The organism is Oxalicibacterium sp. (assembly GCF_035565035.1).
Lineage (GTDB): Bacteria > Pseudomonadota > Gammaproteobacteria > Burkholderiales > Burkholderiaceae_D > Oxalicibacterium.
In genome coordinates this window covers 1-57671 of the sequence record NZ_DATMTD010000065.1, presented here as the reverse complement: position 1 = coordinate 57671, position 57671 = coordinate 1, and the positions used below count along the sequence as shown (strand labels likewise).

Below are 57671 nucleotides of genomic sequence, written 5' to 3'. Positions count from 1 at the left end.
CTGGCTGAAGAGATGCTCGATTCGATGGGCCAGTTGTTCGGCCCGATCCGCGGCGGTCTCGGCTATTCGGTGATCATCGTCGGCTTCGTGCTGGGTGCGATTACCGGAACCGTGGCGGCGCAGGTCATCACGATGGCGATGATTTCGCTGCCGGTGATGATGCGTTATCGCTACAACGTTCGCTATACGACCGGTGTGCTGGCTGCGTCCGGCACGATCACGCAACTGGTGCCGCCGTCGCTGGTGCTGGTCGTGCTGTCGGATCAGTTGCGCACGCAGACCGCCAGCGCCGACGTCGGCAGCATGTACCTCGGTGCATGGGGGCCGTCGCTGATGCAGATCGCGTTGTTCGTGGCGTATACCTTCCTGCTGTCGCGCATCAAGCCTGACTGGCTGCCGGCGATTCCGAAGGAAGACATCACGCTGCGTGGCTGGGCGCTGTGGCGCAAATGCCTGCGCGGCATCATCCCTTCCGCCGTGCTGATCTTCATGGTGCTGGGCACGATGATGCTGGGTATTGCAACGCCGACCGAAAGCGGCGCGATGGGCGCGCTCGGTGCCGTCGTGCTGGCCGTGATCCGCGACAAGGAATTCACGCAGCGCGATCGCTGGTTCCTGCGCATCAGCATGGTCGGGCTGGCCATCGCTGCGCTGGTCAGCGTGATCTTCTATACGGAAAACATCGGCGTATCCAGCAATGCCAAGCCGTTCCTGCAGGCTGCGCTGGCTGCGACCTACGTCGGTATCGCATGGCTGGTATATCGCGCCACGCGTATCCGCGATCTGCGCAACCTGATTGTCCAGGGCTATCAATCGACGATGCGCCTGACCTGCATGGTCGTGTTCATCCTGATCGGCTCGACCTGCTTCTCGGTCGTGTTCCTCGGCGTCGATGGCGGCACGTGGGTCGAACATCTGTTCACCGATCTGCCGGGCGGCTGGATCGGCTTTGTCGTGGTGGTCAACCTGTTCATCTTCTTCCTCGCGTTCTTCCTCGACTTCTTCGAAATCGCGTTCATCGTGGTGCCGATGCTGGCACCGGTGGCGGAGAAGATCCTGGCGCCAGTCCTGCTGGCCAGCATGGGCAGCCCGGAAGCGGCATCGCAGGCAGCACTTGTCTGGTTCGGCGTGATGCTGTGTGTGAACATGCAGACCTCGTTCATGCATCCGCCGTTCGGCTTTGCGCTGTTTTACCTGCGCGGCGTGGCACCGAAAGAAGTGAAGAGCTCGGACATTTACTGGGGCGCATTGCCGTGGGTCGGCCTGCAGATCCTGATGGTGATTCTGGTGGCATCGTTCCCGCAACTGGCGACCGGCCTGCTCGACAAGGGCACGGTGACCGATACATCCGGCGGTCTGGTGATCGAGCAGCAGATCAATCAGGGCACTTCCGACTGGGCATTGCCGACGTACGATTCGGGAAGCAGTCCGGATAGCAACAGCCCGGCAACGACGCCAGCGCCGTCACCGTAACTTTCGCTGCAATCAAAAAGAGGACATGCCGCTGAGCGCCATGTCCTCTTTTTTTATTTGTTGATACCGCTGCTCTGCGTGCTTCTAGCTTTCCCGTTTTTCGGCGACGACGTGAAAGCGCATGTCCAGCCTGTCGGCGACGCGAATCGCGCCGTTCAGGATCGAATACGGCGTCATGCCGAAATCGGTCTGGTTGAAATGCATGCTGCCGCTGACGATCATGCCGGCCGCCGTTGTCTCCACTGTCGCGGGAACGTCGAAGTGTTTGGTCGTGCCGTGCAATGTGATCGCAACATCCAGTATGGCTTTGCCACTTTGCTTCGCTGCTTTGCTATTTGCATCCTTGCGTTCGATGTGAATCGCGGCATATGGATAGCGTTCCGCCTCCAGCACATGAAGCAGCATGTTGCGTCGTGTCCCCGCAATATCGTCCGCTGTCGGCTGCGTATCGAATCCGGCCTCCGCGCGCAACGGCGCTTCGTCGACCACCAGTTGATCCATGCGCACCTGCAGATCCGCCGTGTTCTCGTCCGGTGCGACAAACCCTTTCACGTCGTGACTGGCGACAACATGATCGTGTCCCAGTTTGGCGAACGGCCCATCGCGACGCACTTCGAACGCCACCAGCGATTTGGCCGAATCGACGCGCAGGATATTTTTGCCTTGCGCCTCCGCCTGCAGGTAACGCGATTCCGGCAGCGTGTGCTGTTTCTGCCCGGATTCCTGCATCGATTGTTGCGATTGCAACGGAACATTCGGTGCGCAGCCCGCAACCAATGCACTCACTGTCAGCAACAACAGGAAGTGTCGTGTCAACTGATGCATGGTCGGTTTCATTAATACTCCTGTCGAACTGATGAATCGATCGTCGTGTTGCCGTGCGAGTCTTGCCGGCTTCTTGGTGGTGTCTCGCGGCTGTCACGGCGTCGTCACAAAATACCGCTGATGCCGGCCGAAGGTGAAAGGTAATATAACCGAATGCGTCTGCCGCCGTTTTTCTCCTTTGCCGTTGCTGTACGTGCGGGACGCAACGTCCTCTTTTCAGGTATCGCATTGCTTGCGATGGGCGGTATCGCGCATGCAGCGGAATCCTTTTCCGTCAGCGCGGAACGCAATGGCGATGCGGTACAGGTCGATGCCCGCGCCACGATCAAGGCGCCATTTGCGCTGATCCATGACACGCTGACCGATTACGATCATCTGGCCGATTTCATTCCCGGCATGAGCAGGAGCCGTTTGCTGGAACGGCGCGACAAGACTGCCATCGTCGAACAATCCGGCGTAGCACGGCTGTGGTTCCTGCGCTTTCCGATCGACGTCACGGTGGAAACAGGCGAACCGTCGCCTTCCGTCATCAGCGTGCGACTTCTCAAGGGAAATCTGAAGCAGTTGAACGGCCGCTACGATATCGAGAAGCGCGACGGCGACGACAACTATGCCTTGCACTGGAGCGGCATCATCCAGCCCGGCATCAGCGTGCCGTCGGCCATTGCGGTGCCGCTGCTGCGCAGAAACATTTCCGAGCAATTCCGCGGCATGGTGGACGAAATCGAACGCCGCGCCACCCTGCGCGCACCCAATTTGCCGGACTGATTGGAGCCAATCGACGGCCGATCGATGGCTGCGCGGTACAATACGGCCCGCGGTAAAACAAGCCGCTCCCGTACCTTTCAAGACTCGACAGCATGACCGATCACAACGCCGAAGACGGCAACCGCAAACCGCTTTTCTACGACCCGACCGAACACCGCATTCGCAGCTTCGTCACACGCGCAGGCCGCGTATCGACCGGACAGGAACGCGCGCTGGAGGAACTCGGACCGAAGTTCATGCTCCCGTACGAGAAAGCCCCGCTGGATGTGGCGCAGGCCTTTGGCCGCAGCGCGCCGACGATTTTCGAAATCGGCTTCGGCATGGGCGAGACCACGGCAAAAATCGCGGGCGGTATGCCGGAAAAGAATTTCATCGGTGTGGAAGTCCATACGCCGGGCGTCGGCAGCCTGCTGAAACTCATCGGCGAGCAGAACCTGACCAATCTGCGCCTGATCCAGCACGACGCATTCGAAGTATTGACGCACATGATTGCGCCGCAATCGCTGGCCGGTGTGCACGTGTTCTTCCCCGATCCTTGGCACAAGGCGCGCCACAACAAGCGGCGCCTGATCCAGGGACCGATGGTGGAATTGCTGTCGTCACGCCTGATGCCTGGCGGTTATCTGCATTGCGCGACCGACTGGCAGGAATATGCGGAACAGATGCTGGAAGTGCTGAGCGCGGAACCGACACTGCAAAACACGGCGGACGGTTATGCACCGCGCCCCGATTACCGCCCTGTCACCAAGTTTGAAAACCGTGGCCTGAAACTCGGGCACGGTGTGTGGGATGTGGTCTTCACAAAGAAATAAACAAGAAAATAAACAAGGAAATGGAAACTGGCGCTATCGAGCCAGAAATTACTGCTCGACGATCAGCGCCACGATTTCCTCGCCGTAGGTTTCCAGCTTCTTTTCGCCAACACCGCTGACGCCGCGCAGGTCGTCCAGCGAATGCGGTTGCACTTTCGCGATCTCGCGCATCGTCGCATCGTGGAAGATCACATAGGCCGGCACGTTGTGCTTGCGTGCCGTTTCCATGCGCCACCAGCGCAGCTTCTCGAACACGACCTGTTCTTCTGCGGACAGATCGGTTTCGACAAACCCTTTCGGCTTGCCTGATGTGCGTCGCGCCTTGACCGGCTTTTGATAGACGCGCAACTGCACGCGTTCGCCGCCCTTCAATACCGGGCGTGCTGCGTCGGTCAGCTTGAGCACACCGAACGATTCGTGATCGACGCTGACCAGTCCGAGCGCAATGACCTGTCGCAGAATCGCACGCCATTCCGCTTCGCTGCGGTCAGAGCCGATGCCGAACGTCGACAGCTGTTCGTGACTGCGCTGCCGGACTTTTTCAGAATCGATGCCACGCAATACGTCCAGCACATGCATCGCGCCGAAGCGCTGATCGACACGATAAATGGTGGACAGCAATTTCTGCACATCGACCGTCGCGTCATAGGCGCCGGGCGGACTGATGCAGGTGTCGCAATTACCGCATGGCGATGACGGCTGGCCGAAATAATCGAGCAGTCGCGTGCGACGGCAATGCAAGGTTTCGCACAAGCCCAGCATTGCATCAAGCTTGACGCTCTGCACGCGCTTGAAGGTTTCATCGGCTTCCGATTCGTCGATCATGCGGCGCTGTTGCACCACATCCTGCAAACCGTAAGCCATCCATGCGTTGGCCGGCAAGCCGTCGCGACCGGCGCGACCGGTTTCCTGGTAATAGCCTTCGATGCTTTTCGGCAGATCCAGATGCGCGACAAAGCGCACGTCCGGCTTGTCGATGCCCATGCCGAACGCGATCGTCGCCACCATCACGATGCCTTCTTCCCGCAGGAAGCGCGCCTGATTGCGGCTGCGCACCGAGGTTTCCATGCCGGCGTGATAGGCCAGCGCGTTGATGCCGTTTTCCTTCAGGAATTCCGCCGTCTCCTCGACCTTCTTGCGCGACAGGCAGTAGACGACGCCGGCGTCGCCCGCATGTTCGGCCTCGATGAAGTCCAGCAATTGCTTGCGGCCGTTGGCCTTCTCGACGATCTGGTAACGGATGTTCGGGCGATCGAACGACGAGACAAACATGCGCGCGTCGTCGAGTTGCAGGCGATGGATGATCTCTTCGCGCGTCTGCTGATCGGCCGTCGCCGTCAGTGCAATACGCGGCACATGCGGAAAACGTTCGTGCAGGATGGAGAGCTTGATGTACTCCGGACGGAAATCGTGTCCCCATTGCGCCACGCAATGCGCTTCGTCGATGGCAAACAGCGCGACCTTTGCCGCTTCCAGCATGTCGAGACAGCGCTGCGTCATCAACCTTTCCGGCGCGACGTACAACAGGTCGAGATCGCCGCTGCGCAAACGGCGTTCGATCTGCATCGATTCGTCGAAGGTTTGCGAGGAATTGAGAAACGCGGCGCGCACACCGACTTCCGCCAGTGCATCGACCTGATCCTGCATCAATGCGATCAACGGCGAGACAACAACGCCGACGCCGTCGCGCAGCAAGGAGGGAATCTGATAGCACAGCGACTTGCCGCCGCCGGTCGGCATCAGCACCAGCGCATCGCCGCCACGGGCGACGATATCGACGATCTCTGCCTGTTCGCCACGGAAGGACGAATAGCCGAACACGGATTCGAGCACATGCAGCGCCTGCGCGCCAAGATCGTCCCGCATCGCGGGATTGACTGCTGCGTTCACCTTATTCTGCCCAGACAACCCAGCCGTAGTGCGCGCTCAACAGGACAAACAGTCCGAACACGATGCGGTAATACGCGAAGAAGGTGAAGTCATGCGTGCTGATGTAACGCAGCAGCCAGCGCACGCACAGGAAAGCGGAAACGAACGCCGAAAAACCGCCGAGCGCAAACAGCGGGACATCGGACATCGACAGCAGATCGCGCGCCTTGTAGACCGAATAGGCGGTCGCGCCGAACAACGTCGGAATCGCGAGGAAGAACGAGAATTCGGTTGCCGCCTTGCGCGACAGGCCGAAGAACATGCCGCCGATGATGCTGGCGCCGGAGCGGCTGGTGCCGGGAATCAGCGCAAACGCCTGCGCGCAACCGACCTTCAACGCATCAAGTGCGGTCATGTCATCGACCGTTTCCACACGTGCGGCATCCTGACGATTGCGATTGCGACGTTCCACCCACAGGATCAGGAAGCCGCCGACGATGAAGGCGCAGGCAACGGGAATCGGCGCAAACAGTTTTTCATTGATGCTGGCGGCAAAAATCAGGCCGAGAATGGCTGCCGGCAAAAAGGCGATGAGAATATTGAGGACAAACTTCTGCGAACGCCGCTCGGTGAACAGGCCGTTGCAGACTGCGGAAATACGGGCGCGGTATTCCCACAGGATGGCAAACATCGCACCGGTCTGGATCGCGATCTCGAACACCTTGGCTTTCGGACCGACGAAGTTCAGCAGGCTGCCGGCGAGAATCAGATGGCCGGTCGATGAGATCGGCAGAAACTCGGTCAGGCCTTCGACGATACCGATGATGATGGCCTTGAGCGCGAGAATTGGATCCATGTAGAAACAGTAATTATCTGGTCATAAAAAAACCCGCCGGTGGTGACGCCGTACGGGTTACAACGTGCGTGCATCCTTGCCGGAAAATCGTCGCGCATCTTTATACGCTGCCGGATCGACGCGGCCCAAAGATTACCATGAGCGCACATGTTGCCGGACGAATTTCCGCAGCCGGATCGCTGTACCGGCGATTCGACTCAGGTTGTTGTCATTCGTTCCAGAGTCGTCAGATAAAACATTGCATCGTCACGCGTGACGCCGCACATTTCCGGCTCCGGCTGCAGGCTCGCACACACCAAAGGCCGTTCCGGACTGCCGAAGATCCGGCAGCGATTGACTTCATCCAGTTGCACACAACGCACACCGGCCGGCTTGCCGTTCGGCATGCCGGGGATCGCCGATGAAATCGACGGTGCGGTGCAACATGCGCCGCAATCGGGGCGACATATCAAGCTAGTCATGCGCGTTGGTCATTCGACATCGTTCCGGGTTCCAATGTGGCAAATTGCAGCCAGCCGCGCATTTTACAGCGGTGTCGACGCCTTCACCCTTGACGCTGTTGCGACCGGCGCTTACAGTACGCATGCCCGGATGCAGTCCCGGCAAGCCAGACGTCCCCGCGCACCGCCGCCGGTGCAATCGCAGCAATCCCGACCGGAACGCTCCTCTACCGCCAGCCCTGTGCGGTGCGTCTGTTGCGGCAAGGCATGCATCCTTTGATAAAATGCCGGTTTTCCCATTCAGCTACCCGAGTCCCAACATGAACATCGAACAAGCCCGTTTCAACATGATCGAACAGCAGATTCGTCCCTGGGACGTACTCGATCTGGACGTTCTCGAACTGCTGGTCGTGGTCAAGCGCGAAGCGTTCGTACCGCTCGCCTACCGCGCACTGGCCTTTGCCGACAGCGAAATTCCATTGCCGAATGGTGAAAACATGCTGGCACCGCGCGTGGAAGCGCGCATCCTGCAGGAGCTGGCCGTCAAGAAACACGAGAACGTACTGGAAATCGGTGCCGGTTCGGGCTACATGGCTGCATTGCTCGCACATCAGGCGCGCCACGTCACGACGGTCGAAATCGATCCGGAACTGAAGGCGATGGCTCAGAAGAACCTGGCCGACTACGGCGTCACCAACGTTGAAGTTGTCGAGGGTGACGGCTCCAAGGGCTGGAACGGCGCCAATCAACCGAACGCACCATACGATGTGATCGTCGTGTCGGGTTCGTTGCCGGTTGTGCCGGAAAGTCTGCTGTCGCAGATCAAGGTCGGCGGCCGCATGTTCGTCGTCGTCGGCAACGCGCCGGCAATGACAGCGCAGGTCATCACACGCGTTTCCGACGTCAGCTACAACACGGTCGGCGTGTTCGAAACACTGATCAAGCCATTGCGCAACGCGGTCACGCCGTCGCACTTCAAGTTCTGAGGACGTATCCATGCAACACATGACCGCGCCGGAAGTCGCTGCGTTGATTGCAGATTCGGCCGGGTCTTCCGGCAGCGCGCCTGTGCTGCTGGATGTACGGGAACCGTGGGAATACCAGACCTGCCATATCGAGGGCTCTGTTTCCATCCCGATGAATACCATTCCCGGCCAGCTCGAGCAGCTGGACCGTGATGCCTTCATCGTCTGCATCTGCCATCACGGCGCACGCAGCATGCGGGTTGCGCACTTCCTCGAAGCCAACGGTTTCACACAGGTGACCAATCTGACCGGCGGGATACACGCATGGGCGCTGCAGGTCGATACGACCATGCCGACCTATTGAGCGACGTCGCCCGATACCGACGATTCATGCGTACAGTCAAATTTGTCACGCTGGTTACCGTCATTCTTCTCTCGCTGCATGTTCCCTCGTACGCTTCGGCAGCCGATCTGCTGCAGGTCTACCACGATGCGTTAAGCAATGATTCTGTCTACGCAAGCGCGCGGGCGGGATTGACCGCCGATCGCGAAGTCTCGGTACAGGGCCTTGCCAACCTGCTGCCGGCGGTTGGCATTACCGGATCAAACGAGCGTCTGCGGCGCAACGACAGGCCAAGCAGCACCGCGAACAGTTATGCGCTGTCGCTGACACAACCGTTGTTCGACCCTGCCGCCTGGCAAAATTACGAACAAAGCAAACTGTCCGTCACCGCGAGCGAAGCGGTTTTTTCCGTCGTCCGCCAGGACCTGATCCTGCGCACCGCACAGGCTTATTTCGATGTACTGACTGCACAGGATGCGCTGGCTTCGCTGCGCGCGGAAAAAATCGCGATCAGCGAACAACTCGAGTCGGCAAAAAAACATTTCGAAGTAGGCTCCGCCACGATTACCGATACACACGAAGCGCAGGCCCGGTACGATCTGGCGACCGCACAGGAATTCGCTGCGCAGAACGATCTCGACGTCAAACGCGCCGCGCTGCAGCAGATCATCGGCAAACCGCCAACCGAACTGGCGACGTTGCGCCCCGGCGTCACGCTGCAACGACCACAGCCGGCGCAAATGGAACGCTGGGTCGACAGTGCAGAACAACGGAATTTCGATGTCGTCAGCAAGCAGTTGTCACTGGAAATCGCGATGCGCGACATCACGCGCAATCGTGCAGGTCACTACCCCACCGTCGATCTCGTCGCCAGCCGCAGCAATACCAAACGGCGGGACGATGTCGTTGACCGTGACGACGATGGACCCGAGACCTCGGTTGGCGTGCAATGGTCGATTCCGCTGTTCAGCGGCTTTGCCGTGACCAGCCGCGTACGACAGGCGATAGCGCTGGAGGACAAGGCGCGCGCAGATCTGGAAACGGCACGCCGCACCGCAGCGCAAAATGCGCGACAGGCGTTTTTCGGCGTGACGAATGGGCTGGCGCAGGTGAAAGCGCTGGAAGCGGCGGAGACATCCAGCAAGTCGGCACTGGAATCGAACCGTCTCGGTTATCAGGTTGGTGTGCGCATCAATATCGATGTGTTGAATGCACAGCAGCAGTTATATGCCACACAGCGCGATCTAGCCCGGGCACGTTACGACACCCTGATGAAAAGCCTGCAGTTGAAATCTGCCGCCGGCACGTTGCAGGAACAGGATCTTGTGCAAATCAATACGCTGCTGACACAACGCTGATCTCTTCCAGCCCCGGTATTGAGTATTGCACCGGTAGATCCTTCCTATTTATTTCTTCAGACGCAGCGACGGCGCATAGCGCAGGCTGTCCAGGCAGGCATCGATCATCGGCTCGGCAACCTTTTCGAGATCGAAAGTCGTCGGCGAAAACAGCCAGTTTTCCAGCATGCCGCTGATGTGGCTGTGCAGAATCAATACCGCCAGCTTCAAGTCAAGATCGGTCGGCAATTGATCGAGTGAAATCGCCTGTTGCAGAATGCCCTCGGTCGTTTTGAGCCAGTTCTGATAACACTCGTTCTGACGTATCCAGATCGTGTCGTTCGGATCGACCAGTTCACATTTCAGAAACAGGATGTCCAGCACGCGCCGGGTACGCGGAATATGAACGACGTCCAGCAACAGACGCACCCATGTGGTGCGCAGATGTCCCAGCGGATCGTTCTTGTATTGTGGTTCCGGCGTCTGCATCAGTGCTTCCAGCGGCAGACGTATGCGTTCGACCATTGCCTCGAAAAGATCGGCCTTGTTCTTGAAGTGCCAGTAGATCGCGCCGCGCGTCACGCCGGCGGCGTCTGCCACGTCAGCCAGCGACGTCTGTGCCACGCCACGCGCGAACATGACCTCTTCCGCTGCATCGATGATGCGGCTGCGCGTTTCAAGCGCTTCTTCCTTGGTTGAACGGGCCATATTGAACTGAATCTCCTGTCACAAATTTCGGCTATTTTTAGTTATGCTTAGTGCATGAGTTGCCGTTTATACATACATCCGCGAATGTATGTATAATACCCTGATTTTGCAGCACCCGTCTTCAGGAAAAGAAATCGGCGGTCTTTCAACCCGCGCTTTCCCTTCCTTCCAGCCTCATCGTAATTTTTCTTCACCGGACTGTCGTGCCATGCGGCAGAACGATTCACTTACTGTGCGAGATTGTCTATGCGTTCACTTCCCCGTTTGACCCAACTTAGCGCGACCCTCCTTTTAGCGTATGCAATCACCGGTTGCGGCGCAAAATCGGAAGCACCGGCGGCTCCGCCGCCAACCGAAGTGGCCGTCGTCACAATCAAGCCTGCCCCATTGGGCGTGACCACCGAAATGCCAGGTCGCCTGGAAGCCAGCCGCGTTGCCGAAGTGCGTGCCCGCGTTCCCGGCATCGTGCTGAAGCGGACGTTCCGCGAAGGTAGCGACGTGAAGGCAGGTGCCACACTGTTCCTGATCGATCCGGCGCAGTTCCAGGCCAACTACAACAGCGCAGAAGCTGCCGTTCAGCGCGCAGAGGCGACGCTGTTGCAGGCGCAATTGAAAGCGCAGCGCTACAAGCCGCTGGTTGCCACCAACGCCGTCAGCAAGCAGGAATACGATGACGTGGTCGCGATCGAGAAACAGGCGACGGCCGATCTCGCCTCCGCCAAGGCTGCGCGTGAAACCGCCAAGCTGTCGCTCGGTTACGCCACCGTGACATCGCCGATCGCCGGACGCGTCGGTCGTGAACTGGTAACGGAAGGCGCCCTGGTGGGTCAAGGCGATGCAACGCCGCTGACAGTCGTTCAGCAGATCGATCCCGTTTACGTGAACATGACGCAATCCAGTACCGAGGTCCTGCAACTGCGTCGCGCCATGGCAAGCGGCCAGCTGAAAAGCGCCGGCAAGGATCAGTTGAAAGTCACCCTGATCACGGAAGACGGTCAGGAATATCAACACGCCGGCAAATTGCTGTTCTCCGATCTGACTGTCGACGCAAGTTCGGGCGCCGTCACATTGCGCGCAGAATTCCCTAATCCGGAACGTCTGCTGCTGCCGGGCATGTACGTTCGCGCACGCGTCGAACAGGCTGTCGATGAAAAAGCGATCACGGTTCCGCAACAGGCCGTCAGCCAGACGCCTGGCGGTTCTGCCGTCATGGTGGTCGGTGCAGATGGCAAGGTAGCGGCACGTCCGGTCAAGACCGGCAGCGCCAACAACGATTCATGGGTGATTACCGACGGCTTGAAAGAAGGCGATCAGGTCATTGTCGAAGGTCTGCAGAAAGTCCAGCCGGGAGCAACGGTCAAGCCTGTGCCTTGGCAGAAAGCGGCACCTGCGGGAGCGCCAGCCGGTGCTGCACCGGCCGCGAAAGATGCTGCCGGTACAACCGCATCGCCCGCACCTGCCGCCAAGACCGCAGACCAACCCAAGTCGAAGTAAGGGAGCACCGTAATGGGTAAATTTTTCATCGACCGCCCGGTTTTTGCCTGGGTGCTGGCCATCTTCATCATGCTGGCCGGCGCTCTCGCAATCACCAGTCTGCCGGTCGCGCAGTATCCGAACATTGCGCCGACAACGATCGTCATTACCGCCAACTATCCCGGCGCTACTGCACAAACGCTGGATGACAGCGTCACCAGTATCATCGAACAGGAAATGAACGGTGCCGACGGTCTGCAGTATGTCGAATCTCAGAGTCAGGCAAACGGTCAGGTACAGATCACCGTTACCTTTTCCGCAGACACCAATGAGGATCTGGCGTCGGTCGACGTTCAGAACCGCCTGAAACGCGTCGAAGCCCGCCTGCCGTCCGTTGTGACGCAACAGGGTCTGATCGTCACCAAGTCGCGTAGTAACTTCCTGATGTTCATCGGTCTGTCATCGACGGACGGATCGCTCGATCCGGTCGCGCTGGGCGATTACCTGTCGCGTAACGTGCTCAATGAAATTCGTCGTCTTCCCGGTGTCGGTCAGGCTCAGTTGTTCGGCACCGAACGTGCGATGCGCGTCTGGATCGATCCGAACAAGCTGGTGGGCCTGAACCTGACGCCGAGCGATGTCAGCACGGCGATCCGCAATCAAAATGCACTGGTGGCAGGCGGCACGCTCGGCGATCTGCCAAGCCCGCAAACGCAGCAGATCACGGCAACGGTGGTCGTTGCAGGCCAGCTGACCTCGCCGGAGCAGTTCGGCAACATCATCCTGCGCGCCAACAAGGACGGTTCGACGGTGCGTCTGCGCGACGTGGCGCGCATCGAAGTCGGCGGTCAAACCTACCAAACCTCGGGTCGTCTCGATGGTGCGCCGACCTCCTTTATCGGTGTGCAGCCTTCGCCAACAGCCAACGCATTGGGCACGGCAACGGCGGTCCACAAGAAGATGGATGAGCTGGCCAAGTATTTCCCGGCCGGTGTGAAATACACGATCCCTTACGACACGTCGAAATTCATCAAGATCTCCATCGAGGAAGTCGTCAAGACGTTGCTGGAAGCCATCCTGCTGGTGTTTCTCGTGATGTATCTGTTCCTGCAAAACCTGCGTTACACGATCATTCCAACGATCGTGGTGCCGGTTGCGCTGATGGGAACATTTGCGACGTTGCTGCTGTTCGGCTTCTCGATCAACGTGCTGACGATGTTCGGCATGGTGCTGGCGATCGGTATTCTGGTCGACGATGCGATCGTCGTGGTGGAGAACGTCGAACGCATCATGAGCGAGGAAGGCCTGTCGCCACGCGATGCAACACGCAAGGCGATGGGACAGATTAGCGGTGCGCTGATCGGTATCACGCTGGTGCTGATCGCCGTGTTCATCCCGATGGCGTTCTTCGGCGGCGCGGTCGGCGCGATCTATCGCCAGTTCTCGCTGTCGATGGTGGCCTCGATGGTGTTCTCGGTGCTGATGGCGTTTACGCTGACGCCGGCGTTGTGCGCCACGATCCTGAAACCTGTCGAAGCCGGTCATCACCATGACAAGAAAGGTTTCTTCGGCTGGTTCAACCGTCGCTTCAACCGGACGGCGAATTCCTACCAGGGATTCATCGGCAAGATGCTGACGAAGACCGGCCGCTACATGATCGTGTACGTGTTGATCGTGGCCTGTGTCGGCCTGCTGTACGTCCGTCTGCCGGCATCGTTCCTGCCGAATGAAGATCAAGGCTACATCATTACCAATATCCAGTTGCCGGCAGGTGCCAGTACCGCGCGTACCCTGGAAGTGGTGAAACAGGTGGAAGACTATTATCTGAAGCAACCGGCAGTCGAGCATGCAATCGGCATTCTGGGCTTCAGCTTCTCGGGCAACGGTCAGAATGCTGCGCTGGTTTTCACGCCTTTCAAGGATTGGAGCGAACGTGGCGCAGGCGAAACGGCCGATGCCATCGCCGGCAAGGCCTTCGGTGCCTTCTCGACGATCAAGGACGCCATCGTGTTCCCGCTGAACCCGCCGCCAATCCGCGAACTGGGTAATGCGACCGGCTTTACCTTCCGTCTGCAGGATCGCGCCGGCCTCGGACACAATGCGCTGGTCGCAGCGCGCAATCAGTTGCTCGGCCTGGCAGCACAAAGCAAGGTCGTGGCAGGCGTGCGTCCGGAAGGACTGGAAGATGCGCCGCAGCTGCAGCTTGATATCGATCGTGACAAGGCCAACTCGCTTGGCGTACCGTTCGAGACAATCAACAGCGTTCTGTCCACCGCGCTCGGATCGTCCTACATCAACGACTTCCCGAATCAGGGTCGCCAGCAACGTGTGATCGTGCAGGCGGATTCACAACGTCGTTTGCAGCCGGACGATCTGACCAAACTGTATGCACGCAGCAGCGATGGCAAGATGGTGCCGTTCTCGTCATTCATGACGTCGAAATGGATCACCGGACCGGTCCAGTTGATTCGCTACAACGGCTATCCGGCGATGAAGATTTCCGGCGCACCTTCACCTGGTCACAGTACCGGTGAAGCGATGAAGGAAATGGAATCGATGATGTCCAAGCTGCCGCCGGGCTTCGGCTATGAATGGACTGGTCAGTCGCTGGAAGAAAAAACCTCCGGCTCGCAGGCTCCCGCCCTGTATGCACTGTCGCTGATCGCCGTCTTCCTGGTGCTGGCGGCGTTGTATGAAAGCACGTCGATCCCGCTCTCCGTGATGCTGGTGGTGCCACTCGGCATTCTCGGTGCGCTGCTTGGCGTCACGTTGCGCGGCATGCCGAATGACGTGTACTTCAAGGTCGGCATGATTGCAGTGGTCGGGCTGTCAGCGAAGAACGCCATTCTGATCATCGAGTTTGCGAAGGATCTGCAGGCGCAGGGCAAGGGACTGATCGAAGCGACGCTGGAAGCGGTTCACCTGCGATTCCGTCCGATCATCATGACATCGATGGCGTTCATCCTCGGCGTGCTGCCACTGGTGATCGCGTCCGGCGCCGGCTCTGCCAGCCAGCGTGCAATCGGTACAGGCGTGATGGGCGGCATGATCACGGCCACGGTGCTCGCGGTGTTCCTGGTACCTGTGTTCTTCGTGGTCGTTCGCACCATCTTCAAGGGTAACGAACGTCAACGTCGCATGTATGCGGCGCACAAGCCACGCAATGAGGATGAAGAAATATGATCAAGCAAATGACGTTATGCCTGCTGGTGGCAGGCGTGGTAAGCGGATGTTCGATGGCGCCGAAGTACGTGCGCCCGGATGCGCCGGTTGCAGCAACCTATGCGGGACAGACCGAAGCAGACGGTCAGGCAGCGTCCGCCTCGCAAACGCATGTGGCAGAAATAGGCTGGCGCAACTTTTTCCCCGATCAACGTCTGCAGTCGTTGATCGGCACCGCACTTGTCAATAACCGCGACCTGCGTGTTGCCGCATTGCGCATCGAGGAAGCACGCGCGCTGTACAACATCCAGTCGGCCGATCTCTATCCGAACCTGAATGTCACGGCGACCGGCAACCGGGGACGCACGCCGGCTTCGATCTCGCCGACCGGCACCTCGGTCGTCACCAGCAACTATCAGGTCGGACTCGGGCTCGCGGCATTCGAGCTCGATTTTTTCGGTCGTGTACGCAGTTTGAGTGATTCCGCACTGGCACAGTATCTGGCGACGGAAGAAGCACAGCGTGCCGCGCACATCAGCCTGGTAGCGGAAGTGGCTACCGCCTATCTGACCGAACGCGGCTACGCCGAACAATACGATCTGGCCAAGCGTACGTACGAAACGCGTGCCGATGCCTACAAGCTGGCCAAACAGCGATTCGATGTTGGCGCCTTGTCTGCACTGGACCTGCAACAGGACGAAGCTCTGCTGCAAACGGCGCGTGTGGCACAACTGGCACTCGCGCGACAGCGTGCACAGGCATGGAATGCGCTGACCCTGCTGGTCGGCCAGCCGCTGACCGATCTGCCGCCTGCAGAAGATCTGTCGAAACTGGATCTCGCCACCGACCTTCCCGCCGGCTTGCCGTCCGATCTGCTGACGCAGCGTCCCGACATTCGCAGCGCAGAGCAGTCGCTGATTTCTGCCAACGCCAACATCGGCGCGGCACGCGCAGCGTTCTTCCCGCAGATTTCGCTGACGGCTGGCGTCGGCACGGCGAGCAGTGAATTGTCCGGCCTGTTCGATGCCGGGTCGCGTGCGTGGTCGTTTGCACCGCAAATGATATTGCCGATCTTCCAGGGCGGCCGCAATATCGCCAACCTGAAATTGTCCGAAGTGCGCAAGAACATCGAAATCGCCACCTACGAGAAAACCATTCAAACGGCGTTCCGCGAAGTGTCCGACGCGCTGGTTGCACGCGGTCTGCTTGACGAGCAGATCGATGCCCAACTCAGAGTCCGTGATGCACAGGCAGAACGCCTGAAACTGGCCAACCAGCGTTTCGACAACGGCATTGCCAGCTCGCTGGACGTACTGGATGCAGAACGCGATCTGTTTGCCGCCGATCTCGATTTGGTACAGGTTCGACAACTGCGTTTGACAAATGCCGTCGACCTTTACCGCTCGCTCGGCGGTGGGCTGCTGGAAACGACCGCTGTGTCGTCAACGGCAACAACGGTACCGACACCGGCGCAGTAACGACAGTTATATGGAATGAAAAAGAGGCCCGTCAGGGCCTCTTTTTTTTAGTATCGCTGCAGCCTGACTGGCATTCGATCCCGATTCAGGCTGCAATCGTACTCACCCGGTGATGACTGCATGACGCGAATTCGTCGTCAGCATGATCTCTGCTGCCAGCGTCCTGGCCAGCGGTTCGAATACTGCACGACGGCGTTCCGTCAACAACTCGCCCGGCATTCCGTTTACCAACGATGTGATCTTGCAATTTCCCCTGGCGCAGACGCTCAGCATGATCTGCCCCAGTTGACCGAGTTCGGCGTGGCGAAGGATGTATTCGTAGGATGTGGTTGAAATCGATTTGCGTTGCGCGGTGACGTTCGACGGCAATTGAAATGACATGTGACAGCTCTCCTTGTTGCCGCACATTCTGGCCCTCCTCGCGGGATTTTCGTATCCCGTTTACATGGGATGTTGGCCTGCATGCGAGCGATTGATCAGGCACCGATTTTGTCATTCAGGCAATGCTCTGCGGATACAAGTTGTAACACTCCTTACCGATTCAAACTGGTTGCAAATCACGTCTTCGTATTAAATGGAATCATTCAATCACGGAGATGAATCATGAAAAAATATCTCGGCATTTCGGCAGGCATCGTGGCAGGCGTATTGCTGCTGTCAACCGCGCCGGCAATGGCACGCGTGGATGTCGATGTGCATCTCGGCGTGCCGGTCGCACCCGTCTATGCACCTGCCCCGGTTTATGTGGCACCGCGTCCGGTCTATGTTCAACCGCGCCCGGTTTACGTTCATCCGCACCGGTATTACCATCACAAGCGTTACTATCGTGACAACGATCGTGACGGCGTGCCGAATCGCTACGATCGCCGTCCGAACAATCCATACCGTTATTGATCGCCGGGTCTTCATGACCGGTGACTGCAAAGGCCATGTGTCATGAAAATCAATCGATCGGCAATGAAATATCGCCACACCCTTTTCGTCTCGCTGACTGTCGCTACCCTGCTTTCCGGCGCAAGCACTTTGGCCGTTGCAGAACGCGTCAGCAGCTACAGCATCGAGCAGCAACAGCGCGATATCCACATGCGTATTCAGCAAGGTATCGATACCGGCCTGATTACACAGGATGAAGCGGAAAAACTATCCAGGCGTGAACGCGACATCCGGTTTCGCGAAGCACGTATCAAGAACGATAATTACACTTCGCCACAGGAACGCGACAGCCTGCAACGCGACCTGAATGCACTGCGGGCCGATGTCGAACGCAAGCTGTCAAACAACCGGCTGACCGCCCAACCTCAAGGCTATCTTCCCGATATTGCGGGGCGAGAGGAGCAGATCGGAAAACGCATCGATTACGGCATTTCGGTCGGCTTGATCACGCGCACCGAAGCGCAACGGCTGCGACAGCGCGAAAACGATATTTACCGGCGCGAAACCGGCTTCCGTGCCGACGGCCGCGTCACCCCATCGGAACGGGAGCAGTTGCAACGCGATCTGGACAAATTGACGCGCGACGTGGATCGCTTGCTGAACAATGGTCGCGTGCAGCGACGCTGAGCATGCACTTCGTTTTGCCCATTTGCTTGGCACAATAAAAAACCGGTCTGTCGACCGGTTTTTATTACAGGAAGCAACCTCATTCGCCGTACGGGCCGCAGCAACTGCAAGGTCCCTGTCCGTGCGGGACGTAACGGTAATCCACCGGCTTCCCATCTTTCTGTTCCGTATCGGCAACCTCACCGCTCAACGGTTTTTCGTTCATGACCGCTGATTTCTCGTCTGCTTTTTCTGCAATTCACTCATGGTCGCTCCGGTCTACATCTGTTGTTATCGCGCAGCCATTGACTGTGGAACAAGCAAGGGCGCGAGAAGTGTCATTGTACGTTCTGTCGCGCCGCCGTGTTGTTGCGAGAACTGGCGGGCATTTTCACCCATCTGTTTGCGCTCGCGTTCATCCAGCAAAAGCGACGTTGCCTGCTTCATCAACTCCTCCGCATCTGCGATCCGCAATGCCGCTCCTGCCGCAATGGCATTGTCGGCAGCATCTGCAAAATTGAACGTATGCGGTCCGATCAGCACCGGTTTGCCGACTGCACATGCTTCGATCAGGTTATGGCCGCCAAGCGGTAACAAACTGCCGCCGACGAAGGCGATATCGGATGCGGCATAGTAGGCGAACATCTCGCCCATCGAATCACCGAGGAAAACACGTGCATCGCCAATCGGCGTGTCGCCTGCTGATGAGCGACGTGCCAGCGACAGACCGCGTGCCGTGATCATCCGGGCAATTTCATCGAAACGTTGCGGATGGCGCGGCACGATTACCAGCAGCGCATCCGCCACGTCCAGCGACGGCAATGCATCGAGAATCAGCGCCTCCTCGCCGTCACGTGTGTTGGCACATGTCAGCACCGCCCGCTGGCCGAATTGCGCACGCAATGCAGCCCCACGCTCCAGCATCGCAGCAGGCGGCACCACATCGAACTTGATGCTGCCGGTTACGTGAACGTTCGGCGCACCGAGCTGCCTGATGCGTTGTGCGTCGCCGTCGGTCTGCGCCGCGACACATGACATCGCCGCAGCCGCTTCCCCAAAAAGCGCAGGAAAACGCAATGCCCGATTCAATGAACGTTGCGACAGACGCGCGTTGACCAGCGCCACCGGAACCCGACGTTGCGTACATTGCGCCATCACGTTCGGCCACACTTCGGTTTCCATCAATACGCACAATTGCGGCCGAAAATGACGCAGAAATCGTCCGACCATCCAGCCGGTATCGTAGGGAAGATAACTCTGGATCACGCGATCCTGTTTGCCGAACAGTTCACGGCCCGTCGCTCGGCCGGTCGGCGTCATGTGCGTCAACAGGATACGGTGCGCCGGATAAGCTGCCAGCAAGGCATCGATCAGCGGCTGTGCGGCGCGCGTTTCGCCAACGGACACGGCATGCACCCAGAGAATCGGCGATATCCCGTCATGCGCCACGTCGCCGTAAAAGCCGAGCCGCTCGGCCACATGGCGCCGATACCCCGGCTCCTGGCGGCCACGCAGCAGCAATCGCAGCAACACGAGCGGCAGCGCGATCCACCAGGCAACGGAATAGATCAAACGCATCGGTTCGTGCTGCGGGCCTTGTCGGCGAACGCAGGGAAAAGGAGAGGTGAAAAGGGAAAGAATCGCATCAGCCGTATTATGCCGCGTCGGCCGATAGCGGTGTCATTCAGATACGCATGAACCGCGATACAAAGAAAATGCCGTCCGCGGCTTGTACCGGGGACGGCATTTTTGTCTCAGCTGCGGATCAGTACGGCATCACCGCGTCAGGTTTTGCCGCCGTGATGACGCGCTTGAATTCCGCCTGGATGTGTTGCAGCGCCTGTTGCGATTCCGCCTCGAAGCGCATGACGATCACCGGCGTGGTATTCGACGAACGCGCCAGGCCGAAACCGTCCGGATACTCGACACGCAAGCCATCGATCGTGATGATCTGATCCGAGCCTGGGAATTTCGCTTCGGCCTGCAATTTGGCGATCAACGGGAAGCTTTCGCCTTCCGCCAGTTTCAGCTGCAGTTCCGGCGTGCTGACCGATTGCGGCAACGCGTTCAGCACGGCTGACGGATCTTGTTCGCGACTCAGCAATTCCAGCATGCGCGCACCGGCATACATGCCGTCGTCAAAACCGTACCAGCGATCCTTGAAGAAAATGTGACCGCTCATTTCGCCACCGAGCGGTGCACCGGTTTCGCGCATCTTCGCCTTGACCAGCGAATGACCAGTTTTCCACATCAGCGGCTTGCCGCCGTATTGTTCGATCCACGGTGCCAGATGGCGCGTGCATTTGACGTCGTACAGAATCTGTTCGCCCGGATGACGCGTGAGCACGTCCTTCGCAAACAGCATCAACTGACGATCCGGATAAATGATCTGACCGTCTTTTGTCACCACGCCGAGACGATCGCCGTCGCCATCGAACGCCAGGCCGATTTCGGCATCGGTTTCCTGCAGGCACTTGATCAAGTCCTGCAGGTTTTCCGGATGCGCAGGATCGGGATGATGGTTCGGGAAGGTGCCATCGACTTCACAAAACAGTTCGATGACTTCGCAACCCATTGCACGGTAGAGATCGCCGGCAAATGCACCGGCCACGCCGTTGCCGCAATCGATGGCGATCTTCATCGGCCGCGCCAGCTTGGCATCGCCAGCAATGCGTTTCAGGTAGGTGTCGGCAATATCGTAGGTGCGATAGCTGCCCTTGCCTTCGACAAATTTGTCTGCAGCGATTGCCTGATACAGCTGCTGGATCGTCTCGCCGTAAATCGCCTCGCCGGCCAATACCATCTTGAAGCCGTTGTAGTCGGGCGGATTGTGACTGCCGGTCACCATGATCCCGGACGGCGTATCGAGCACCTGTGTGCCGAGATACAGCACTGGCGTGGCGACCACGCCCAGATCGACGACATCGACGCCGACCGACTGCAGTCCTTCCGCCAATGCGCTGGCCAGTTCGGCCCCCGACAAACGACCGTCGCGACCGAGCACGACAATCTGTTCACCTTTGGCGCGCACTGCGCTGCCGAAGGCGCGACCGATATCGCGCGCGATGCCGGCGTCGAGCGTCTTGCCGACAATGCCGCGGATGTCGTAAGCCTTGAAAATTCCTTGCGTGAGAGTCGCCATATGAAACCGTGATCCTTTCAGAAAAATTCACACCATCGCGAACGGCGATGGGAAGATGCGCAAGAGAAATACTTAGCCGCCATTTTAACTGCGACGTATTGCATTTGACGTATCGAGGAGAAATCCGGGAGAACGATGTCAGCAGCATTACATTTCCCTGTACAAAACACCTGTAAATCAGGGCGTGGGAAGTAAAACCTGCAAAACAGTCGAGTCGAATTGAAATCTCCGCGGTATGACACGCGTCCGGCATGCTAAGTTTCAATAAAACACATCGCGTCATCTCACCAAAGACGGATGATTCTCCGCTCTTTATAATCACTTGCGGATTCCACTGTATGCTGCATCCATGACCACTTATGCTATCGGCGACCTGCAGGGCTGCAATAACCAGCTCGTCGTCCTTCTCGAAAAAATCGATGCGATTACCCCGAATGCACAATTCGTCTTCGTCGGTGACATTGTCAATCGCGGTCCACAATCGCTGGCAACGCTGCGACATGTTCGCGCACTGGAGGACCGCGCCCGCATCGTTCTCGGCAATCACGATCTGAATCTGCTGGCAGTCGCATGCGGATTGCGCCAGCCGCACGCAGCAGATACGCTCGATGACATTCTTGCCGCCGACGATCGCGATGAGCTGATCACCTGGTTGCGACATCAGCCACTGGCGCTGGAACAGAATGGACATCTATGTGTGCACGCCGGCGTCCTGCCGCAGTGGACTGCGCAGCAAACGCTGGATCTTTCACGCGAAGTGGAAGCGTCGCTGCAAGGACCGAACTGGCAGGATTTTCTGAAGAAGATGTACGGCAATCAGCCGGATCGATGGGACGACAATCTGCAGGGAGACGATCGTCTTCGCTGCATCGTCAACGCATTGACGCGCATACGCTACTGCCATCCCGATTCGAGCATGGATCTGAAAACATCGGAGAGTCTTGCCAATGCGCCTGACGGATTGCAACCGTGGTTCGATCTGCCGCAACGACAAACTGAAGACGTCACTGTCGTCTTCGGTCACTGGTCGACGTTGGGACTGACATTGCGCCCGAATCTGATCGGACTCGATACCGGTTGTGTGTGGGGCGGCAAGCTGACTGCGGTCAACCTGCAGGATCGTTCTATCGTGCAGGTCGACTGCCCGCAACATCAGCAGCCGGGAAAGAAAAATCAGACGCTGCGTTCGGCCTCGACAACATAACCGAGTCCGGCGGCAATCGATTGTCGCGCAGCCACCGCCAGATCCCGACGATGCATGCCGGTCGAGTCGATCAATGGCAACGGCATCAACTGCGCCATCATCCTGCCGGAGCGCATGATCAGCAGCATGCTGTCGACAAAGGTCATGTCGCCAATGAAATCGGCCGCGCCGTGCAGATTCCGTTTCTCATCGACATAACGCAATGCATACGGCTGCACTGGTACGTTCGCCTCGATGGCGGCTTCGAACAGATTGGGATGAAACGGCAGCAACGTGCCTTGTGCGGCGGTCGTCCCTTCCGGGAAAAAGGCGATGCGTTCACCCTTCTTCAGGCTCACGACCAGACCTTCATAAACATGCCTGATTTCGCGCTGCTTGCCGCGCGCGATGAAAACCGTGCCGGATTTTTCGCACAGCCAGCCAAGCGCAGGCCAGCTACGGATATCCGCCTTGGCGACGAAACGACAAGGTTGCAACGAGTTGAGGACGAAGATATCGAGCCACGATACATGATTGGCGACGATCAGTTCCCCACCCTGATGCACCGCATTTTTCTCCGCCCGCACTTCGACCCTGATGCGCAAAATAGTCAGCAATCCGATTGACCAGCGTTTGATGCGTCGGTCGCGATTCGCAGCATTTACCCATGGAAAAACAACGGCAGCGGTCGCCAGTCCGGCAAGCAGATGCAGCATCACACGCAGAAATACCCACGCAATCATGCGACCGCCTTGCACACACACCGGTGCTGATTCATCCGGCAGTTGATCAGCGCTGGAATGCAATGTGCCCGGCAACCATCGTCATCTTCACCTGACCGGCCAGTTCGTAGCCGAGGAAAGGGGTGTGCTTGCCCTGGCTTGCCAGCACGGGTGCCGCAACTGTCCAGCGCACAGACGGATCGAACAGGCAGATATCGGCAACAGCGCCGACTGCAAGTTGCCCCGATGGCAGTCCGACGATACGTGCTGCATCGGACGTGATTTTCGCAATCGCGCGCGACAAGCCCTGTTTGGGTTCGCCGCATTCGTCGCCCCATTTCAAAGCCAGCGACAACAACAGTTCCAGACCGGTTGCTCCCGGCGATGCTTCGCCGAACGGCAGCAGTTTTTCATCGTCATCGACCGGCGTGTGGTCGGAACAGATCGCATCGACCGTACCGTCCAGCAATGCCGCACGAATCGCATCGCGATCGCGTTGGCTGCGCAGCGGTGGCGTCAGACGCGCGTTGGCATCGAAGAAGCCGATATCCATTTCGGTCATGTGCACATGATGCGCACCGACGTCACAGGTAATCGGCAAGCCTTCCTTCTTGGCGGCGCGCACCAGCTCCAGTCCGGCAGCGGTCGACATGCGGCACAGATGGACACGCGTACCGGTGACACGCACCAGTTCCAGAATCGTATGCAGCGCAACCGTTTCCGCCATTACCGGCACGCCGGACAGGCCGAGACGCGAGGCGACGGGACCACTGTGCGCGACGCCATTGCGACCAAGATGCGGATCCTGCGGGCGCAGCCACACGGTGTAATCGAAGGTCTTTGCGTACTGCATCGCACGCAGCAATACGGTCGTATCGAGAATCGGCTGATCGGCCTGCGCGAAGCCGATGCAACCGGCGTCGGTCAGCTCGGCCATTTCCGTCAGCGCTTCGCCTTTCAGACCGGTCGTCAACGCACCGAGCGGATAGACGTGTGCCTGATTCAGGTTCTTGGCGCGATGCTTGAGCATTTCGACCAGACCCGGTTCGTCCAGCACCGGATCGGTGTCTGGAGGACAAACGAGGCTGGTAACGCCACCCTGCACTGCTGCCTGCATCTCCGATTCCAGCGTCGCCTTGTGTTCGTAGCCCGGTTCGCGCAAACGCGCACTCAGGTCAACGAAGCCCGGTGCGACGACCAGCCCGTTTGCATCGATCGTTTTGGTCGCCGTGAAATCTGCCGGCGCCTTGCCGATGCCGACAATCTTGCCGGCGGCAATGAAGACATCCTGCTTTGCATCGATGCCGTTGGCCGGATCGACCAGATGACCATTCTTGATATGGATTTTCATCTCTTTTAATTTCCCGCCAAAATACTCATGACCGCCATCCGCACCGCAATGCCGAATGTCACCTGCGGCAGAATCACTGCCTGTGTGCCGTCTGCCACTGCCGATTCAATCTCGACGCCGCGATTCATCGGACCTGGATGCATGACGATCGCATCCGGTTTCGCCAATGCGAGGCGTTCCGTCGTCAGACCGTAACTCTTGAAAAATTCCTGCGCCGAAGGCAGTAGCGCGCCGCTCATGCGTTCATTCTGCAGGCGCAACATGATGATGACGTCAACGTCCTTCAAACCCTTGTTGATGTCGGTGAACACGCGCACGCCCATCTGCTCGAGTCCGCTCGGCAGCAGCGTGCGCGGACCGATGGCGCGCACTTCCGGCACGCCGAGTGTGGTCAGTGCGTGGATATCGGAACGAGCGACGCGGCTGTGCAGAATGTCGCCGACGATCGCCACCGTCAGATTGCTGAAATCCTTCTTGTAGTGGCGGATCGTGTACATGTCCAGCAGACCCTGCGTCGGGTGCGCATGACGGCCGTCGCCGGCGTTCACGACGTGCACATGCGGCTGCATCGTGTCGTTCAGATGTTTGGCGATCAGATAAGGGGCGCCGGATTCCGCATGACGCACGACGAACATGTCTGCATGCATGGCCGACAGGTTGTCGATCGTATCGAGCAGCGATTCGCCCTTGCTGGAGCTCGACGCGGCGATGTTCAGATTGATGACATCGGCCGACAGGCGCTTCGATGCGATCTCGAACGTGGTGCGCGTACGCGTCGAATTTTCGAAGAAGAGATTGAAGACGCTCTTGCCGCGCATCAGCGGCACTTTCTTCACCTCGCGATCGCCGATGCTGACAAATGACGACGCGGTGTCGAGAATGTGCAGGATGTTCGCCTTCGGCAGGCCTTCGATGGTGAGCAAATGTTGCAGCTCGCCGTTCTTGTTCAGTTGCGGATTATGCATGGTCTACCGTCAGGGATAGGCGGCCGTCGTCGGCCCGTTGAAGTACCAGCGATTGCCGGTCGGGAATGGAAATTGTCTGCGCCACGAAATCGGCGGCAATCGGCAGTTCGCGTTCGCCGCGATCAACCAGCGCCGCAAGAAGAATGCGTGCCGGACGGCCATAGTCGAACAATTCGTTGATCGCCGCGCGCGTGGTGCGGCCGGTGTACAGCACGTCGTCGACCAGCAGGATGGTGGCGCCATCGACATCGAACGGAATCTGCGTCGGCTTGACGTCGGTACGCAAGCCTTTTTCCGCGAAATCGTCGCGATAGAAAGAGACATCGATGAAGCCGAGGCGCTCGCCCAGCTGCATCTCCATCGCCAGCCGCTCGGCCAGCCACGCGCCGCCGGAGTGGATGCCGACGATCGCAACATTTTCTGCCTTTGCCAGACCGGCTTTGACTTGCGCCGACAGCGACTGATACAGCGCTTCGGCGTCGAGTTCAGGATTCGGTAGTGTCATCACGTTGTGCCATCGAAATATTGCTGCAAGATGATTGCGGCAGCCTGATCGTCGATCAGATCGCCACGTTGGTGTGAAATCACTGCGGATGAATAGCGTTCATCCACCAGCACCGTCGCCACATCAAACCGCCCATGCAACTGGTTGGCAAAACGCCTGCAACGCGCTGTCATTTCATGTTCTGCCCCATCCGGGTGGCTCGGCAGGCCGACGACGCACAGTGCGGGCTTCCATTGCTGCATCAATTCGGTGATGGCTGCAAATTTCTCGTCGTTGGTCGCGGCGCTGATGATGGTCAGCGGCTGCGCCTGCTTCAACAAGGTGTTGCCAACTGCGACGCCGATGCGCTTCAAGCCGAAATCGAAACCCAATATGGTTTCCACTACGCCCGCGCTCCGTCCGCCACATTTATCGCATCAAGCATGCCCTGCCTCGCCGCTCAGCATCAGCGGATCGATGCCCAGCAGTTTGAGCGCTGCGGCAAAACGCTGTTCCAGCGGCAGGTCGAACAGGATGGCCTGATCGGCACGAACCGTCAGCCAGCCGTTGCGCGTAATTTCATCCTCGAGCTGCCCTGCACCCCAGCCGGAACAACCGAGGCTGACCAGCATGCGATTGGGTCCATTGCCCGTCGCCACTGCTTCGAGAATATCCTTCGATGTCGTCAGCGCGACCTCTTCCGTCACCGGCATCGTCGATGAAAAGTCGCCAATCGGTGCGTGCAGCACGAAACCGCGGTCCGACTGTACCGGGCCGCCGTACATGACCGGCGCCTTTTCCACGTGCAGGTCAGGAACGATTTCCAGTTTCAGATCGATGCGGTTCAACAGCGTTTCGACCGTCATGTCAGTCGGCTTGTTGATGATCACGCCGAGTGCGCCGTTGGCATTGTGTTCACACAGGTAGACGACGGTCCCACCGAAAACAGGATCGAGCATGGACGGCATCGCGATCAAAAAATGATCGGCCAGATTCAGTTCGTCTTGATTCGGAATTTCGGGAGCGGAGGAAAAATCGAGAGAATCCCAGGGTGAGCCGGGTTCGTTGGCAGGGTTGCTGGTCTTACGTTGCTTCGACATGGCCGCTATTCTAGCAGTTTTGCCCGGCCGGTTTCGGCCGTTTTTTCATTCCATCGCCATGCCCCGGGCGGTTTTCCGGCATAGTGTCGTCTTCTTTCCGATGTAGACAACATAACAATTGCTCATGCCCCAATCCGGCACATCCCTGGTCTGGTTTCGCCGTGATCTGCGCAGCTTTGATCATGCGGCTCTCCATCATGCCCTGTCGCAAAGCCGGCGGGTCTTCTGCGTTTTCATCTTCGATCGCGCCATTATCGAACCGCTGCCGAAAAAAGATCGCCGTATTGCGTTCATCCACGCCAGCCTGATCGCGCTTGATGCCGAATTGCGCGCACTCGGTGGCAGTCTGATTGTTCTGCATGCCAATGCGGAAACGGCCATTCCGGCGCTGGCCGAGACATTGAAAGCCGATGCTGTTTTTACCAACCGCGATTACGAACCGCAGGCGATTGCACGCGACGCTGCGGTGGCCGTCGCGCTGACCGCACAAGGTCGCACTCTCCGTACGTTCAAGGACCAGGTTGTCTTCGAGAAGGACGAGATACTGACGCAATCAGGCACGCCATTCTCTGTATTCACACCTTACAAAAACGCGTGGCTGAAAAAACTGCACCTCGATTCGGACGTTGCCTGCCTGCGTTCTTATGACATCGAATCATTTCGTGATCGTTTTGCAGCACCGCGGAACGAGACAGGCAATGCGGGTATACCGACTCTCCCAGAACTAGGTTTCGAGGAAGTCGATCCAAACGGCGTGCCCGTTCCGACCGGTACGCATGGCGCGCAAATCCTGCTCGATGATTTTGCCGAGCGTTTGCATCACTACGACCGGACTCGTGATTTTCCCGCCGTCAAAGGTCCGTCCTATCTATCTGTCCATTTGCGGTTCGGCACCATTTCCATTCGCGCGCTGGCAAGACATGCACTCGATGCCATGCGTGCCGGGACAGGCGGTAACGGTGCCGCTGTATGGTTGTCGGAACTGATCTGGCGCGATTTCTACTTCATGATTCTCGCGCATCATCCGCAGGTGGTCGGCCATGCGTTCAAACCGGATTACGATGCCATCAAATGGGAACGGGGCACGCACGCCGAACGCCTTTTTCAGGCATGGTGTGACGGCCGGACCGGTTATCCGCTGGTCGATGCCGCAATGGCACAAATCAACCAGACCGGTTACATGCACAATCGTTTGCGCATGGTAACGGCCTCTTTCCTGATCAAGGATCTCGGCATTGACTGGCGCTGGGGCGAGCGTTATTTCGCAGAAAAACTGAACGACTTCGATCTCGCTGCCAACAACGGTGGCTGGCAGTGGGCTGCGTCCTCTGGATGCGACGCACAACCGTATTTCCGCATCTTCAATCCCGTTACGCAATCGGAAAAGTTCGACCCGGAAGGCAAATTCATCCGGCGTTATCTGCCGCAACTGGCAAAACTCGATGCCAAGGAAATCCACGCACCATGGCAATTGCCGGCAACCAAACTGGAAGCAACCGGCATTTCATTGGGAAAGAATTATCCGGAACCGATTGTCGTGCATGAAGAAGCACGCTCGCGAACCTTGCAACGATATGCCGTTGTCAGGAAAGTGACGAAGTGATCTTGCCTGCTCCGCGTCATCAAAAAAAATCCCGCACAAGGCGGGATTTTTTCATGACAACTGGATAAACAACCTGAACGATCAGCGCGCTGCCACCGACTTGCTGACAAATCCGGAAATCAATTCGAGCAATACATCTTCCTGATACGGTTTGCCGAGATACTCGTTGACGCCAAGTTCCATCGCAAAATTACGATGCTTGGCTGCCGTCCGCGATGTGATCATGATGATCGGAATACCGCGCGTACGTTCGTCGTCGCGCACATTGCGAGTCAGATCGAAACCATCCATGCGCGGCATCTCGATATCGACCAGCATGACGTCCGGCGTGATCGATTGCAAATGTTCCAGTGCATCGACGCCGTCCTTCGCCAGCACCACCTGATAACCTTCGCGCGTCAGCAAGCGTTGCGTCACGCGACGTACGGTCAGCGAATCGTCCACCACCATCACGATCGGTTGCGTACGCAAACCCTGCACCGGTTCGACATGGCGTGCGGCCGGTTCGAACGACGCCATTTCCGCCACGGCTCCCATGCCGTCCGGCGCATCGGATGCCGTCAAACGCGGCGCGCGAATGTTTTCCTGCGCGGCGCGTTGCGCCAGCGGTACCGGATTCAGGATCAGAACGATCTCGCCGGAACCAAGTACGGTCGCACCGGCAATACCGATCATCCGCGACAATTGCGGTCCGATGTTCTTGACCACGACTTCCCGGTTGCCGAGCACTTCATCGACGTGCAGTGCGACGCGATCGTTGCCGCTCTTCAGGATCAGCAACGGCGAATAATGCTGCGTGACCGGCGTTGCATCGATATCGCCAAGCAGAGCCGACAGATAATGCATCGGCACGCGTTGCGATTGCCACATCACCGCGCCTTCGTTGTATGCGGTAGCGAGCGGACCGGTCTTCAACTGCTGCACCTGTTCGACCAGTACCGACGGTACTGCATACGTCTTGCCGCCGGTCGACAGCAGCACGACCTGCGTGACTGCCAGCGTCAACGGCAGGTGAATCGTGAATTGCGCTCCCTTGCCCGGTTCCGAGGTAATCGAGACACGACCGCCCAGCGAGGCCGCTTCCGAACGCACAACGTCCATGCCGACGCCGCGGCCGGCCAGTTCCGTGATTTCTTCCGCAGTCGAAAAACCCGGATGGAAAATCATGTCGGTCACTTCCGCATCGGACAATTCGGCATCATCCGTCAGCAAGCCGCTGGCGATTGCCTTGTTGCGGATATTGTTGAGATTCAGACCCTGGCCATCATCCGAGAAGTGAATGACCACCTCGTTGCCTTCCTGACGGATTTCCACCAGCAGTTCGCCCGTTTCATTCTTGCCGGCAGCCTGGCGCCGCTCGCGCGATTCGATGCCGTGCACAATGGCATTACGTAGCAGATGTTCGAAAGGGCCGGCCATTTTTTCCAGCACGCTGCGATCAACTTCGACCGCGCTACCGCGAATATCGAGATTGACGCGCTTGTCCATTTCCTTTGCCGCCTGGCGCGTGACGCGGAACAGGCGTTCGGAGATGCTGGCAAATTGCACCATGCGCACCCGCATCAGATCCTGCTGCAGATCGCGCGTCAGCCGTGCCTGCATGCTCAGATCGGTGACTGCGCTGTCCACTGTGCGATTCAGGTTTTGCTGAACGGTACCGACGTCGCTGACGCTTTCGGCCATCATGCGCGTCAGTTCCTGCAAACGGGTAAAGCGATCGAATTCGAGCGGATCGAATTCGCGCTCTGCAGATGCACCCATGTTTGAACTGATCTGCGACTCGGCCTGCATTTCAATCTCGCGCAACTGATCGCGCAGACGCGAAACGTTTTCCGACAACTCGCCCAGCGATTGCCGCAATGTGCCGACTTCCGTTTCCAGCTTGGAGCGCGAGATCGATACCTCACCCGCCTGATTGACAAGGCGATCAAGAATGTCCGCGCGCACACGGACCAGCGGTGTCGACGCCGGCGCCGCCAGTGAACGCGTATTCGCATCCGCCGGCACGACCGGCATCGGCGCTGCACGATTGTCGGCTACCGGCATCAGGCTCTGCACCACCGGCGGCTGCTCTTCCGCGGTCGACGATTCTTCCGGTTGCGAGAACTGGCTGTCGGCCGTCACTGCCGGCTCGGCGGCGTCAGGCGACAGCAATTTTTCGAACAGATGCAAACCGTGATCGTAACGTCCAAGCAGATCGTCGAATGCCAACGCAGAGGGATAACCGGCATGCGTGATGTTTTCGATGCGGGTTTCCATCTCGTGCATGTGCTGACCGAGCGTCATTGCACCGGCCATGCGTGCACTGCCCTTGACCGTGTGCAGGATGCGCAGCAGCTGCTGAGGCAACGAAGCCTCACCCGGATTCTGCTGCCAGGCGCGCAATGCCTGCCCCATTTGCGGGAGCATGTCCTGGCCTTCCTCGATGAAGACGGCGAGCAGATCGGCGTCGATTTCGTCGTGGATGACCAGCGATGGATCGGCAAGTTCTTCCCCGTTACGCGGATAGACGGGTTCTTCAAATAACGCCTGCTCGGCAAGCGACGTGGTTTCACCCCCATGCACTGCGGGTTCGAATGACACATCGGTCGTTTTTACGACAGCCGGATCGAAAGCGACCGGAATGTCGATCGGTTCGACGGATGCCGTCGCACGCGAAACGGAACGTGCCTCCAGATCTTCCGGCATGCTTTCCAGAATCTGGACTTGCGCCGGTTCTTCATCCGGCATTTCTCCAAGCGCAAACATCTGCAGCATGAAACGGATTCGCTCAACGGCTTGCTCCAGCACATCGTATTCGGTCAGCAACAGCTTGACCGGTTTGCGTGCCAGATATTGAAGAACGGACTCCAGGGCATAGGCAATCTGGTGCAGCGGCATGAAACCGACGGTCGCAGAGCTGCCGGCCAGCGAATGCGAAGCATGTACGGCCTGGATGCTGACATGGCGATCCGGCTCATGACGCCATTCGGCGAAATCCATCGACAGCAGACGTACCAGCTCGTCTGTTTCCGCCAGATAGATATTGTGCAGCGGCAAACTGATTTCCAGATCGCCGATACGCTTGATGTTGTCATCGGCCCGTGCAGCCGGTGACGGCTTGCCCGGAAAATCGATCACATCCGCGACCGCTGACACGGAACTGTGTTCCGCCACGTCGGGAACGTTGTCGATCGCTTCGACAATGTCACTTCCAATCTCTTCGGACACGTTTTGCGTCTGTACTTCCGGCGCTGTATCGAAACGATGAAACTGCGCAAGCTCCTCATCGCTCAACTGGAGTTCTTCTGCCTCGGCAGCAACTGGGGATTCATTGATATCAAGGCCGAATCCATCATCCAAACCGTCGTCGTCGACTGCGTTTGGCACGTTTAACGGTGCATCGGATGTTTCAGCTACCGGCAACGATGGTTCATCAATACGGCTCTGCTCGCTTGCACCGTCATAATAGAAGGCATCGCCATTTTTCACGCGCTCCGATGCGTCGATCAGGGCACGGCCTGTGCGCTCGGAAAATCCGCGCGTATTCAGATCGTCGACCCATCCCTCCAGTACCGTCGCTGCATTGTCCAGCATCGTGTACAGATCAGGATCACCACCGCGCGTCTCGGACAAACGCAAATTCAGTACCTGCTCCACGCTCCACGCAGCTTCACCAAACGCGGCGAGGCCAACCATCCGACCGCTGCCTTTCAGGGTATGAAAAGAGCGACGCAATGTCGTCAGGTATTCCTGGTTGTGCGGTGCGTTGCGTGACGCCGGCAATGTCTGCCGTACGCAATCGAGGACTTCGACTGCTTCCGACAAAAAGATTTCGAGCAATTCGGCATCAATCGCCTCGTCGGTTTGCGGTGTTGCCTGTGCCGCAATTTCTGGTACCGATGGCGCCGCTTTTACAGGCGCTGCGGTTGCCAGTGCAATGTCTTCCATCGCATCGTGCGACGGCACGAAATCCGGATGCTCAAGCATGTCGAGAGCCGCACGTGCACGATCGTTCGCTTCCGGATTATCGACCAGGGTCGCGTCCAGACGCACCTGCTCGAGCGATTCCTTCAACTGCTCCTGCAGTAACGGATTCGTCGGCTCATCCATCAATGAAATCGCCAGTTCTTCCGACTGCTTCTGGTGATAGGCGAGCTCGGCCTCCACGGTTGGCAACGTTGTTTCCGCAGCCTGTTCCATCTGCGGAATTTCGACATCCAGCGACGCGTTCGATGATTCGTTACGTTCGGTCAGATTCGCGCGAAAGATGCCGCCTTGTTCGTCGAACGAAAAGCGATTCTTCGCGCCTTCCGGATGCAGTTGCAGTGTTTCGATGAAGAAGCTCAGTGCGCCGACGTTCTGCGCGACCTGTTCGAACTCCTGTTGCTCCGGCAGCTCTTCGGCATTGATGAAACGACGCACTGCCTGCTGCGTATGTTGTACTGCGCGCACGGCATCCTGTTGATCGAGGACGGACAACGCGCCGCTGATTTGATACATGATGCTGTCGATATCCGACAAGCCTTCGCGTTGTTGCGGATCGCGGAAATACTCGTCCAGCAGTTTTTCCACCTGGCGCAGACTTGATTGCATTTCACCGGACAAGGCAGCCATCGTCTGGCGTTCCTGCGCTTCTCGCGACATGTCATCCAGCCATTGCGCTGATTGCGTCAACGGTTCACCTGCTACGGCAGACAGCAGACGTGTCGTCAGTGCCTCGGCGCGGTCGGAAAAATCATCGGACAGATGGCTGATCTGCTGCAGTGCGTTCTCGACGAACAGCAGACTGGTGGCGATTTCAAGACTGAGTGTATCGCCCGGGCGGGAATGCGCCGCATGGCGTGCAATACCGCTGAGTTCGCGCAAGAGCTTTGCCAGCGCCGGCGCATTCAGGTGGCTGCCCGCATCCGCCAGTCCGGCCATTTCCTTCTCGAACGGTTGAGCCACACCAGCGTCGCCACTTGCGATGCGGTTCCACAGATTCTTTGCCTGCGCGAGTTTTTCCTTTGCGCCTGCCAGCGACTGCGCATCGATCTGGCCGTAACGTTTTTTCTCGTAATCGACCGGAACGACGCCATCGAGCTGATAGGCATTGCGAATCTGCTGTGCAATTGCCGATGGCTGTTCAACGCGCGCGATGAAAAACAGCGCATCCCGCAACAGGCGTTCTGTGATGCTCGACGAACCTTCGCTCAGACGACGAATTTGAAGGTTGATACGGGCAAACAGTTGTTTGACATACAGTTCGTTCTGCACCTGCCCGGCTGCGACCGCATCGGCAAAACCGTGCATGACCCACCAGAAACCGCGCGTCTGTGATGTGGCCTGCGCCTGCTCGACCCGCTGCACAATATCGCGCATCACGGCTGCACTGGCCTTGCCGGAACCGTCGTCCTTCAGGAACAACAGCAACGCGCGCTCGAAGCGCTTGCGCAAGGTGGCGTAATCATCGCGCGTCAGGGTCTGCGTTGCCGGCGGCAACTGCGGACGGATTGCCAGATTCGGGAAAAACAGATCGGCCGGATGAATGCGCTCGGCGCCGCGCACTTGCAGCAGCGCGCGATAGTACGGGAACAGCCGCACCGGTTGATGCGGCAAACCTGCCAGCAATTCTTCCAGATATTCGACCAGGGCCTGATAGGCGTGGCCGATCGCATCCACGTTGTCGTCGCCCGGTTCAAGCTGGCCCGACTCGAAACGATCGAACAGGTCTTCCACCGTCTCGGTAATGATGACGACGCCATCGACATCGACGATCTGCAATGCGCCGTGCGCCTGATGCAAATAGGTCTTTGCATGGCGCAGCGTGGTCGAACGCGTTTCGGCATCCTGCATCAACGCTTCGCCAAGTGCGACCTTGGAACGCGTCAATGCTTCACGGATTTCACCGATGACCCAAGACAGCGGGCCTGTATCGAAGTTTTCCCTGCTGCCTTGCGGCGCAGAAGAGGAAGGGGTATTCATGACTGCCTCGCGGTGCGTCAGTGACCGATCGCCGACCGGTCACCTCGATTGCTGTGGGGCCGAAGCCGCTGCAAACAAACTCGTGAATAACGTCAGGCCGTGACGCGGAAACGCGATACCGAGTTCTTCAACTCTTCAGCCAGTTTCGACAGTTCGCGAATCGACAGCGCGGTCTGCTGCGTACCCTGCTGCGTCTGCTCGGTCACCGTCAGAATGCCCTGGATGTTCTGCGCCACGCCGTTGGCCGATGTTGCCTGCTGTTCGGTCGCTGAAGAAATGCTTTGAATCAGTTCAGCCAGACGGTTCGAAACGCGACGAATATCGGCCAGTGCGGCACCGGCAGCGTCGGAAAGTTTTGCTCCCTCGACCACACCCTGCGTCGATTTTTCCATAGCGGCAACCGCATCGTGCGTATCGGTCTGAATGGTACGGACCAGCGCGCCGATCTGCTTGGTCGCTTCGCCCGAACGTTCCGCCAGTCGCTGCACCTCTTCCGCAACCACCGAGAAGCCGCGACCTGCTTCACCGGCCGATGCAGCCTGAATTGCCGCGTTCAATGCCAGCACGTTGGTCTGTTCGGTAATGTCGGAAATCAGTTCGGTGATCTCGCCAATCTCCTGCGACGATTCGCCGAGACGCTTGATTCGTTTCGAGGTTTCCTGAATCTGTTCGCGGATCTCGTTCATGCCCTTGATCGCGTTTTCCACCGCGCGGGCTCCCTGTTCTGCCGCCGTCACCGACTGACGCGCAACCTCTGCCGATTCGTTGGCGGATTTGGAGACATCGGTAATCTGTGTGGCCATCTCCAGTACGGCCTGACCGGTTTCCTGAATATCGCGCGACTGCTTTTGCGATGCAACCAGCAGTTCGGTCGAAATGTTCTGCGCCTGATTCGATGCCGACGTGACCTGCTCCGCCGTTTTCGTCACACGACCGACCAGGCCGCGCAACTCTTCCACCGTATAGTTGACCGAGTCGGCGATCGCGCCGGTGATGTCTTCCGACACCGTGGCCTGAATCGTCAAATCCCCGTCCGCCACTTCCTGCAATTCGTTCATCAGTCGCAGAATAGCGGCCTGGTTCTGATCGTTGGCCTGCTTGGCTTCCTCTTCCTGCTTCTGCGCTTCCAGACGCTGACCTTCCGCTTCCATCCGTCGCGCATCGGCTTCCTTCGTTCTGTTGCGACTGTCCTGCAGCAGAACGAGTGCGATACCTGCCGCAGAAAGCAGCGCGGCCAGTACGCTGACCAGCATCAGCCAGAACGGCCATGTCAGCGAATCCTGTTCGCCGCGATATGCCTGCTGCACGTCGTTCAGGCGCTGCTTCAGAGCCTCGTTTTCCTTGAAGATCAGTTCCTCGGCCTGTTTTGCCGCAATGAAGTTTTGCAGGTTGCCGAGAATCAGCGCAATCGATTTCTGGTATTCGGCGAACGACGCTTGCAGTTCCAGCAATTTATCGCGGGTGTCCGGCTCGGTCGTCTTCGCCAGACGCAGCGATTCACTGCCGTTCAGAAAGCCATCGGTAATTTCGCGGAAAGTATTGGTGTCCTTGCCCAGCAAGAATGCGGTTTCCGGGTTCACACCTTCCGAACTCAGAAATTCGTTTGCGCTTCGTGCCAGACGCTGGGTCAGCATCACCAGCGTGCCGGCTGCGGCGATTTCTCGCGGCGAAGCACCGCTCTGCGCTTTGAGGTTGGCGATCTGCTCCGCCAGTTCCAGCAGGTTAGGAGAAATGCCGTTCATGACTTCAAGGGTTGCACCGAAGCTGGTCAGTTCTTTTTCCAGTTTCAGGATCGCGGCAGCCGCCTTGTCGGAACCGGTCCACAGTTTTTGCGTTTCCTTCAGCATCGCATCCATCTGCGCATCCGGTGCGCTGATGTTACGTCCCTGATACACACCGCCCTTGGACAGTACCGCCAGATCGTTGTTGAATTCCTTGCGGCTGTCGGCCAGTTGCTTGAACGCCTCCTTGTTACCCTGAATCGCGTTTGGTGTCGCCTTGCCGACACGCTGCGAGTGCATCAGCGCATCACCCGCAATCTGCGTTTGTGTCGAAGTCAGTTCGGAATAATCAGCATTCAGCCAGACAAACACGGCCCCAAGAACCAGTGACCCGCCCAGCGTCGCCAGCAAGACACGAACCTGTTGTTGAAGTGGCAGGCCACCGATCAGCGGCAGGCGAATATCGCCGCTTTTCTCCAGCACGTCGCCGATGTAGGTTGCATTCGGGTTGACTGCACGAACGGATTCGATTCGCGTTTGCGTGTTCGGCGCGTCGGCCTGCCCGTCCTTGTTGGCGTCACTCCCCTGAGCCGCTGCATCTTTTTTATTTTGGGAAAAGAGCGGTAATTTAAACGCCATACTGATTCTCCTGACTCTGTTTTTATAGTGCGCCCGGGTTCATCGAAGGTCGTATTGATTACAGACCGACTTGCAAAAACCTGGGATGTTGAATAACCGAAGAAAGATCGAGCTCGGTCCAGACCTGCGATTCCTGATCCACGTACCGTCTGCCGGACCATTCAGAATGTTCACCGCCATCGGCGTGCGCCTGCATTTCCGCGACCTGCATCTCGGCAACGTTACGCAAACCGAGCACGCGTGAAACCAGCAAGCCGCTGTTGAATGACAATGCAGAACCGAATGCGACGATGCGGCTGTCCTTGTCGACGGGTGTCGAGGCGCCGCCTTCGAAACGTGCGAAATCGATGACGCTGATCAGATTGCCGCGAATGTTGGTAAGTCCGAGAAACCAGGGCTGGGTCAGCGGCACCTGTGTGATCGCGCCGACCGAGACAATCTCGCCGGCAGTCTGCAGATCGAGCAGCCAGCGACTGCCGCCAATCATCACACCAAGCAGATTCGTGTGCGTGTCCGCGCCGCTGCGCGCAGTCTGCATGCGCTCGACCAGCTGCGCCTGGAATTCGCGCAGACGCGTACGCCGCGCGACGACATCCGGCTTCTGGAAAATCTTTTCCGCTTGAGAATCCGACGTAGGCTGGCTCATGTGAGCAACTTATCCGAGCGCAGCTATTTTCGAAAGCAGCTCGGCCGGATCGACCGGTTTGACGATGTAATCGCGCGCTCCCTGACGCAAACCCCAGATGCGATCGGTTTCCTGTCCCTTGCTGGTGCAGATGATGATCGGCACGTCCTGTGTTTCCGGATCGCGAGTAATGGAACGCGTGACCTGGAAACCGTTCTGGCCCGGCATCACGATATCCATCAGGATCAGTTGTGGCTTGTCCGCCTTGATTTTCTGCAGCGCTTCTTCGCCGTTCTCTGCGGTAGAGACGGAATAACCTTTTTTGACGAGGATATCGGTGAGGAAATAACGTTCGGTCGGAGAATCGTCAACGATCAGAATTTTTTGAATAGCCATCTAAAACCTTTGAATCGAAATTATTTTGCAAGCGCTTCGACCGCTGTGTATTCACGCACGGTTTTGAGCAGGCTGTCTTTGGTGAACGGCTTGGTCAGATAGGCATCGGAGCCGACCATCGCGCCGCGCGCCCGATCGAACAGGCCGTCCTTGGACGACAGCATGACGACAGGGGTGGAATGGAATTTGGCGCTCTTTTTGATCAGTGCGCAGGTTTGATAGCCGTCGAGACGCGGCATCAGGATGTCGCAGAAAATGAGCGCCGGCTTGTGATCATTCATCTTGGCGAGAGCGTCAAAACCGTCATCCGCCAGAACGACTTTATAACCTGCCTGTCCGAGGAAAATTTCTGCCGACCGACGAATCGTGCTGCTGTCGTCGATCACCATGATTTTCATCTCAGCATTTTCCGGTGCCATTGTCGTCATGATTCATCTCATTAAACTGTGTCCACAATATACGGCCCAACAGTAACAAAAAGCAAGATTCTTCAGGCAGGCGCAAACGATGCAAATCGATGCGCCGTGGTTTTTAAACCAAAAATTGCCAAACTCATAATGCAGCAGAGATGATCAAGGACGACGGCAATACATTACGGTGACAGGAAACGCGCTGACAAATCACCGAATGTATTAACAGGCGAACATCGGGTCAGACTGCGACCATTTCGAAGTCTTCCTTGCGTGCGCCGCATTCCGGACAAGTCCAGTTCATCGGCACATCGGCCCAGCGCGTTCCCGGCGCGATGCCCTCTTCCGGTAAACCGGCAGCTTCGTCGTAAATCCAGCCGCAGATCAGGCACATCCAGGTCTGGAACGGTTCATTTGATGTTTCGTTATTGCTCACGGCGTGCAGCCCTTCAAGTTAAAATGCAGAGTCAGCTATCTTAATATACCCGCCGTGCAAAACCAAACTTCTCCGCTAATCTTGAGCTTCGGACCGACCGATCCGGTCGGTGCGGTCGGCATTCAGGCTGATCTTGCTTCTTTTGCAGCAATGGGTTGCCATGGCCTGTCGGTCGTGACTTCGCTCTTTATCGGCGATACCGCGCGCATCGAAGACGTACAGATCATCGATTCCGACTGGGTCGCAGATCAGGCGCGCGTTCTGCTGGAAGACATGCCGGTCGCCGCCTTCAAGGTCGGTGCCGTCGGCAGCATCGAGAACGTCTCGGCCATCGCCGAGATCGTATCCGACTACCCGGATATCCCGCTGATCTTCGATCCTTTCCTGTCTTCCCTGCCCGATCAGGGCCCGGATGGCGAAGACATGTTGATGGCAACACGCGAATTGCTGATTCCGCAAACCACCGTGCTGATCCTTTCCGCCGTCGAGTTGTCCCGCCTGGCAGAAACCTGGCGCGAGCCGTCCGAAGAAGACCTAATGTCCGTCGATGCAATGCGCCTGATCGAAATGGGTTGTGAATACGTGTTCGTTACCGGCACGCCATCCGATCTGACCGATGTTGCCAATACTCTGTTCGACGAAAGCGGCGTGATCCGCCACGACAACTGGCAGCGCATTTCCGGCTCCTATAGCGGCGCCGGTTCGACACTGGCGTCCACCATCGCCGCATTGCTGGCGAACGGACTCGACGTTCCGGAAGCCGTGTTCGAAGCGCAGGAATTCACCATCGCCTCGATCGCCAACGCACAACGCCTCGGCATGGGTCGACTGGTACCAGACCGCTACTTCTGGGCACGCGAATCGGATGAAACCATCAATCTCGATCCGCCGATCCAGTAACTTTCCTTCACGACTTCAGCATGACATCCAATAACGAACTTCTTTTCGCTCGCGCACAAAAAAGTACACCGGGCGGCGTCAATTCGCCGGTGCGCGCCTTTCGCTCTGTCGGTGGCACGCCACGTTTCATTACACGCGCCGAAGGCCCGTATTTCTGGGACGCAGACAGCAAGCGCTACATCGATTACATCGGCTCATGGGGTCCGGCCATCGTCGGCCATGGCCACCCCGATGTCGTCAAGGCGGTACAGGATGCTGCGGCGCGCGGCCTGAGTTTCGGCGCGCCGACCGAAGGCGAGATCGACATGGCGGAGCTGATCTGCACGCTGGTGCCGTCGATCGAACAAGTGCGTCTCGTCTCCAGCGGTACGGAAGCAGCCATGAGCGCATTACGTCTGGCGCGCGGCGCGTCCGGTCGCGACCGCATCATCAAGTTCGAAGGGTGCTATCACGGTCATGCGGATTCACTGTTGGTCAAGGCCGGTAGCGGCCTGCTGACATTTGGCAATCCGACATCGACCGGCGTGCCGGAAGATTTTGCTAAGCACACGCTGGTGCTCGACTATAACGACGCGCAGCAACTGGAAAACGTATTCAAGGAAATGGGCGACACGATCGCCTGCGTGATCGTCGAACCGGTGGCCGGCAACATGAACCTTCTGCCAGCCACGCCGGAATTCCTGCAAACGATGCGCCGCCTGTGCACGCAATACGGTGCGGTAATGATCTTCGATGAAGTGATGTCCGGTTTCCGCGTCGCACTCGGCGGAGCGCAGTCGCTGTATGACATCACGCCGGATCTGACTGTGCTGGGCAAGGTGATTGGTGGCGGTTTGCCGGTGGCAGCGTTCGGTGGTCGCGCGGATCTGATGAAGCATCTGGCGCCGCTCGGCGGCGTCTATCAGGCCGGCACGCTGTCCGGCAATCCGGTCACGGTTGCAGCCGGCATGGCGACATTGAAGCTGATTCAGGCACCGGGATTTTACGAATCGCTGACTGCACAGACAACACGCCTGGTTCAGGGACTTGCGGCAGCAGCGCATGAAACGAACATTGCTTTCTGCGCCGACTCCGTCGGCGGCATGTTCGGCCTGTACTTTGCGGAAGAACTTCCAGTGTCGTATGCAACGATGATGAAATGCGACAAGACACGTTTCAATGCATTTTTCCACGCCATGCTGGAAAATGGCGTCTATCTTGCGCCATCTGCGTTCGAAGCGGGATTCGTATCGGCACAACACGACGACGCCATCATCGATGCCACGATTCAAACGGCGCGTCACGCATTCGCACAGATGGCAAAAGCCTGACCACAATCAGCGCCGTCGCCAGACGACGGCGCAACGTTTTTATCTCAGCCAGCCGCGACGGCGGAAATACCACATCGGCAGCAACGCGCTGGCGATCATCAGCGTGAGCGTGTACGGATACTCGAAATCCCCGAAAAATTTCAATTCCGGGAAGCCGACAGTCATGTTCATGCCGTACACACTCGCGATCAATGTCGGCGGCAGCAATGCCACACTCGCAACCGAGAAGATCTTGATGATCTTGTTCTGATTGATGTTGATGAAACCGACGGTCGCATCCATCAGGAAGTTGATCTTGTCGAACAGGAAGGCCGTGTGTCCATCCAGCGATTCGATATCTCGCATGATCTGACGCGCTTCGTCGAATTGTTCCGAGTTCAGCAGACGTCCGCGCATCAGAAAGCTGACAGCACGGCGCGTATCCATCATGTTGCGACGAATGCGACCGTTCAAATCTTCTTCATGTGCAATCGCGTTCAGTACGGATGCCGCGTCCTGATCGGTCACGTCTTTCTGCAGCACGCGATGACTGACTTCTTCCAGCGTCTGGTAAATGCCTTCCAGCGCATCTGCCGAATATTCTGCATCAGTCGCATACAAGTCCAGCAATACATCCTTGTAGTCCTGTATCGAACCAGGACGTGAACGGGCACGCATGCGCACCAGACGGAAAATCGGCAGATCGTCTGAATGGACAGAGAACAGCATGTCCTTGGTCAGAATGAAGGCGACCGTGACAACGCTTGAAGGTCCATCGTCTTCTTCCAGCAGGAAATCGGTGCGCAGATGCAGGTCACCGTTTTCCGCCTCGTAATAACGCGCGGAAGCCTCGATGTCCTTCACCTCATCCTCGCCTGGCAGATTGACGCCATAAATGCTGCGTACCCAGCTGCGTTCCTCATCGTTCGGATCGGTCAGGTCGACCCAGATCGGCTTGGCTTTTTCCAGATCGTCGCGGCTGTCGATGTTGACCTGATTCAGGCGACCGTTCTGTAATACGAATACGTTGATCATAAGCTCTCCCAGCCGCGTTAGAGACACCAACCTGCGCTGATGAAACACACACAACTCATCCTGCAGAAACGTCTTCTGCAGGCACATTGATTTTTCAGGGGAACGCGGCCGATACAACAGCTGACCAAACAGCTGATAAACAACCTGGACGCGACCTCCCACCATGATCGGCGAGAGGCGCTCTGGAACGTATCGTTAAAGCGCTAGTCTCGCAGATCGACCATCACAAGATGGCGACAACAAGAATATGGACTACCCAAGACGGGTCTCCGGAAACGAAAACAGCGCAAGTGTACTGACAACTTCAATCGCTAGCAAGCCACGAGCATGGCATTTAAACGTCTGGCGAGTGGGATCGTTGACAGTATCCTGCAATTTCGCTGCAGCCGACACACGCATGAAGCGCCGCAAATATGACTACAGGATGAAATGCCGTAGCAAAGCAACAGGAAAGCGGGCTTAGGGCAACGCCGCCGAGCTCATGCGACGCAGGATCAGATCGGTACGGCGCGCCAGGTAATTGGAACCGCGATGCACGTCGTAGAAACGCGGATTCGGCAGCATCACGGCCAGTCGCGCTGCCTGTACCGCATCCAGCTGCGCTGCCGAGACGCCATAATAATGCTGTGCCGCCGCTTCGGCACCGTAGATGCCGACACCCCATTCGACGACATTCAGATAGATTTCAAAGATGCGTTCCTTGTCCATCCAGAATTCGAGCATGTAGGTAATGATGACTTCCTGTCCCTTGCGCAAATAGCTGCGATCGCCCGACAGGAACAGGTTCTTTGCCAGTTGCTGCGTGATCGTCGAGCCGCCGGCCACCACTTTGCCCTTCTTCAGATTCTTCTCGTAGGCTTTTTCCAGCGCATTCCAGTCGATTCCTTCGTGACCGGAGAAATTGGCGTCTTCCGAGGCAATGATTGCACGCTTCAGGTTCTTGGAAATACGGTTGTACGGCACCCATTTCTGCTTGAGTCTGGCGTCCGGATTCTTCTCCTGCATGATCGACAACTGATGTCGCATGAAGCTGGTGGATTCCGGATCGTTCTTCACCCACCAGCCGATCTGCAGGAAGAAATACAACTGCATCAGCAGGACGAGAGCGACCGGTACCAGAATCAGCCAGAACAACAACCTGCGCAGGGTTTTCATTTTTGTTATTGCGTGTGGAATAGGTGAGAAACGGATGGTGAATTCAGAAAGACAAGACAGCAGCGCAACGTGCGGAGATTACATCCGCGCCCGCAATTCGGCAAACACGTCTTTTGTAGACGGCCGAACTCCGCGCCAAAGCGTGAACGATTCTGCCGCCTGCTCGACCAGCATGCCCAAACCATCACGCGTAATCGCACCGTGCTGCGCGGCAAAGCGCATGAACGCTGTCGGCTCGCTGCCATACATCATGTCGTAGGCCAATGTATGTTTGCCGAAGACACGCGGCGACACCGGCGGCACTTCCGACGAGAGGCTGGCTGCAGTCGCGTTGATGACAATATCGAAAGCGTCGTCCAGATCACCGAAATTGCCGGCTTCCAGACGTGGATTGTTGTCGAAGCGATGCACCAGTTCGACGGCTTTCGATGGCGTGCGATTGGCGACGACCAGTCGTGCCGGTTGTTCATCCAGCAACGGCAGCAACACGCCGCGCGCCGCGCCGCCTGCGCCAAGCAACAATACCGATTTACCGGCGACTGCTACAGCCGCGTTATGCACGATATCCGTCACGAGCCCGACACCATCGGTGTTATCGCCCAGCATTTCGCCGTTGTCGAACTTCAACGTGTTGACGGCTCCCGCTGCTTTGGCACGCGGCGTGAGCCTGGTTGCATTGGCGTAGGCTTCCAGCTTGAACGGCACCGTCACATTCAAGCCCTTGCCGCCGTTGCGCATGAACTGCTGCACAGCATCCAGGAATCCGTCGAGCGGCGCGAGCAGGCGATCGTATTGCATTTGCTGATGTGTTTGCGCGGCAAAGCGCGCATGAATTTCCGGCGATCTACTATGTTCGATCGGATTGCCGATCACCGCATATTTATCGGTCATCGCCCTATCGCCCTCTGGTTTCCGTTTCAAGCGCATCGTCGCGCGTGAAGTTGAATCGCGTGATGATTTCCCACACGTCATCGCGTCCGCTGGAACGCATGTTGTCGGGGAATCTGCCGAAAGGTGCAGAGCGGCGCACAATTTCCAGCGCGGCGGCATCCAGCGCAGGATTACCGGACGAACGTTCGATGCGCACGCCCCCATCTTTCATGTAAATCGTGCCGTCCTGATAAATCGGAATGTAGACCACCATCTGGCCATACATTTTCTTGCCGTCTTTTTGCGGGAAATTCAGTGTGCCGTTACGTTCGATACGATCCTGCAGCGCCTTGTAATACGCCGCATAACCGACCTCGCGCGTGCTTGGCGTTACCTGCGTTTTCTTCGGCCGCTTGTTGTAATCTTCGATGCTGCGCGAGATTTCCGCTTCACGGCGCAGCAAGGCTTTTGCGCTATCGAGCATATCGGCGGCGTTCGGCTGCGGTGGCGCGTCCTTCGGTTCGACATCAGTGGTGTGAGCCGTACGGAAGTTGCTGCTGGTTTTCATCTGCGACATCAACTGACGTTGCTGCTGTTCCAGTTGTTCGACCTTGCGACGCGCCGCTTTTGCGCTGTCGCCATCTTCGCTCTTGCGCATGTCCGGCAACGGCGATTTGGCACGTCCCGCATCGGCATTACCACCGCCATCCAGATTGGCCTGCGCCAGCGCATCGGCTTTCAGTGGCTGCTTGTCGTGCTTGGCATTGACCAGTATGACTTCAAGCCCGGGGTCGGTCGGGTTGAATTTGAACGCTTCCGGCGCAGTAAAGCGCACTGCCAGCAGCACCGCATGCGCCAGCACGGAAACCGCGATGGCGATACTGAGGGTGCGATTCTGGAGAATGGACTTCACGCGCAAATGGCTGACGGTAAATTTGAATGTGGGAATTCTACGGCAAAGCGCGACGAATCAAGCAACTTTCCATGCTCATTCCGCTGCCGGATTGCCGGCGGATTCCGTCGTCACGGCAGCCGCTGCATCGACTTCCGACGGCACTGGTTCAGCATCGCCTTCCAGCAGATCGTCCGCGAGATCTTCGTCCAGCGCCTCGGCCGCATCGGCACCGGCGTTCTGCGTGATATCCAGCACACGCGCCTCCACGCTCAAATCGACTTCATCCCAACGCAACAGATCAAGCCGGACCTGCGACCCGCGTGCGACCGGCGGCATGCCCGGCAACTTGATAACCAGCGGTATGTCGGTCAGGCGCAGAATCTCTTCCTTCAAGACCGTTGCCTCGACCTGCATCGTGTTCGCGTCGCCTTTTTCCTGCGCGAGCCAGCGCAGACACCAGTAACGTTCCATGTCGGACTGGAATGACGCGTACGCACTGTAAGCCGCGTCGAACGCCGACACGATCGCAAACAGATCGGCATCGCGCGGCTTGAACGGCGCCGCCAGCGGCGCTGTCACACCGTGTTCGACGCACGCCAGAATCTGCCATTGATTGACCAGATCGGTATAGCGGCGCAACGGCGACGTGCTCCACGCATACTGATCGACGCCGAGTCCCTGATGCGGCCCGGCGTGTGTCTGCATGCGCACCTGCATTTTTGCAGCCCAGCCGTTGCCGGTTCCGCCGCCCTGCGCACGATAGATGCCCGGCACGCCATGCTCGTGCAGCAATTTTCCCCAACTGCTGTTGGCGAAGATCATCAGTTCGGCAACGATCTTGTCGAGCGGTGCACCGCGCTTGCGACGCTGTATCGTGACGACGTCATCATCAACGTAAAAATTGAAATCGACACGATTGGTCTGTTCCGGCCGCAGACCGAAAGCTTCACGCTTGGCCATCCGTCCTTTTTCCAGCACCTGCACCCATTGCCACAGCAATGCGATGTCGTCCTTGTGTCGATAATCGCCGGCGTTGGCCGCGAGATTTTCTTCCGTCACCAGCGCGTCCAGATCGTTATGCCGCAGATTGGCGGCAATCGGCACACCTTCCGCGCGCGTCTCGGTAGAGATCACTGACCAGTCATTCGTATCCAGCGTCGCATACAGCGACACTGCAGGACAGACCTTGCCTTCGGCAAGCGTGAACGTATCGACCAGCTCATCCGGCAACATCGTGATCTTGTCGCCCGGCATGTAGACCGTGGACAAACGCTGACGCGCAATGGCGTCGAGCGCATCGTCACGCTTGATGCCGAGCGCAGGAGCAGCAATATGGATGCCGATGCGCACCTTGCCATCCGGCAGGCGCGTCACCGACATCGCATCGTCGATCTCGGTCGTCGTGACATCGTCGATCGAAAATGCCTGCACATCTGCAACCGGCAGGTCCGGCAAGGCAGGCAATGCCACTTCCGGGAAGCCGGTCCCTTTCGGGAACGAGTCGAACAGGAATTTGGCGAAGTGCAAATCCTTCGGCGACTTGATGCCGCCAGTCGCCAGCATCAACCGTTGCGGCGCAATCTGCAACTCGTTGCAGGCGGCTTCCATCGCCTTGTATTCAATCGTGTTCTTATCCGGCTTGAATAAAAGTTGATGCACCAGCGAACGCATCGCATCCGGCAAACGATTTGCCTTCAACTCTTCCACATACTGCGCCTGCACCAGTGCCTGCTGACGCTTTTTTTCCATGCCTGCCAGCGCCGCTTTCAGCGACGCTTCCGGCGCGGCCTTGTAACGCCCCTTGCCCTTCTTGTAGAAATACATGGGCGCCGCATGCAACTTCATGATCAAGCCCGCCGCTTCATGCGGCTTCGGATCGTGACCGAAATATTCGCTCCCCAAATCGGTAAAGCCGAATTCTTCCTCGCCCGCCACTTCCCACAGAAAATCGGGATCGATCTCGTCCGCAATTGCCTGTGCGTCCGCCATGAACGCGGTAGGTTCCGGCGTATTGAATTGCAACAGCACATCCTTCGCACGCACCTTCGTGCGCTTGCCGGACGGCAGCTCTACCTGATAAGCCTCGCCCTGCTGGGACATCGCCACGCCGGCCTTGAAGTCGCCGGATTCGTCAAAAAATAAATTCATGAATCGCTTTTCAAATCTGATGTGTATCTCATGCACACTCTCGTCCGGATCATTTCCGAATGAAGTCGCATGAATATTGACGGATGTCGGAGGTGCACCGGACATCCATGTGCTTTATGTTCCGACTGCAAAAATGGCAGGAAGAAAAACTTCCGTCACCAGCAGCAAACCCTTATGACGTCGATACAGACAGCGTCGTGCGAACAACGGTGTCTGCAACGGTGTTCCCAGCGCCGCCATTGCGCGCCGTACCAGCGGATGACGCGTGCCAAGCCGCGCATATTCCAGTTGACCGCGCCAGACACGCGGATCGCCAAACAAGGTTGTACCCAGCGAACGTTCGCCCAGCGTGCCGAAAAAAGGCCAGTCCGACGCCGTTGCAGTCACCGGCACGATCGTGTGTGCATACACGACCGGTCGATCGTCGCAACGCAAAAATACTTCACGCTCCTGCACGACACTGCGTCGCGACAACCCGACCTTCTCAAACTCGTCATGCAATGGCCGCGCCCGTTGTTGTGCCAGACGTTGCACGCGAAAATGCGTGCTGCGCGAACGCAGCTTCAACGTCAGCGAAACCGAATCGGTCAGCCAGTCACGCATCTGCGGCGACGCATGTACTGCATTGACATGCGAAAACCATTGCGCCTTTGCCTGTGAAAATGATTGCGGCAACGACGGCGACAAGTCGATCAATCCGGATGACATCGCTGCATTGCTCACGACTTCGTTCACGAAACCGCCTTTACGGCGATGCCGCAAAATGCCAAAACCTCATCGGCATAGTCGGCAAAATCGGACAAGCCGTGATCGCCGCCTTCGATGACACGTTGCGGCGCTTCCGCAAACTGCGCAACCATTTCGCGCCAGTCCAGCAATTCATCGCCGGTCGCCGCGATCAGGTAATAGCGTTCCGGGTGGGTGATGCATTCAACCTGCAATGCCTTCAATTCCTCGATGTATTCCGCCTTGAATTCGAACGGTTCATTCGAATGGTATTGCGTCTTCACGCCGACCTGGCTTGCCAGATCGCGCGCTGCATTTACGGCAGGGTTCAGCAACACGGCACGGCAACCGATTCTTTCCGCCAGCCACGTCGCGTAATAACCGCCGAGCGACGAGCCAATCAACGTCAGCTCCGATGAATCAACCTGCTGCGCAAGCTGCAATGCCAGTTCAACGGCTGCACGCGGCGACGCCGGCAATTGCGGACAAACATATTCATCGCCGCGTCCCAATTGCTGCATGCGCGCGGCAAGCAGACTGGTCTTGAACGATTGCGGCGAAGAACGGAATCCGTGCAGGTACAAAATCATTTCGTCAGCGCATCCAGAATCTTTTGATGCACGCCGCCAAAGCCGCCATTGCTCATGACCAGCACCTGATCGCCGGGCTGCGCCGCCGCCGCAATGGCCTGAACCAGCTTGCCCAGATCGTCGAAGGCCCGTGCCTTGTCGCCCAACGGTGCCAAGGCTTCACCGAGATTCCAGCCTAGCGAGTCCTTGCCGTTGCCGGCTGCGCCGTAACCGAATACAAGGTCGGCATCAGACAGGCTGCCGGGCAACGCGTCTTTCATCGTGCCAAGCTTCATCGTGTTGGAACGCGGCTCAAGTACTGCAAGAATGCGCGCCTTGCCAATCTTCTTGCGCAAGCCTGCCACCGTGGTCGCAATCGCCGTCGGATGATGTGCAAAGTCATCGATGACGGCAATGTTGTTGACCGTGCCGCGCAACTCCATGCGGCGTTTGACGTTTTCAAACCTGCCAAGTGCGGCGATTGCCAGTTCTGGAACCACGCCAACGTGACGTGCAGCAGCGATTGCCGCCAGCGCATTCATGCGATTGTGCTCGCCGGTGAGCGACCATTCCACGGTACCCAGTTTTTTACCGTTGAAAAAGACGTCGAAACTGCCATCGTCATGCGTCTGTATCTTCCAGCCTTGATCGTCGTCAACGCCAAACCATTCCTGCTCGCTCCAGCAGCCGCGCCTGACGACACGCTGCAGTGATTCTTCGCGCCCGTTTGCAACCACGCGGCCGACTCCCGGCACGGTACGCACCAGATGATGGAACTGTGTTTCGATCGCACCGATATCCGGGAAGATATCGGCATGGTCATACTCGAGATTGTTGAGAATCGCGGTCTTTGCGTGGTAGTGCACGAACTTGCTGCGCTTGTCGAAGAAGGCGGTGTCGTATTCATCTGCCTCGATGACGAAGAACGACGACTCCTTGTCGTTGCCGGAAAGTCGCGCGGAGATACCGAAATTCATCGGCACGCCGCCGATCAGGAAGCCCGGGTTGTAACCGGCATCTTCCAGGATCCACGCCAGCATCGACGATGTCGTCGTCTTGCCGTGCGTTCCGGCCACCGCCAGCACCCAGCGACTGCGCAGGATGTGTTCGCCGATCCATTGCGGTCCGGAGGTGTACGGAAGGCCGCGATTGAGAATTTCCTCCATCAGCGGATTGCCGCGCGAAACGACATTGCCGATCACGTACAGATCGGGATTCAGCGTGATCTGTTCGGGACCGTAGCCTTCTATAAGCTGTATACCCTGCGCTTCGAGCTGCGTGCTCATCGGCGGATAAACGTTGGCATCGCAACCAGTGACGGTGTGACCGGCCGCTTTCGCCAGTACGGCCAGTCCGCCCATGAAGGTGCCGCAGACGCCGAGGATATGGATATGCATTGTAGAATTTCGGTTTGGAATTACGAGATTTTACCCGACCGCGCGCGATTGCCGGCGAGAGTATCATTCGCGCCATGTCGACATTCTTCACTTCTGATAACGAATTGCTGCGCGCGGAAATCGCCGCAGCGGCCGCACGCATGATTGCCGAGGACGGCGTCGATTACGGCACCGCCAAACGCAAGGCCGCCAAACAGATTCTCGGCAACAACAAAATGCGCGGCGATGTGCTGCCGGACAATGCGCAGATCGAGGATGAAGTCCGCGCCTATAACGAACTGTTCTTCGGCGATACACAGCCGGCCCGCCTGCTGCATCTGCGATGCCTGGCCTTGCGTGTAATGGAGGAGCTTGAACCTTTTCAGCCGCATCTGACCGGTGCGGTGCTGAACGGAACGGCGGGCGACCACTCGGACATCTATCTGCAACTGTTTGCGGAAAGCCCGAAAGATGTCGAAATCTACCTATTAAATAAGGGCATCGATTTCGACGTCTCGGAATCCGCGCATTTCAACGGGCGCAGCGATGCGGTCGAAACGCTGAGTTTTGTATGGCAAAACGAAGGCGTCCACCTCGCGCTGTACGATCCAGATGATTTGCGCGGCAGCAGGAAAACCGTGGCCGGACGTCCGGAACGCGCAACAGCCTCCACATTACGCAAGCTGATCGATGGCGAACATGCCGCAAACAAGACGGAAAACGAGTCCAGATGAAACGAACCACCCTGCTATTTGGCGCGATTGCGTTGTTCTTCGCCGGCATCGGCATCTATTTCGGCGTCCGCCACCACGCACCCGTCGCGCCGGAGTCCCCGGTGGTCGCAAACTTCTTTGCCCAGCAAATGGAAGATTCCGGCGGCAAGATGCAGCAACTGTCGTCCTTTCAGGGAAAAACCCTGATTGTCAATTTCTGGGCAACCTGGTGTGCGCCCTGCGTTGAAGAGATGCCGGAATTGACGGCACTGCAATCCGAAGTTGTCTCCCAAAACGTTCAGATTCTGGGGATCGGGATCGATTCGCCCAGCAATATTCGCGAATTTGCCGCCAGATATAAAATCACTTATCCACTTTTCATGGCTGGCGTGAGCGGCACTGAACTGTCGCGGCAATTCGGAAATCAGGCCGGGGGCCTGCCGTTTACCGTATTGATCAGTCCGAAAGGCGATGTCAGGAAGACATATCTCGGCCGCCTGAAAATGGATCAACTGCGCGCCGACCTGCAAGCCCTGTCCGCCGCGCCTTGACCGATAGCGACCGATTCTCCTTGCCAATCCACGGCATTTAGCGGCAAAATGCCGCATCATCGTCAAACGGAGTTTTATCTCCATGGCAAGAAACCTTCTTTTGTTGAACGGACCGAACCTGAATCTGCTCGGGACGCGTGAACCCGAAGTCTACGGGGGCACGACGCTTGCCGATGTCGAACGGGCCGCAAACGAACAGGCAGCACAGGCCGGCGTCAAACTGGCGGCGTTTCAAAGCAATCATGAAGGTGCGTTGATCGATCGCATCCATGCAGCAAAAAAAGAAGGTGTCGATGCCATCGTCATCAATCCGGGTGGACTGACCCATACCAGCGTTTCGCTGCGCGATGCGCTGGCGTCGGTGGCGATCCCGTTTGTTGAAGTGCATGTTTCGAATATCCACCAACGCGAGGCTTTTCGCCATCACTCCTACCTGTCCGCAATTGCCGTCGGCGTGATCTGCGGGCTGGGCACGGAAGGATATGCGGCAGCCATTGCCTTCGCGGTCAAAAAGCTTTAAATTCCCCGATTTCCCGGCAAACGGCTTATAATTGCCGCCAATTTCAGTTCATAAAAATAAAACCTCCAAGGAATTTCACATGGATTTACGCAAACTCAAGACCCTGATCGACCTCGTCGCCGAATCCGATATCGCCGAACTCGAAGTCACCGAAGGTGAAAGCAAGGTTCGCATCGTCAAGTCCGGCGGCGCGGCCCAAAACCAGGTCGTCATGATGCAGCCGCAAGGCGCTCACTATGCACCAGCCCCTGCTGCGCCGGCCGCTGCCGTTGCTGGGGCACCGGTCGCTGCAGCCCCTGCGGAAATCAAGGGACATGTCGTCAAATCGCCGATGGTCGGCAGCTTTTACCGCTCGTCCGCCCCCGGTGCACCGGCATTTGTCGAAGTCGGCACCGTGGTCAAGGAAGGCGACACGCTGTGCATCATCGAGGCAATGAAGCTGCTCAACGAAATCGATGCAGATGCTTCCGGCGTCATCAAGGAAATCCTGGTCGAAAATGGCCAGCCGGTCGAATTTGGTCAGCCGTTGTTCATCATCGGTTAATAACAGGGATGGCGCCGGCACATGGCCGGCTGCACCTGTTGCCAGACCGATCTCATCCTCATAACGACGAGTCCAGATCCCACTATGTTTGAAAAAATCCTCATTGCCAATCGTGGCGAGATCGCGCTTCGCATACAGCGCGCCTGCCGCGAAATGGGCATCAAGACCGTGGTCGTCCATTCCGAAGCGGACCGCGATGCCAAGTACGTCAAGCTGGCCGACGAGTCGGTTTGCATCGGCCCTGCACCTTCCGCACTCAGCTATCTGAACATGCCTGCGATCATCAGCGCAGCCGAAGTCACCGACGCCGAAGCGATTCATCCGGGCTATGGCTTCCTGTCCGAAAATGCCGATTTTGCCGAGCGTGTCGAACAGTCCGGCTTTGTGTTCATCGGCCCTCGCTCGGAATCGATCCGCATGATGGGTGACAAGGTGTCGGCCAAGCAGGCGATGATCAAATCGGGCGTGCCATGCGTACCGGGTTCTGAAGGCGCGTTGCCGGAAGACACAAAGGAAATCATCCAGATCGCCCGCAAGATCGGTTACCCAGTCATCATCAAGGCAGCCGGCGGCGGCGGCGGACGCGGCATGCGCGTTGTGCATACCGAGGCAGCGTTGCTGAATGCCGTCACGATGACCAAAACCGAAGCCGGTGCAGCATTCGGCAATCCGGAAGTCTATATGGAGAAGTATCTGGAAAATCCGCGTCACGTGGAAATCCAGATCCTCGCCGACGAACACAAGAACGCCGTCTGGCTCGGCGAACGCGACTGCTCGATGCAGCGCCGCCACCAGAAAGTACTGGAAGAAGCGCCTGCGCCAGGCATCCCGCGCAAAACCATCGAGCGCATCGGCGATCGTTGTGCCGAAGCCTGCCGCAAGATGGGTTATCGCGGCGCCGGCACGTTCGAATTCCTGTACGAAAACGGCGAGTTCTACTTCATCGAGATGAACACGCGTGTGCAGGTCGAACATCCGGTCACCGAAATGATTACCGGCATCGACATCGTGCAGGAACAGATCCGCATCGCTGCCGGTGAAAAACTGCGTTATCGTCAGCGCGACATCGTCCTGAGCGGTCACGCAATCGAATGCCGCATCAATGCGGAAGATCCGTTCAAGTTCACGCCGTCGCCGGGCAAGATCAATTCCTGGCATGCACCGGGTGGCCCAGGCATTCGCGTCGATTCGCACGCCTATGCCGGTTACTACGTTCCGCCGAATTACGATTCGATGGTTGGCAAGGTGATTGCGTACGGCGCCACGCGCGAGCAGGCCATCAAACGCATGCAGATTGCGTTGTCGGAAATGGTGGTCGAAGGCATTTCCACCAATATTCCATTGCATCGCGAACTGATGGTTGATGCACGCTTCATCGAAGGCTGCACCAACATCCACTATCTCGAACAGAAACTTGCCGAGAAACCGGATCTGCCGAAGGGCAAGGCTTAATCGCCTCAAAATCATGTATCGGCTCCGGGCCGATCCGAACAAATGCCGTCACCGCAGCATGCCTGCCGTGACGGCATTATCATCTCTTCCGTACGCCGCGCAAATCAGCCATACTTGCCGGGCTGCGCAGAAAAAACAACCGAGGTATTCATGAGCTGGACCGAAATCGTCATCGAAGTCGCCCGTACGCACGCGGAAGCATTGTCCGATGCATTGATCGACGCCGGTGCCTTATCGGTTTCCGTCGAAGACGCGGATTTCGGCACCGACGCAGAACAACCATTGTTCGGCGAACCCGGCATGGAACCGGAAGAAAAAGCCTGGGAACACAGCCGCGTCGTCGCATTGACGCCTGTCGAAGCGGACCAGAACGCCATCGTCGCGGAGGCTGCCAAAACTGTCGGCCTGTCCGCGTCGAATATCACTTTCTCGTTGCGTCCGGTTGAAGAACAGGATTGGGTCCGCTTGACACAATCGCAGTTCGAACCCATTCATATCGGCAAGAATATCTGGGTAGTCCCGAGCTGGCATGACGCGCCCGATCCGGATGCATTAGTGCTCGAACTGGATCCGGGTCTCGCATTCGGCACCGGCAGTCATCCGACCACACGACTGTGCATGGAATGGCTGGAAGCGCATCCTTCGAATGGCACCGTTCTCGATTACGGCTGCGGCTCCGGCATTCTTGCGATGGTCGCAAAAAAACTCGGTGCCGAGGAAGTAATCGGCATCGACATCGATCCGCAGGCGATCGAGGCGGCAAGAGACAACACCGAACGCAATCGTTGTGAAGTCGCTTACTACGTACCGGACGACTTTGCTGTTTCCGGTCACGTACATACGTTCGATGTCGTGGTCGCGAACATTCTCGCCAATCCATTGAAGCTGATGGCCCCGATGCTGTCGGGTCGCGTCAATCCTGGGGGCATGCTGGTATTGTCGGGCGTTCTCGCGACGCAGGCCGATGAAGTCATTGCGGTCTACGCACCATTCATTACGTTGACGGTGTGGAAAGAACTGGAAGGCTGGGTCGCACTCGCCGGCCAGCTGACGTCCTCTGCGTCTGCAACCGTTACCGGATAATCGGCACATGGCACTTGCGACAAAATGCCCTCATTGCCAGACGACATTTCGTGTCGCCCACGATCAGCTGAAATTGCGTGCAGGGCTGGTTCGCTGCGGCCACTGCAAGGAAATCTTCAACGGCATCGAGCATTTGTTGCCGCCGGAAAGGCCTTCGCCGCCCGCTGCAACGCAGCCTTCGCCGACTCCCGTAGTCGAAACGCCTGCCATTGCCGACACAGATAGCGAACAATCTGTGGAAGAAGCAGCGGAGTTTTCCGATGCCACGCCTTCCGAGAATGATCAGGAAACGCAAACCACGGAAGCCGAAGAAACGATCGTTGTTGCTGTCCCTGAAAACGATCCGCCACCTGCGAGCCGGCTGGCGTTCGATATTTCTGCCGACTTCGAACGGGAATTCCCGGCATCGACCACTTCTTCAGACGACGACAAATCGACCGATCCGCTGCAGCGCATGACGCTGATGGATTTCACCAGCGATCTGCCGGATGAGGCAGACGGTACAAGGGCAACCACAGGCCACTACAGCAACGCCGAAGAATCCGTCGCCACTTTCGCCCCGCATGAGCCGGATGAACTGGATGAAGCCATCGAGGATCTGCAGCGCAAACCGTGGCGTCGCTCTCGCACCAAGAACAAGGTCAAGGCGGACGAACAGGAACCGGCTGAAGAGCTGGATGAAGAAGAGCCTGTTGAAGAAGAACCGAGTTTCATCAGGCATGGCCGGCGTCGCCAGCGTCTCGGCAAGAAACTGCGCAATTTCCTGATCATCGGTTCGTTCTTGCTCATGCTCGCAGCATTGGCACAAGGTGCGTATGTTTTCCGCAATCAGATCGCCGGCATGTTCCCTCAGACCAAACCGCTGCTGACACAGGCGTGCAATGTGCTTGGTTGCCGCATCAATCTGCCTGCACAGATTACGGCTGTTTCGATCGAATCCAGCGAACTGCAAACGCTTGCGGATAACCAGAACAGGTTTGTACTCACTACGCTGCTCCGCAATAACAGCAATACGTTGCAGGAATGGCCGTATATCGAATTAACGCTGAACGACGGTAATGAAAAACCATTGCTGCGCCGCGTATTCAAGCCTTCGGATTATCTGGACGCCAGCGATGTGCGATTCGGCTTTCCGGCTTCCAGCGAGCGAACCGCCAAACTGGCGTTCGAGCTGCAGCAGATCAAGGCTTCGGGTTATCGCGTTTACCTGTTTTACCCTTAAATACATTCGATAGAAGTTCGCCACTCTTCCGATGGCCTTGCTCTTAACCTCGTATGGTTGCCACATCGATCGCAATTGATCCGTGTATGATGGCGGCCAACTTTCCACTCTCTCATTGCCACTCATGAAATCACTTATCTGCGGTTCGCTGGCTTACGACACGATCATGATGTACGAAGGCCGTTTCTCGGAAGCGCTGCTGGCCGATCAGCTGCACAAGATCAATGTGTCGTTTCTCGTACCCGGCCTGCGCCGCGAATTCGGCGGCTGTGCCGGCAATGTCGCCTACAACCTGAAGCTGCTCGGCGGCGATCCGCTCATCATGGCAACGATCGGACAGGATGGCGCCCCTTATCGCGAACATCTGGACAAGCTGCAGATTTCGCAGCAATGCATCAAATCCATCGATGACAGCTATACCGGGCAGGCGTTCATCACGACCGATGCGGGCGGCAACCAGATCACGGCATTCCATCCCGGCGCCATGAGCTTTTCTCATCACAACAAGGTAGCCGACGCGGGCGATGTCAAGATCGCCATCGTGGCACCGGACGGCCGCGATGGCATGCTGCAACACGCACAGCACTGCGCAGATTTGAACATCCCGCTCATTTTTGACCCGGGCCAGGGCATGCCGATGTTCAATGGCGATGAATTGAAAAACTTCATCGAGTTGGCGACCTATGTAGCCGTCAACGATTACGAAGCAGAAATGCTGACCGCCCGCACCGGCTTGTCGCTCGAAGAGATCGCGCAACGCGTCTCCGCACTGATCGTCACCCGCGGCGAACAAGGTGCAGAAATCTTCACCGGCACGGAACATCTGGAAATTCCATGCGTCAAGGCTGACGGGATTGTCGATCCAACCGGTTGCGGCGACGCGTTCCGTGCCGGCATGCTGTACGGCCTGACCAACGACTTTGACTGGGCAACAACCGGCCGCTTGTCGAGCCTGATGGGTTCGATCAAGATCGCCTCGCAAGGTCCGCAGAATCACGCGCCATCACGCGCGGAGATCGAGGAACGCTTCCACAAGGCCTTTGGATATCGACTATAAGAATATGCCGGCGTAGAACACGCCGGCATCTGTGCATCCTTGCTAGAAGGATGAGAAAACGACTGTCACCAGTTGAATGGCAATCTGCAGCAAGACGATCGCCACCAGCGGAGAAAGATCGATCGTGCCGATGAGCGGCACGATGCGACGCAAAGGACGCATCAATGGATCGTTCAATGCACGGACAAATGGTGCCAATGGCGCCTGTGGATTGACCCAGCTGAAAATGGCCTCGATCAGAATCAACCCGATCAAGCCGTAAAGCGCCCATTGGCACAAGCGTAAAAGCGCACCAAGAAATACTGCTTGTGGTGAAAAAAAGCCGCGCAGCCACACCTCGAACGCGGTGGCAATCAACGCCACGAAAAATGCGGCAATCAGGCTCGCCCAATCGTAACCGCCTGCTCCCGGCAAAACACGACGCAACGGACGCACCAGCCAGTCGGTCAATTGATAGGTAAATTGCGCGACTTCCATCGGCGGACGCACGCGCACTGCCTGCATCCAGAATCTGAGCAGCAAGGCTCCAGCCAGCACAATGGCAGCCGTGTTGATAATCAGCACAAAGATGCTATCCAACATCGTCATTCCTTAAAAAAAACCGCCGTGCGACGCGAGCCGCACAGCGGGATTGTGCCCGAATTCAATCAGGCGCATCCAGACAGCGCTGGATTTACGGACGGGTACCCGTTGGAAACGGCCAAGCCGCTGCCGGGTTCAGTACCGTTTTTACTGCAGGTGCTGCAACTGCCGCCGGTTTGGCTGCTGGCTTTTTAGCTGCTGGCTTTTTGGCTG

53 protein-coding genes and 1 pseudogene (1 of these 54 running past the window's edge) are annotated in these 57671 nt (G+C 57.7%); 23 read left to right on the top strand and 31 right to left on the bottom strand.

The features are described 5' to 3' along the window. On the top strand, positions 1–1473 hold the 3' portion of the coding sequence (locus VN114_RS06155) for a TRAP transporter large permease (RefSeq protein WP_325513031.1). 255 nt of this gene lie to the left of the window's left edge; only the last 1473 of its 1728 coding nucleotides appear in the window; the start codon falls outside the window, past its left edge; its stop codon occupies positions 1471–1473. An 84-nt stretch (positions 1474–1557) separates the two neighbouring features. Here VN114_RS06155 and VN114_RS06150 read toward each other — a convergent pair whose 3' ends face one another. Next, a complete protein-coding gene (locus VN114_RS06150; protein ID WP_325513030.1) occupies positions 1558–2310 on the bottom strand; it encodes a YceI family protein in 753 nt (250 codons plus the stop codon). Positions 2311–2451: 141 nt separating this feature from the next. On the opposite strand from VN114_RS06150, the gene VN114_RS06145 reads away from it, so the two are divergent. Together VN114_RS06145 and trmB are read left to right on the top strand one after the other, a co-directional pair. Then, on the top strand, positions 2452–3066 hold the full coding sequence (locus VN114_RS06145) for an SRPBCC family protein (protein WP_325513029.1): 615 nt from the start codon (positions 2452–2454) through the stop codon (positions 3064–3066). Positions 3067–3158: 92 nt separating this feature from the next. Beyond that, a complete protein-coding gene (trmB, locus tag VN114_RS06140; RefSeq protein ID WP_325513028.1) occupies positions 3159–3878 on the top strand; it encodes a tRNA (guanosine(46)-N7)-methyltransferase TrmB in 720 nt (239 codons plus the stop codon). 48 nt (positions 3879–3926) lie between these two features. Here trmB and recQ read toward each other — a convergent pair whose 3' ends face one another. The 3 genes from recQ to VN114_RS06125 all read right to left on the bottom strand — a co-directional run bounded on the left by recQ (position 3927) and on the right by VN114_RS06125 (position 7064). Beyond that, positions 3927–5744 (bottom strand): DNA helicase RecQ, encoded by a 1818-nt coding sequence (recQ, locus tag VN114_RS06135; protein ID WP_325513054.1) that lies wholly within the window; start codon positions 5742–5744, stop codon positions 3927–3929. A 25-nt stretch (positions 5745–5769) separates the two neighbouring features. Beyond that, complete coding sequence (locus VN114_RS06130; protein ID WP_325513027.1) at positions 5770–6603, bottom strand: undecaprenyl-diphosphate phosphatase; 834 nt, start codon at positions 6601–6603, stop codon at positions 5770–5772. Between the two features lie 197 nt (positions 6604–6800). Further along, entirely contained in the window at positions 6801–7064 is a 264-nt protein-coding gene (locus VN114_RS06125; RefSeq protein ID WP_325513026.1) for a YkgJ family cysteine cluster protein, read from the bottom strand. A 299-nt stretch (positions 7065–7363) separates the two neighbouring features. Between VN114_RS06125 and VN114_RS06120 the strand changes: the two genes are divergently transcribed. Genes VN114_RS06120 through VN114_RS06110 form a run of 3 tightly spaced genes read left to right on the top strand, consistent with a single transcriptional unit; the run spans position 7364 to position 9709 of the window. Further along, complete coding sequence (locus tag VN114_RS06120; protein ID WP_325513025.1) at positions 7364–8029, top strand: protein-L-isoaspartate O-methyltransferase; 666 nt, start codon at positions 7364–7366, stop codon at positions 8027–8029. A 10-nt stretch (positions 8030–8039) separates the two neighbouring features. Beyond that, complete coding sequence (locus tag VN114_RS06115) at positions 8040–8372, top strand: rhodanese-like domain-containing protein (protein ID WP_325513024.1); 333 nt, start codon at positions 8040–8042, stop codon at positions 8370–8372. Between the two features lie 26 nt (positions 8373–8398). After that, entirely contained in the window at positions 8399–9709 is a 1311-nt protein-coding gene (locus VN114_RS06110; protein ID WP_325513023.1) for a TolC family outer membrane protein, read from the top strand. A 48-nt stretch (positions 9710–9757) separates the two neighbouring features. On the opposite strand, the gene VN114_RS06105 is transcribed toward VN114_RS06110, so the two are convergent. After that, positions 9758–10396, bottom strand: a complete 639-nt coding sequence (locus VN114_RS06105; RefSeq protein WP_325513022.1) for a TetR family transcriptional regulator — start codon at positions 10394–10396, stop codon at positions 9758–9760. A 246-nt stretch (positions 10397–10642) separates the two neighbouring features. On the opposite strand from VN114_RS06105, the gene VN114_RS06100 reads away from it, so the two are divergent. From VN114_RS06100 to VN114_RS06090, 3 genes are read left to right on the top strand one after another with little or no spacing between them, the layout of a single operon-like run. Then, a complete protein-coding gene (locus VN114_RS06100) occupies positions 10643–11890 on the top strand; it encodes an efflux RND transporter periplasmic adaptor subunit (protein ID WP_325513021.1) in 1248 nt (415 codons plus the stop codon). Positions 11891–11902: 12 nt separating this feature from the next. After that, entirely contained in the window at positions 11903–15052 is a 3150-nt protein-coding gene (locus tag VN114_RS06095) for an efflux RND transporter permease subunit (protein ID WP_325513019.1), read from the top strand. Continuing rightward, positions 15049–16509, top strand: coding sequence for an efflux transporter outer membrane subunit (locus tag VN114_RS06090; protein WP_325513017.1), 1461 nt, complete (start codon positions 15049–15051; stop codon positions 16507–16509). Before VN114_RS06095 ends, VN114_RS06090 begins: the two co-directional genes overlap by 4 nt. A gap of 102 nt (positions 16510–16611) precedes the next feature. Here VN114_RS06090 and VN114_RS06085 read toward each other — a convergent pair whose 3' ends face one another. After that, entirely contained in the window at positions 16612–16890 is a 279-nt protein-coding gene (locus VN114_RS06085; RefSeq protein WP_325513015.1) for a hypothetical protein, read from the bottom strand. Positions 16891–17112: 222 nt separating this feature from the next. On the opposite strand from VN114_RS06085, the gene VN114_RS06080 reads away from it, so the two are divergent. Together VN114_RS06080 and VN114_RS06075 are read left to right on the top strand one after the other, a co-directional pair. Beyond that, the gene (locus tag VN114_RS06080) at positions 17113–17403 is read left to right on the top strand and encodes a hypothetical protein (protein ID WP_325513013.1); all 291 of its coding nucleotides are present in this window, start codon (positions 17113–17115) and stop codon (positions 17401–17403) included. A 42-nt stretch (positions 17404–17445) separates the two neighbouring features. Beyond that, complete coding sequence (locus VN114_RS06075; RefSeq protein ID WP_325513011.1) at positions 17446–18069, top strand: hypothetical protein; 624 nt, start codon at positions 17446–17448, stop codon at positions 18067–18069. A gap of 79 nt (positions 18070–18148) precedes the next feature. On the opposite strand, the gene VN114_RS06070 is transcribed toward VN114_RS06075, so the two are convergent. The 3 genes from VN114_RS06070 to VN114_RS06060 all read right to left on the bottom strand — a co-directional run bounded on the left by VN114_RS06070 (position 18149) and on the right by VN114_RS06060 (position 21190). Continuing rightward, positions 18149–18274: a hypothetical protein gene (locus VN114_RS06070; RefSeq protein WP_325513008.1), complete on the bottom strand. Its 126-nt coding sequence runs from the start codon at positions 18272–18274 to the stop codon at positions 18149–18151. A 65-nt stretch (positions 18275–18339) separates the two neighbouring features. Beyond that, a complete protein-coding gene (gene waaA, locus VN114_RS06065; protein ID WP_325513006.1) occupies positions 18340–19626 on the bottom strand; it encodes a lipid IV(A) 3-deoxy-D-manno-octulosonic acid transferase in 1287 nt (428 codons plus the stop codon). 187 nt (positions 19627–19813) lie between these two features. Further along, positions 19814–21190, bottom strand: a complete 1377-nt coding sequence (locus tag VN114_RS06060) for a phosphomannomutase/phosphoglucomutase (protein WP_325513004.1) — start codon at positions 21188–21190, stop codon at positions 19814–19816. A 349-nt stretch (positions 21191–21539) separates the two neighbouring features. On the opposite strand from VN114_RS06060, the gene VN114_RS06055 reads away from it, so the two are divergent. Continuing rightward, positions 21540–22394, top strand: coding sequence for a symmetrical bis(5'-nucleosyl)-tetraphosphatase (locus VN114_RS06055; protein ID WP_325513003.1), 855 nt, complete (start codon positions 21540–21542; stop codon positions 22392–22394). On the opposite strand, the gene VN114_RS06050 is transcribed toward VN114_RS06055, so the two are convergent. From VN114_RS06050 to VN114_RS06025, 6 genes are read right to left on the bottom strand one after another with little or no spacing between them, the layout of a single operon-like run. Further along, positions 22364–23116, bottom strand: coding sequence for a lysophospholipid acyltransferase family protein (locus VN114_RS06050; protein ID WP_325513001.1), 753 nt, complete (start codon positions 23114–23116; stop codon positions 22364–22366). The genes VN114_RS06055 and VN114_RS06050 overlap by 31 nt on opposite strands. 46 nt (positions 23117–23162) lie before the next feature. After that, a complete protein-coding gene (locus tag VN114_RS06045) occupies positions 23163–24446 on the bottom strand; it encodes a dihydroorotase (protein ID WP_325512999.1) in 1284 nt (427 codons plus the stop codon). Positions 24447–24451: 5 nt separating this feature from the next. After that, positions 24452–25411: an aspartate carbamoyltransferase catalytic subunit gene (locus VN114_RS06040; RefSeq protein WP_325512997.1), complete on the bottom strand. Its 960-nt coding sequence runs from the start codon at positions 25409–25411 to the stop codon at positions 24452–24454. Then, positions 25404–25916 carry a bifunctional pyr operon transcriptional regulator/uracil phosphoribosyltransferase PyrR gene (gene pyrR, locus VN114_RS06035; protein ID WP_325512995.1) on the bottom strand — a complete coding sequence of 171 codons (513 nt, stop codon included), beginning with the start codon at positions 25914–25916 and terminating at the stop codon, positions 25404–25406. Before pyrR ends, VN114_RS06040 begins: the two co-directional genes overlap by 8 nt. Further along, complete coding sequence (gene ruvX / locus VN114_RS06030; RefSeq protein ID WP_325512994.1) at positions 25916–26299, bottom strand: Holliday junction resolvase RuvX; 384 nt, start codon at positions 26297–26299, stop codon at positions 25916–25918. The genes pyrR and ruvX overlap by 1 nt, the downstream gene beginning before the upstream one ends. A gap of 33 nt (positions 26300–26332) precedes the next feature. Next, positions 26333–26995, bottom strand: a complete 663-nt coding sequence (locus tag VN114_RS06025; RefSeq protein ID WP_325512992.1) for a YqgE/AlgH family protein — start codon at positions 26993–26995, stop codon at positions 26333–26335. A 124-nt stretch (positions 26996–27119) separates the two neighbouring features. Here VN114_RS06025 and VN114_RS06020 point away from each other — a divergent pair, with 124 nt between their 5' ends. After that, positions 27120–28598 carry a deoxyribodipyrimidine photo-lyase gene (locus tag VN114_RS06020; protein ID WP_325512990.1) on the top strand — a complete coding sequence of 493 codons (1479 nt, stop codon included), beginning with the start codon at positions 27120–27122 and terminating at the stop codon, positions 28596–28598. An 81-nt stretch (positions 28599–28679) separates the two neighbouring features. Here VN114_RS06020 and VN114_RS06015 read toward each other — a convergent pair whose 3' ends face one another. The 6 genes from VN114_RS06015 to VN114_RS05990 all read right to left on the bottom strand — a co-directional run bounded on the left by VN114_RS06015 (position 28680) and on the right by VN114_RS05990 (position 38771). Continuing rightward, positions 28680–34544 (bottom strand): Hpt domain-containing protein, encoded by a 5865-nt coding sequence (locus VN114_RS06015; protein ID WP_325512988.1) that lies wholly within the window; start codon positions 34542–34544, stop codon positions 28680–28682. Between the two features lie 92 nt (positions 34545–34636). Continuing rightward, positions 34637–36904: a methyl-accepting chemotaxis protein gene (locus tag VN114_RS06010; RefSeq protein ID WP_325512986.1), complete on the bottom strand. Its 2268-nt coding sequence runs from the start codon at positions 36902–36904 to the stop codon at positions 34637–34639. Positions 36905–36962: 58 nt separating this feature from the next. Further along, positions 36963–37550: a chemotaxis protein CheW gene (locus tag VN114_RS06005; protein ID WP_325512984.1), complete on the bottom strand. Its 588-nt coding sequence runs from the start codon at positions 37548–37550 to the stop codon at positions 36963–36965. Positions 37551–37559: 9 nt separating this feature from the next. After that, positions 37560–37925 (bottom strand): response regulator transcription factor, encoded by a 366-nt coding sequence (locus VN114_RS06000; protein WP_325512982.1) that lies wholly within the window; start codon positions 37923–37925, stop codon positions 37560–37562. Positions 37926–37945: 20 nt separating this feature from the next. After that, complete coding sequence (locus VN114_RS05995) at positions 37946–38353, bottom strand: response regulator (RefSeq protein WP_325512980.1); 408 nt, start codon at positions 38351–38353, stop codon at positions 37946–37948. Between the two features lie 223 nt (positions 38354–38576). Further along, a complete protein-coding gene (locus VN114_RS05990) occupies positions 38577–38771 on the bottom strand; it encodes a rubredoxin (RefSeq protein WP_325512977.1) in 195 nt (64 codons plus the stop codon). Between the two features lie 54 nt (positions 38772–38825). Between VN114_RS05990 and VN114_RS05985 the strand changes: the two genes are divergently transcribed. Both VN114_RS05985 and hemL read left to right on the top strand, forming a co-directional pair. Then, entirely contained in the window at positions 38826–39671 is an 846-nt protein-coding gene (locus VN114_RS05985; RefSeq protein ID WP_325512975.1) for a hydroxymethylpyrimidine/phosphomethylpyrimidine kinase, read from the top strand. 20 nt (positions 39672–39691) lie between these two features. Beyond that, positions 39692–40981 (top strand): glutamate-1-semialdehyde 2,1-aminomutase, encoded by a 1290-nt coding sequence (gene hemL / locus VN114_RS05980; RefSeq protein ID WP_325512973.1) that lies wholly within the window; start codon positions 39692–39694, stop codon positions 40979–40981. 39 nt (positions 40982–41020) lie between these two features. On the opposite strand, the gene corA is transcribed toward hemL, so the two are convergent. The 8 genes from corA to mpl form a co-directional block, all read right to left on the bottom strand. Beyond that, complete coding sequence (corA, locus tag VN114_RS05975; protein ID WP_325512971.1) at positions 41021–41995, bottom strand: magnesium/cobalt transporter CorA; 975 nt, start codon at positions 41993–41995, stop codon at positions 41021–41023. Positions 41996–42454: 459 nt separating this feature from the next. Then, positions 42455–43150: a monofunctional biosynthetic peptidoglycan transglycosylase gene (gene mtgA, locus VN114_RS05970; protein ID WP_325512969.1), complete on the bottom strand. Its 696-nt coding sequence runs from the start codon at positions 43148–43150 to the stop codon at positions 42455–42457. Positions 43151–43228: 78 nt separating this feature from the next. Continuing rightward, positions 43229–44041, bottom strand: coding sequence for a shikimate dehydrogenase (gene aroE, locus VN114_RS05965; RefSeq protein WP_325512967.1), 813 nt, complete (start codon positions 44039–44041; stop codon positions 43229–43231). 4 nt (positions 44042–44045) lie between these two features. Continuing rightward, positions 44046–44933 (bottom strand): TonB family protein, encoded by an 888-nt coding sequence (locus VN114_RS05960; protein ID WP_325512965.1) that lies wholly within the window; start codon positions 44931–44933, stop codon positions 44046–44048. A 75-nt stretch (positions 44934–45008) separates the two neighbouring features. After that, positions 45009–47063, bottom strand: coding sequence for a ribonuclease catalytic domain-containing protein (locus VN114_RS05955; protein ID WP_325512963.1), 2055 nt, complete (start codon positions 47061–47063; stop codon positions 45009–45011). A gap of 114 nt (positions 47064–47177) precedes the next feature. Continuing rightward, positions 47178–47771 (bottom strand): chorismate--pyruvate lyase family protein, encoded by a 594-nt coding sequence (locus VN114_RS05950; RefSeq protein ID WP_325513052.1) that lies wholly within the window; start codon positions 47769–47771, stop codon positions 47178–47180. Between the two features lie 23 nt (positions 47772–47794). After that, positions 47795–48379, bottom strand: coding sequence for a YqiA/YcfP family alpha/beta fold hydrolase (locus VN114_RS05945; protein WP_325512961.1), 585 nt, complete (start codon positions 48377–48379; stop codon positions 47795–47797). After that, on the bottom strand, positions 48376–49755 hold the full coding sequence (mpl, locus tag VN114_RS05940) for a UDP-N-acetylmuramate:L-alanyl-gamma-D-glutamyl-meso-diaminopimelate ligase (RefSeq protein WP_325512959.1): 1380 nt from the start codon (positions 49753–49755) through the stop codon (positions 48376–48378). The genes VN114_RS05945 and mpl overlap by 4 nt, the downstream gene beginning before the upstream one ends. Before the next feature lie 74 nt (positions 49756–49829). On the opposite strand from mpl, the gene VN114_RS05935 reads away from it, so the two are divergent. From VN114_RS05935 to VN114_RS05900, 8 genes are all read left to right on the top strand, one after another. Continuing rightward, positions 49830–50468, top strand: coding sequence for a hypothetical protein (locus VN114_RS05935; protein WP_325512957.1), 639 nt, complete (start codon positions 49830–49832; stop codon positions 50466–50468). Continuing rightward, complete coding sequence (locus tag VN114_RS05930; protein ID WP_325512955.1) at positions 50465–50998, top strand: TlpA disulfide reductase family protein; 534 nt, start codon at positions 50465–50467, stop codon at positions 50996–50998. Before VN114_RS05935 ends, VN114_RS05930 begins: the two co-directional genes overlap by 4 nt. Positions 50999–51080: 82 nt before the next feature. Then, positions 51081–51518, top strand: a complete 438-nt coding sequence (gene aroQ / locus VN114_RS05925; protein WP_325512953.1) for a type II 3-dehydroquinate dehydratase — start codon at positions 51081–51083, stop codon at positions 51516–51518. A gap of 79 nt (positions 51519–51597) precedes the next feature. Next, positions 51598–52062: an acetyl-CoA carboxylase biotin carboxyl carrier protein gene (accB, locus tag VN114_RS05920; RefSeq protein ID WP_325512951.1), complete on the top strand. Its 465-nt coding sequence runs from the start codon at positions 51598–51600 to the stop codon at positions 52060–52062. Positions 52063–52146: 84 nt separating this feature from the next. Continuing rightward, the gene (gene accC, locus VN114_RS05915; protein WP_325512949.1) at positions 52147–53514 is read left to right on the top strand and encodes an acetyl-CoA carboxylase biotin carboxylase subunit; all 1368 of its coding nucleotides are present in this window, start codon (positions 52147–52149) and stop codon (positions 53512–53514) included. A gap of 150 nt (positions 53515–53664) precedes the next feature. Further along, positions 53665–54597 (top strand): 50S ribosomal protein L11 methyltransferase, encoded by a 933-nt coding sequence (prmA, locus tag VN114_RS05910; protein ID WP_325512947.1) that lies wholly within the window; start codon positions 53665–53667, stop codon positions 54595–54597. 7 nt (positions 54598–54604) lie between these two features. Beyond that, entirely contained in the window at positions 54605–55819 is a 1215-nt protein-coding gene (locus tag VN114_RS05905; protein WP_325512945.1) for a DUF3426 domain-containing protein, read from the top strand. 124 nt (positions 55820–55943) lie between these two features. Further along, positions 55944–56876 carry a carbohydrate kinase family protein gene (locus VN114_RS05900; protein ID WP_325512943.1) on the top strand — a complete coding sequence of 311 codons (933 nt, stop codon included), beginning with the start codon at positions 55944–55946 and terminating at the stop codon, positions 56874–56876. 42 nt (positions 56877–56918) lie between these two features. Here VN114_RS05900 and VN114_RS05895 read toward each other — a convergent pair whose 3' ends face one another. Both VN114_RS05895 and VN114_RS05890 read right to left on the bottom strand, forming a co-directional pair. Beyond that, positions 56919–57458 carry a YggT family protein gene (locus VN114_RS05895; protein ID WP_325512941.1) on the bottom strand — a complete coding sequence of 180 codons (540 nt, stop codon included), beginning with the start codon at positions 57456–57458 and terminating at the stop codon, positions 56919–56921. Between the two features lie 91 nt (positions 57459–57549). Further along, a pseudogene (locus tag VN114_RS05890) lies at positions 57550–57671 on the bottom strand (histone); the annotation flags it as partial.

Bases quoted from the DNA above. Each gene is read 5' to 3' on its own strand.
- VN114_RS06150 (WP_325513030.1), bottom strand. From the start codon at position 2,310: ATGAAACCGACCATGCATCAGTTGACACGACACTTCCTGTTGTTGCTG.
- VN114_RS06145 (WP_325513029.1), top strand. From the start codon at position 2,452: ATGCGTCTGCCGCCGTTTTTCTCCTTTGCCGTTGCTGTACGTGCGGGA.
- trmB (WP_325513028.1), top strand. From the start codon at position 3,159: ATGACCGATCACAACGCCGAAGACGGCAACCGCAAACCGCTTTTCTAC.
- recQ (WP_325513054.1), bottom strand. From the start codon at position 5,744: ATGCGGGACGATCTTGGCGCGCAGGCGCTGCATGTGCTCGAATCCGTG.
- VN114_RS06130 (WP_325513027.1), bottom strand. From the start codon at position 6,603: ATGGATCCAATTCTCGCGCTCAAGGCCATCATCATCGGTATCGTCGAA.
- VN114_RS06125 (WP_325513026.1), bottom strand. From the start codon at position 7,064: ATGACTAGCTTGATATGTCGCCCCGATTGCGGCGCATGTTGCACCGCA.
- VN114_RS06120 (WP_325513025.1), top strand. From the start codon at position 7,364: ATGAACATCGAACAAGCCCGTTTCAACATGATCGAACAGCAGATTCGT.
- VN114_RS06115 (WP_325513024.1), top strand. From the start codon at position 8,040: ATGCAACACATGACCGCGCCGGAAGTCGCTGCGTTGATTGCAGATTCG.
- VN114_RS06110 (WP_325513023.1), top strand. From the start codon at position 8,399: ATGCGTACAGTCAAATTTGTCACGCTGGTTACCGTCATTCTTCTCTCG.
- VN114_RS06105 (WP_325513022.1), bottom strand. From the start codon at position 10,396: ATGGCCCGTTCAACCAAGGAAGAAGCGCTTGAAACGCGCAGCCGCATC.
- VN114_RS06100 (WP_325513021.1), top strand. From the start codon at position 10,643: ATGCGTTCACTTCCCCGTTTGACCCAACTTAGCGCGACCCTCCTTTTA.
- VN114_RS06095 (WP_325513019.1), top strand. From the start codon at position 11,903: ATGGGTAAATTTTTCATCGACCGCCCGGTTTTTGCCTGGGTGCTGGCC.
- VN114_RS06090 (WP_325513017.1), top strand. From the start codon at position 15,049: ATGATCAAGCAAATGACGTTATGCCTGCTGGTGGCAGGCGTGGTAAGC.
- VN114_RS06085 (WP_325513015.1), bottom strand. From the start codon at position 16,890: ATGTCATTTCAATTGCCGTCGAACGTCACCGCGCAACGCAAATCGATT.
- VN114_RS06080 (WP_325513013.1), top strand. From the start codon at position 17,113: ATGAAAAAATATCTCGGCATTTCGGCAGGCATCGTGGCAGGCGTATTG.
- VN114_RS06075 (WP_325513011.1), top strand. From the start codon at position 17,446: ATGAAAATCAATCGATCGGCAATGAAATATCGCCACACCCTTTTCGTC.
- VN114_RS06070 (WP_325513008.1), bottom strand. From the start codon at position 18,274: ATGAACGAAAAACCGTTGAGCGGTGAGGTTGCCGATACGGAACAGAAA.
- waaA (WP_325513006.1), bottom strand. From the start codon at position 19,626: ATGCGTTTGATCTATTCCGTTGCCTGGTGGATCGCGCTGCCGCTCGTG.
- VN114_RS06060 (WP_325513004.1), bottom strand. From the start codon at position 21,190: ATGGCGACTCTCACGCAAGGAATTTTCAAGGCTTACGACATCCGCGGC.
- VN114_RS06055 (WP_325513003.1), top strand. From the start codon at position 21,540: ATGACCACTTATGCTATCGGCGACCTGCAGGGCTGCAATAACCAGCTC.
- VN114_RS06050 (WP_325513001.1), bottom strand. From the start codon at position 23,116: ATGATTGCGTGGGTATTTCTGCGTGTGATGCTGCATCTGCTTGCCGGA.
- VN114_RS06045 (WP_325512999.1), bottom strand. From the start codon at position 24,446: ATGAAAATCCATATCAAGAATGGTCATCTGGTCGATCCGGCCAACGGC.
- VN114_RS06040 (WP_325512997.1), bottom strand. From the start codon at position 25,411: ATGCATAATCCGCAACTGAACAAGAACGGCGAGCTGCAACATTTGCTC.
- pyrR (WP_325512995.1), bottom strand. From the start codon at position 25,916: ATGACACTACCGAATCCTGAACTCGACGCCGAAGCGCTGTATCAGTCG.
- VN114_RS06025 (WP_325512992.1), bottom strand. From the start codon at position 26,995: ATGTCGAAGCAACGTAAGACCAGCAACCCTGCCAACGAACCCGGCTCA.
- VN114_RS06020 (WP_325512990.1), top strand. From the start codon at position 27,120: ATGCCCCAATCCGGCACATCCCTGGTCTGGTTTCGCCGTGATCTGCGC.
- VN114_RS06015 (WP_325512988.1), bottom strand. From the start codon at position 34,544: ATGAATACCCCTTCCTCTTCTGCGCCGCAAGGCAGCAGGGAAAACTTC.
- VN114_RS06010 (WP_325512986.1), bottom strand. From the start codon at position 36,904: ATGGCGTTTAAATTACCGCTCTTTTCCCAAAATAAAAAAGATGCAGCG.
- VN114_RS06005 (WP_325512984.1), bottom strand. From the start codon at position 37,550: ATGAGCCAGCCTACGTCGGATTCTCAAGCGGAAAAGATTTTCCAGAAG.
- VN114_RS06000 (WP_325512982.1), bottom strand. From the start codon at position 37,925: ATGGCTATTCAAAAAATTCTGATCGTTGACGATTCTCCGACCGAACGT.
- VN114_RS05995 (WP_325512980.1), bottom strand. From the start codon at position 38,353: ATGACGACAATGGCACCGGAAAATGCTGAGATGAAAATCATGGTGATC.
- hemL (WP_325512973.1), top strand. From the start codon at position 39,692: ATGACATCCAATAACGAACTTCTTTTCGCTCGCGCACAAAAAAGTACA.
- corA (WP_325512971.1), bottom strand. From the start codon at position 41,995: ATGATCAACGTATTCGTATTACAGAACGGTCGCCTGAATCAGGTCAAC.
- mtgA (WP_325512969.1), bottom strand. From the start codon at position 43,150: ATGAAAACCCTGCGCAGGTTGTTGTTCTGGCTGATTCTGGTACCGGTC.
- aroE (WP_325512967.1), bottom strand. From the start codon at position 44,041: ATGACCGATAAATATGCGGTGATCGGCAATCCGATCGAACATAGTAGA.
- VN114_RS05955 (WP_325512963.1), bottom strand. From the start codon at position 47,063: ATGAATTTATTTTTTGACGAATCCGGCGACTTCAAGGCCGGCGTGGCG.
- VN114_RS05950 (WP_325513052.1), bottom strand. From the start codon at position 47,771: ATGTCATCCGGATTGATCGACTTGTCGCCGTCGTTGCCGCAATCATTT.
- VN114_RS05945 (WP_325512961.1), bottom strand. From the start codon at position 48,379: ATGATTTTGTACCTGCACGGATTCCGTTCTTCGCCGCAATCGTTCAAG.
- mpl (WP_325512959.1), bottom strand. From the start codon at position 49,755: ATGCATATCCATATCCTCGGCGTCTGCGGCACCTTCATGGGCGGACTG.
- VN114_RS05935 (WP_325512957.1), top strand. From the start codon at position 49,830: ATGTCGACATTCTTCACTTCTGATAACGAATTGCTGCGCGCGGAAATC.
- VN114_RS05930 (WP_325512955.1), top strand. From the start codon at position 50,465: ATGAAACGAACCACCCTGCTATTTGGCGCGATTGCGTTGTTCTTCGCC.
- aroQ (WP_325512953.1), top strand. From the start codon at position 51,081: ATGGCAAGAAACCTTCTTTTGTTGAACGGACCGAACCTGAATCTGCTC.
- accB (WP_325512951.1), top strand. From the start codon at position 51,598: ATGGATTTACGCAAACTCAAGACCCTGATCGACCTCGTCGCCGAATCC.
- accC (WP_325512949.1), top strand. From the start codon at position 52,147: ATGTTTGAAAAAATCCTCATTGCCAATCGTGGCGAGATCGCGCTTCGC.
- prmA (WP_325512947.1), top strand. From the start codon at position 53,665: ATGAGCTGGACCGAAATCGTCATCGAAGTCGCCCGTACGCACGCGGAA.
- VN114_RS05905 (WP_325512945.1), top strand. From the start codon at position 54,605: ATGGCACTTGCGACAAAATGCCCTCATTGCCAGACGACATTTCGTGTC.
- VN114_RS05900 (WP_325512943.1), top strand. From the start codon at position 55,944: ATGAAATCACTTATCTGCGGTTCGCTGGCTTACGACACGATCATGATG.
- VN114_RS05895 (WP_325512941.1), bottom strand. From the start codon at position 57,458: ATGTTGGATAGCATCTTTGTGCTGATTATCAACACGGCTGCCATTGTG.